General features: G+C 73.6%; 23 protein-coding genes and 1 pseudogene (1 of these 24 running past the window's edge). 13 read left to right on the top strand and 11 right to left on the bottom strand.

The features are described 5' to 3' along the window. On the bottom strand, positions 1 to 636 hold the 5' portion of the coding sequence (locus QP089_RS37905; protein ID WP_285918606.1) for a PucR family transcriptional regulator. The gene continues 525 nt to the left of window position 1, outside the view; only the first 636 of its 1,161 coding nucleotides appear in the window; its start codon is at positions 634 to 636; the stop codon falls past the left edge of the window. Positions 637 to 1,028: 392 nt separating this feature from the next. On the opposite strand from QP089_RS37905, the gene QP089_RS37900 reads away from it, so the two are divergent. After that, positions 1,029 to 2,291 carry a hypothetical protein gene (locus QP089_RS37900; RefSeq protein WP_285918604.1) on the top strand — a complete coding sequence of 421 codons (1,263 nt, stop codon included), beginning with the start codon at positions 1,029 to 1,031 and terminating at the stop codon, positions 2,289 to 2,291. Positions 2,292 to 2,490: 199 nt separating this feature from the next. Further along, positions 2,491 to 3,165, top strand: a complete 675-nt coding sequence (locus QP089_RS37895) for a TetR/AcrR family transcriptional regulator (RefSeq protein ID WP_285918602.1) — start codon at positions 2,491 to 2,493, stop codon at positions 3,163 to 3,165. A 226-nt stretch (positions 3,166 to 3,391) separates the two neighbouring features. Here the strand turns inward: QP089_RS37895 and QP089_RS37890 are convergent. Further along, positions 3,392 to 4,162, bottom strand: a pseudogene (locus QP089_RS37890) (MFS transporter); the annotation flags it as partial. 50 nt (positions 4,163 to 4,212) lie between these two features. Here QP089_RS37890 and QP089_RS37885 point away from each other — a divergent pair. The 4 genes from QP089_RS37885 (at position 4,213) to QP089_RS37870 (ending at position 6,901) form a co-directional block, all read left to right on the top strand. Further along, positions 4,213 to 4,587, top strand: coding sequence for a hypothetical protein (locus QP089_RS37885; protein ID WP_285918599.1), 375 nt, complete (start codon positions 4,213 to 4,215; stop codon positions 4,585 to 4,587). Positions 4,588 to 5,081: 494 nt separating this feature from the next. Further along, complete coding sequence (locus tag QP089_RS37880) at positions 5,082 to 6,143, top strand: hypothetical protein (protein ID WP_285918598.1); 1,062 nt, start codon at positions 5,082 to 5,084, stop codon at positions 6,141 to 6,143. Positions 6,144 to 6,341: 198 nt separating this feature from the next. Continuing rightward, complete coding sequence (locus tag QP089_RS37875) at positions 6,342 to 6,521, top strand: hypothetical protein (RefSeq protein WP_285918596.1); 180 nt, start codon at positions 6,342 to 6,344, stop codon at positions 6,519 to 6,521. A 209-nt stretch (positions 6,522 to 6,730) separates the two neighbouring features. Beyond that, a complete protein-coding gene (locus QP089_RS37870; RefSeq protein WP_285918595.1) occupies positions 6,731 to 6,901 on the top strand; it encodes a DUF1737 domain-containing protein in 171 nt (56 codons plus the stop codon). Between the two features lie 325 nt (positions 6,902 to 7,226). Here QP089_RS37870 and QP089_RS37865 read toward each other — a convergent pair whose 3' ends face one another. Further along, on the bottom strand, positions 7,227 to 7,820 hold the full coding sequence (locus QP089_RS37865) for a hypothetical protein (protein WP_285918593.1): 594 nt from the start codon (positions 7,818 to 7,820) through the stop codon (positions 7,227 to 7,229). A gap of 393 nt (positions 7,821 to 8,213) precedes the next feature. Between QP089_RS37865 and QP089_RS37860 the strand changes: the two genes are divergently transcribed. Next, positions 8,214 to 8,504, top strand: a complete 291-nt coding sequence (locus QP089_RS37860; protein ID WP_285918591.1) for a hypothetical protein — start codon at positions 8,214 to 8,216, stop codon at positions 8,502 to 8,504. Positions 8,505 to 8,771: 267 nt separating this feature from the next. Further along, complete coding sequence (locus QP089_RS37855) at positions 8,772 to 9,734, top strand: YihY/virulence factor BrkB family protein (RefSeq protein WP_285918590.1); 963 nt, start codon at positions 8,772 to 8,774, stop codon at positions 9,732 to 9,734. A gap of 528 nt (positions 9,735 to 10,262) precedes the next feature. Here QP089_RS37855 and QP089_RS37850 read toward each other — a convergent pair. The 3 genes from QP089_RS37850 to QP089_RS37840 form a co-directional block, all read right to left on the bottom strand. After that, positions 10,263 to 10,472, bottom strand: a complete 210-nt coding sequence (locus tag QP089_RS37850) for a transposase (RefSeq protein WP_285918817.1) — start codon at positions 10,470 to 10,472, stop codon at positions 10,263 to 10,265. 253 nt (positions 10,473 to 10,725) lie between these two features. Continuing rightward, complete coding sequence (locus QP089_RS37845) at positions 10,726 to 10,914, bottom strand: YegP family protein (RefSeq protein ID WP_285918588.1); 189 nt, start codon at positions 10,912 to 10,914, stop codon at positions 10,726 to 10,728. A 679-nt stretch (positions 10,915 to 11,593) separates the two neighbouring features. After that, the gene (locus QP089_RS37840; protein WP_285918586.1) at positions 11,594 to 12,805 is read right to left on the bottom strand and encodes a glycosyltransferase 87 family protein; all 1,212 of its coding nucleotides are present in this window, start codon (positions 12,803 to 12,805) and stop codon (positions 11,594 to 11,596) included. 97 nt (positions 12,806 to 12,902) lie between these two features. On the opposite strand from QP089_RS37840, the gene QP089_RS37835 reads away from it, so the two are divergent. Further along, the gene (locus QP089_RS37835; protein ID WP_285918584.1) at positions 12,903 to 14,033 is read left to right on the top strand and encodes a sensor histidine kinase; all 1,131 of its coding nucleotides are present in this window, start codon (positions 12,903 to 12,905) and stop codon (positions 14,031 to 14,033) included. Further along, positions 14,030 to 14,686, top strand: a complete 657-nt coding sequence (locus QP089_RS37830; protein WP_285918582.1) for a response regulator — start codon at positions 14,030 to 14,032, stop codon at positions 14,684 to 14,686. Before QP089_RS37835 ends, QP089_RS37830 begins: the two co-directional genes overlap by 4 nt. A gap of 136 nt (positions 14,687 to 14,822) precedes the next feature. On the opposite strand, the gene QP089_RS37825 is transcribed toward QP089_RS37830, so the two are convergent. From QP089_RS37825 to QP089_RS37810, 4 genes are all read right to left on the bottom strand, one after another. Beyond that, positions 14,823 to 16,013 (bottom strand): cytochrome P450, encoded by a 1,191-nt coding sequence (locus QP089_RS37825; protein WP_285918580.1) that lies wholly within the window; start codon positions 16,011 to 16,013, stop codon positions 14,823 to 14,825. A 211-nt stretch (positions 16,014 to 16,224) separates the two neighbouring features. Continuing rightward, entirely contained in the window at positions 16,225 to 17,199 is a 975-nt protein-coding gene (locus QP089_RS37820; RefSeq protein WP_285918578.1) for a TauD/TfdA family dioxygenase, read from the bottom strand. Then, positions 17,196 to 19,013 (bottom strand): non-ribosomal peptide synthetase, encoded by a 1,818-nt coding sequence (locus QP089_RS37815; RefSeq protein WP_285918576.1) that lies wholly within the window; start codon positions 19,011 to 19,013, stop codon positions 17,196 to 17,198. The genes QP089_RS37820 and QP089_RS37815 overlap by 4 nt, the downstream gene beginning before the upstream one ends. Then, complete coding sequence (locus QP089_RS37810; RefSeq protein ID WP_285918574.1) at positions 19,010 to 19,795, bottom strand: hypothetical protein; 786 nt, start codon at positions 19,793 to 19,795, stop codon at positions 19,010 to 19,012. Before QP089_RS37810 ends, QP089_RS37815 begins: the two co-directional genes overlap by 4 nt. Positions 19,796 to 20,117: 322 nt before the next feature. Between QP089_RS37810 and QP089_RS37805 the strand changes: the two genes are divergently transcribed. After that, positions 20,118 to 35,759, top strand: a complete 15,642-nt coding sequence (locus QP089_RS37805) for a non-ribosomal peptide synthetase (RefSeq protein WP_285918572.1) — start codon at positions 20,118 to 20,120, stop codon at positions 35,757 to 35,759. Beyond that, positions 35,756 to 50,284, top strand: coding sequence for a non-ribosomal peptide synthase/polyketide synthase (locus QP089_RS37800; RefSeq protein ID WP_285918571.1), 14,529 nt, complete (start codon positions 35,756 to 35,758; stop codon positions 50,282 to 50,284). The genes QP089_RS37805 and QP089_RS37800 overlap by 4 nt, the downstream gene beginning before the upstream one ends. 62 nt (positions 50,285 to 50,346) lie before the next feature. On the opposite strand, the gene QP089_RS37795 is transcribed toward QP089_RS37800, so the two are convergent. Beyond that, the gene (locus QP089_RS37795; RefSeq protein WP_285918570.1) at positions 50,347 to 52,281 is read right to left on the bottom strand and encodes an ABC transporter ATP-binding protein; all 1,935 of its coding nucleotides are present in this window, start codon (positions 52,279 to 52,281) and stop codon (positions 50,347 to 50,349) included. 303 nt (positions 52,282 to 52,584) lie between these two features. Here QP089_RS37795 and QP089_RS37790 point away from each other — a divergent pair. After that, positions 52,585 to 57,671, top strand: a 5,087-nt coding sequence (locus QP089_RS37790) for a non-ribosomal peptide synthetase (RefSeq protein WP_285918569.1), incomplete at its 3' end; no start/stop codon positions are given.

Genomic DNA, 57,671 nt, shown 5'->3' with positions numbered 1-57,671 from the left:
GCGTTCCAGCGCGGTTTGCAGGCGGCGTGCGGCGCGGTGGGTGTCGACGGCCGTGGTGTGGGCGCGCGGTGGAGCGACGACGACCATGATCTGTCCGGTCAGGCCGAGGGAGTCGACCTGGCCGGGTGCGGCAGGGGTGCCGGTGAGCAGGTCGGCGATCAGCGAGCGCTGCCGTTCGCGCAGCTCATGGGTCCGTGAGGTCTTCTCCGCGGTGTAGGTCTCGGTGACGTCCCCGACGAGGGCGGCCTGGGTGGCGAACAGCAGGTCGGCCAGTTCGAGGAGGGCGGATTCCTCACCCGGCCGGGCGACTTCGCGCAGGGCCCGCCACAGCATGTCGCGGTTGGTGAGGTAGCTGCGCAGCAGGACGTGCAGCGGCATGCCCTCTTCGGCGCGTTGGGCGGCCCGCTCCCGGTAGAAGCGATAGGGGTCGGGCACCCGTTCGCCGTTGACGGTCTGCAGGAAGAACCGCAGCCCGTGCCGGACGGTCGCGGCGATCTCCACCTCGCGCATATCGCGCGGCAGGCTCTGGTAGGCCGGGATGTCCCGGAACCCCACCTCGGTGATCTTACGGGCGAGGTCGTTGATGAGCGGCTCGCAGCGATTGGCGAGCGTGCGGGCCTCCGCGGAGAAATCCATGACCCCCCTTACTGTGACGCGTCACAGTACAGCTTGTGCTCCTACCCCCTTTCAGCTGCTCTGGTGCAGATCACAGAATGCGGTGACGAGCCGGGACGCGTTCCGGATTGTCGACCGATCCGCTGGAGTCTCTGTGATCGACCACCTTCCACCGGAGTACCGCTCCCGCCTGGACCGTGCCTGGGAAGGAGGGGTCTCCGTCGCCGAGCATCTGAACGGCGGCCGGGCGTGGGACGGCCCGATCCCTTCGATGGCCGGGAGATCGCGGCGATTCGCGCCGAGGTCTACGCCGAGCGCGCCCGCCAGGAGGGCTCCACCATGGCCAAGAGCGTCTTGATCCGCGGCGGCCGTGGGTTCCGCCGCGCCCGTCCCGTCCACCGAAGGAGCCCGTCATGTCACGTTCCACGATCTCCACCGCCGTGCTGGCCGCCGTGACCGCCACGGTCGCCGCGAGTACCGCCGCGTCCGCGTCCGCGTCCGCGTCCGCGTCCGCGGCCGCGGCCGCGGACACGCCCGCCGGTCCGCAGGCTCCCGTCTGTTCCTGGACGGAAGGCGGATCCCGTTTCGCGAACACCGCTTATCCCGACACCTCGGCGCGCTACTGGGTGGCGCCGTTCACCGTCCAGCCCGGGCTGCACATCACCCTGCACGGCACCTTCCCCGACTCCCGCTACATCTCGGTGTCGGTGTACGACGCGGCCAAGAACTCCTTCACCACCAACGGCGTTCAGGCGACGTTGCCCGACTACCGCATCGCACCCGACAAGGGACAGACCAACCCCTGGCAGCGGCGCGCACGGCCCGGCGGCACCTTCACCGTCACCCTGCGGGCCGATGCCGCCCCCGGCCAGGCCAACACCCTGCCGCTGGCACCCGCGGGCACCCCCGACGGCGCCACCGGGCAGATCCTGTTCCGCTCCTACCTCGACTCCGGGAACGTCCCGCTGCCGCAGGTCACCTTCGAACGCGACGGCATCAGCCGCACGCTCGCACCCTGCGCGCCGCCGCCGGTCACACCGGGGAAGCCGACCGGTGAACCCTCACAGGGCGACCCGAGCGCCCCCGTGGTGTTCAACCGGGGCAGCGGCGCAGGCCTGTACCCGAACCTCGACTCGGCGTACCTGTCGGCGCGCGTCCAGCCGCCCGGCGACGGCCGCGTCATCGTGGTGCGTGCCAAGGCACCGCGCACCGTCAAGGGCGACCGGCCCCAGCCCTGGCCCGCGCGCGGCGCCGACCTGCGGTACTGGTCGATGTGCTCCAACATCGTCGTGCCGCCCTACCCCGTCGTCATGAACCACCTGGCCGACGGCTCCCTGGACGCCGGCTGCCGCACCGATCACCAGACCAGGGTCGACCGGCACGGCTACTACACCTACGTCCTGGGAAGCGAGGCTCAGCGGCCCGCCATCAGCAGGCTGCGCGACGTGACGTTCCTGCCGTTCTCCAGCGACATGCCCGACGCCCTGCACCTGCTCCTCATCCGTAACATGGTCACCGCTCCCGGCTTCCACCACTCCGTGCTCGACGTCCCCCTCGGGGCCACCGCTCAGACCGCCGGGACGGTCATGGGCGCCTACTACCCGCACGGCGCCGTCTGCGACCTTGCCGCCCTCAAGCGCCACGCCGGCCTCGACCGCTGCCTCCAGAACTCCTGACCTGAGGCTGCGCCCATCCCTGAGGAGCCCGGGACCCTGTCCGCCCCCGCCGAAGCCCGCCCCTGGCCGTCTGGTACGGGCCAAGGGCATCAGCCGGTCATCGCCCGCCGCGGCACCCCACGGGTTCCGGCTTCGGGAGCCTGCGGCCACATGCGAACGATCGTATGTAATAGCTGGCAGGTGTGGCAGATTGGGTCTCATGAGCGAGTCCTCCCAGCACCCGAAGCCGGATGAGACGGCCGGACCGGCGGAGCCGTCCGGTCGGGGGGAGGCGCGGCCGGACCAGCGGCTGGTGCGGGGGGCGCGGTCCCGGCGGACGATCGCGCGCCACGCCGTGGACGTCGCGTCGCTGGAGGGGCTGAGCGGGCTCAGCTTCGGCCGCCTGGCCGCCGACCTCAACATCAGCAAGAGCAACATCCAAACGCTGTTCCGTTCGAAGGAGAATCTCCAGCTGGCCGCCGTGGAATCGGCGCGCGAGGCGTTCGTCGACGCGGTCGTGCGTCCCGCCAAGGACGCTCCCCGGGGTGCCGCCCGGCTGCGCGCGCTGGTCGAGCACTGGATCGTCTACGCCGCGACGCCGCTGTTCCCCGGCGGGTGCTTCCGGGTCGCCAACCTCGTCGACTTCGACAGCCGTCCGGGCCCGGTCCGCGACGAACTCCTGCGCGACCAGCAAGAATGGGTCGGCCTCATCGCCCACCATCTCCGGGTCGCCGCCGACGCAGGCCAGATCGCCGATCTGGACGCCGATCTGGCCGCCTTCCAGATCGACGCAGTCCTGTGCGCGGCCAACACCGCGATGCGCCTCGGCGACGCCGACGCCGCCGACAAGGTCCACCGCGTGATCGACGGGTTCCTCCGTCCACCGCGGAGTTGAGCTCGATGGGGCCACCGCCGGGTTCGCGTGCCGTGGACGGGGCCTGACGCCGGACGATCTCCGCGGTGGTGGTCGCGCGCCACGGGTGACGACAAGGCGACGATGACGGGCGGGAAGGCCAACCACATGATCGAGGTCCAGGAGCAAATCGTGCCCTTTTCTGTCGCTCCAAGCGCGCGTAGTCGACGGCGTATGTCGGGCCCGGCGTTCAGGGCTGGGCGGCCGGCTACTTCGGCAGGAGGAAGACGACGATGCCCGCTATGACGGCGATGACGAAGGCCCCGATGGACGCGGCCGCGAAGGCATCGCCGGCGGCGGCAACCCGGTCGGCCTCCGCGGGCCCGTAATGGAAGAAATGGAAGAAGACCGCTCCGATAACGGCGACGCCCAGCGCTCCTCCACACTGCTGGGCGGTGGACAAGGCCCCTGAGGCGACACCGGCCGACTCCGGCTTGACGCGGCTCAGCACCGTGTTGAGCGCTTGCGTGATGACCAGTCCGCCACCGACGCTCTGCAGGATGAGGGTGGGGATCACCAGCAGCGCGGTGATCCGCGGGCCGGACACCAGCAACAGGCCGGTCGCCAGGTAACCGCTCGCCATTATGATCGTCCCGATCTCGAGGACGCGTCGCCCATATTTCGGGATGATCCGGCTCGCCACCATGCTGAAGACGAAGAACGTCGTGGCTGCCGGCGTGTAGACCAGGCCCGCGCCTAGTGCTGACATCTCCAGGCCCTGCTGCATCGTTACCGACAACGCCAGGTAGTAGGAGTAGATCAGCGCGTACAGGGTCAGGACGAGAATGATCCCGAGCGAGAACGTGCGTTGCCTGAACAGTGTCAGCGGTACCAGCGGATCCTGGCCGCGCCGTTCCAGGTTCCGCTCGATCGCGATGAAAAGGCCGAACGCGATCGCGCTGCCCGCAAAGCAGGCCCAGACCCACCCCGGCCAGCCTGCCTGCCGGCCCTGGATGAGCGGGAGCACCAGAAGGAAGAGGGCCGCGCTGAGCGTACGGCCGCAGGCGGATCTTCCTTCTCGGAGTGGCCTTGTTCACTCTGTCATCGATCGCCTGCGCGCTGTCGCCGAACGCAGGCGCCCTCATCGCCGCGCGAGTTCTCCAGGGCGCGGTCGCGCCGGCACCAACCCGAGTCCGAGTCCGGTGGTGCCGGCGCGCGGCCGCATGCTGCCGCGCGGCAAGCAGAACGACGCCGGTGAAGCCGGCCATCGCCGACTCCGGTCCGGTCTGGCCGACCGTGCGGGTGATGGCGATGGCCGGGGAGATCTTCAGCTCGCCGGTGAAGGTGATCGCCTCGCCTGCGGTACTCACTCCGGGGCAGCCGAATGAGCCGTCATTGTCGGCGGTCGTGAACGGGGTGGCGGTCGCGCCGGCGTACTTCAGGATCCGGGCGGTGTTGGTGTAGGTCGCGGCGATGCCGGAGAAGGAGAACCGGCAGTCGTCCGCGAAGATCGTGAGGCCGTACCGGGAACTCTTGGGCCCCGTGAGGCTGGTCGTTGCGGTGGTGGCGTCGTAGTCGGTGGCGGTGTAGGAGACGGGACCGACGCCGGTCGCCGCCGTCCCGAGCATGGTGGCCGTGGACCCGTCGGGTCGGGTGCAAGCCTGGCCGACGGTGTCGTCGCCCGATCCCAGGTTCGCGGTGGTGCCGCCGGCGGTCTTGCTCGCCAGCCGCCCCCACTGCCGAGTATCGCGCATACATACGGTCGATCGTATATATTGTCCGTCCGGAGTGCTCGCCGTGGGTTTGCGCGGCCTTTGGAGAGAGGTGGCCGGCTGTCGTCGGCTCGGCCGGTGCGACCGGCCGGTCGCGCCCCGGGGCCGCGCGGCCCGGCCTCGAGGCGGCCAACACCATGCCAGTATTTACTGGCAATATCGGTCGGGACGCGTCATAGTGCTGGCATGAAACGATCACTTGCCTGTGCCGCGGCGGTGGCCGCCGCCCTGCTGTCCGCGCCGGTGACGGCGCACGCGGACGAGGGCACCTTCACCTCGGTGTCGCTCCCGTTCTTCTGGCCCACGGCCGAACTGGACGACGTGGCCGCCGACACATCTGGCGGGGTCTGGATCGGCGGGGCCCAGGGGGAGTACTGCGTGGTCTGGGCCGACAACTGCGCGCTCTACAGCAACGGAGCTCCCGTGCTGCGGCGGTGGAAGGGGTCGTCCTGGACGGAGTATCCGCTCAACGGCTGGACGGGCCAGGGGCAGATCGGCGCGATCGCCTCCTCGGGCGCCGAGACATGGGTCGCCGGTGGCCCGACCGGCTCCTCCGGCTTCCACGACTACCTGGCCCGCTTCGACGGCACCGCCTTCCAGAAAGTGGACAAGCCGTCCCAAGCCAGACTCAGCATGATCAGCACCGGCCCCGCCGGAACCTGGGTCTCGCAGGTCACCGGCGCGGGCGACCCGACGCCGCGGCTGCAGAAGCGCACCGGCTCCACCTGGACCGGCTACGCGCTCCCCATCGGCGACGTCTCGGACCTGCAAGCCCGCAGCGCGACGGACGCGTGGGCCGTCGGGGGCAGCAGCACCGCCTCCGGCACCGCCCCCGCGATCGCTCACTACGACGGGACCTCCTGGACCGGCGTCACGCCGCCCACGATCCCGGCGGGCGCCAACGACGCTTTCGTCAAGGTCGTCCCCGTCGGCGCGACCGACGTATGGGCCCTGACCTGGAAGTACCTCACCCACTGGAACGGCACCGGCTGGACCGTGATCCCGCTACCGGACGGGATTGCCCGCGGCGGGGACCTCGCCGTGGCCGCCAACGGCACCGTCTGGGTGGCGCCCGCCGACTACGGTACGAGCACGCCCTACCTGTACAGCGGTGGGTCCTGGCATGCCGCCACGCTCCCGGCCGGGCTGAAGATGTACGACATCACCGCGGTGCCCGGCACCTCCACCATCTGGGGCGTCGCCCACAAGGGGACCTACTCCGACCCGGCGGCTCTCAAGAACTCCTGACCGCCCAGTGCGACCCGGAACCGGCTCGGCGGCGCTGCGGCGTGGATTCGCTGGAATGGCCTGCCGCATTCCTGACGGCCCCGCTCGCGAGGTAGAGACGGCCCTCGCGCCTCCCGCAGAGTCGGCCCCTGGCGGCCTGGAGGACACCAAGGGCCCACATTGAAAACTCAGTCTGGCCGCCATCGGGAGGGGCTCGGCATGGACGAGAAACCAGACGACGACACCGAACTGCCCTTTCCGGCGTCCACCGTCCGCACAATCCTGCTGTTCCTGCGCATCCCCCGCTTCATCGCCGACCACGCCACGGCCCTCCTGGCAGCCAACCTCAGACGCAGGCCCCGGTCCCGGCCGGAGCGGCGGTTGCCGCCGCGCGAATGAACGAGATTTTCCCAGTTGCCGTACGGCTCCGCTTTGTCCCCTGGCGCGCGCCTCCCGCTACGAATACGCGGCAGCCAAACCCAAGGGGCACCGTCAAGCATCTCCCGGACGGAACAAAGTGAGTGCCGCTTTGCCTGCCGAATTGAGCTGTGCCGAATCAGGGACGGCGCCGCTCGCCAACCGGAAAAAGCCGACCATAGGATCAACGCATGACTGAAGAACGAGAACCACCCCGGTACGTCCTCACCGGTCCTGATGACGAGGCGTTCTGCTGGCGGGTCAGCGAAGCGCTGGACCTGGGCTACGAGCTCCATGGACCCCCGTCCGTCACGTTCAACGGCGACCGGGTCATCGTCGCCCAAGCCCTCACTCGAGGCTGAAGCCGGGGCCTACCGGCCATGATCTTGGTGCCACCTGACCGGTAGGCGTTCGATCAGCAAGAAGACCTCCGGGCTCAGTGGAGTTGCAGTTTGCCCAGACCGAGTCCGCCGATCCCGATGCTGCGGCTGAACATCCGGCAGCGGCGGTGGAAGAGGCTTCCTGGTCGAGCAGGAACCGCGCGAGATTCCGACAGACCGGACCGGGGTGTCGACGCGCGCGTCCAGGTGATCGAACACCTGGGCGCCAGCAGACCGCGATCATCAATGCCAGCGAGGCCAGGTTCCGCCGACCGGTTCGGCGTTGATCACTTCTTCTGCCCGCGGGTCAGCGCCACCCGTGCGCATCCGGCCGGTAGGGGCGGTAGGGCTTCGGCCCGGCGAACGGAGCCGGCGGCACCAGGCCTTCCCCTGGCCAGAACGGCGCCCGCGCCGCGGCGGCACGGACGCGCTCTTCCAGGTCGCGCAGGCGCACCAGGCGCTCGGCGCCGTCGTACTCGGTGCTCGTCCCGTCCGGGTAGTGCATCGTCAGCGTGGTGTGCGGGCTGTTGGCCAGCAACGCCGCCGACAGTTGCGGCAACCCCAGCGGCATCGCATCGCACCGGCCGGCGCGCGCGAGTGCCACCACGGCGTCGGTCACCCGCTCCCAATCACCAACGGCGCCCCACAGTCGGCCGCCGTTCAGCTCGAACGTCAGCGTCGAGACCGGCACCACGCATCCGGGACTGCGGTCGGGGAACTCGGTCAGGCACCGGTACATGCGGCCGCCGTCGGGCTGCGGCACCGACGGATGCAGGAGGGTGGCCGCGTGCACGATCGTGGCGTTGATCGGCACCGGATGCCGCGCCTCCTCATAGGGCTCGTGCAACGTCAGCAGATACACCTCGACGCACTCGCGATCAGCATCATTCAGGTCGGTCATGCGCGGCACAGTAGCGGTTCAGCGCGCCTTCCGTCGGCCGGTCCCGGGGACCGTCGAGATCCCAATGCCAGACCAGTACGCGCTGGACTGGTTCAACGGGTTGGGCGGACCTGAAAGTGTTCCTACCGCTGGACGTCGTCGCGGATCCGAGGTAGGTCGTCCGCAGTTCCCGGGCCGGGCGGGCCATATGAGAGCGGTATATCATTACCCGCCAGGAAAGAGGCACCCCGCTCTCCCTCGAGAGGGCTTATAGCACCCCGCTAGGGGTTCGCCGAATCGGCTTCAATGCTTACCCAGTGGGTCTCAGGATTCGTCCCGAGGACCTACTGCTGTGTTTGACGGTCGGGCATCGGCAGCGTCACCGCATGGGACGGTGATCCGGCTGGATCGACCGTGATCGTCGTTCAGGGCCTGGACGGGCGGCTCGGACTGCAGATGGCGAGCCCCGGCATCCCTGCGCTACGCCAGCCGCAGATGGCACCGTTCCGGGGGACGCTGGTCACCGCCAGCGGTACCCGGGAGTTGGCCCCGGCCGCGAGTGAACTGCCGATCGCGGTCCGGAACCCGGCCGCCCTCTACCGGCAGGTGGCCAAGGACCTGGCGAACGGCACCGGCATCACACCGACGTTCGAGGAGGCCGTCGCCCTGCACAGGCGGCTGGACCGGTTCCGCTCGGGCGGCTGACCGCCACGGCGTCGCTCGTGCTCCTGGGGGCCTCGGCGATGGCGCGCAGCTTGTGGTGGTTTCACACGGTCGTGGTCGTCCACGAGATGGCCGGCCGGGCGACGCTCCAGGAAGGCCCGGCATCCTGCTCATCATCGGCACCGTCGTCCTAGGGTTCACCGTCACCGGCGATGAGTGGTCGAGGCGATGGCGGGACTGCCCGGCCCGCTCCATGATGGGGGTTCAGGCCGGGCGAGAGGGGGACATGCCGTGGGTGTGGTGGCCCGGGTGGACGAATACCAGCGGCGGCATCGCTGGGCGGGGCTGCCACTGGCCGTGGTGTACAAGTTCGTCGACGATCAGGGCGCTTATCTCACCGCGTTGATCACGTATTACGGGTTCGTGTCGCTGTTCCCGCTGCTCCTGCTGCTGGTCACCGGCCTGGGTTTCGCCCTGCAGGGCAACCCCGGCCTGCAGCAACGCGTGCTGGATTCCGCGCTGGCGCAGTTCCCGGTCATCGGCGACCAGATCGGCACCAACATCCACTCCTTCCACGGCAGCATCCTTGCCCTGGCCACGGGCATTGTGGGCAGCCTGTACGGCGGCCTAGGCGTCGTACAGGCCACCCAGAACGCCCTGAACAAGATATGGGGAGTACCGCGTAACTCCCGGCCGAACCCGATCGCCGCCAGGGCGCGCAGCCTGCTCCTGCTGACGGCCGGCGGCGTGGTGGTCCTGGCCACCACGCTGCCGTCGGCGGTGACCGCCACCGGCGGCCTCGTCGGCGCCGGTGTGCGGGCCGCGGCCATCGCGGTGGCCGTGGCCATCAACGTCGTGCTGTTCACGGTGGCGTTCCGGATACTGACCGCCCTGCCCCTCACTCTCGCGCAGGTCCGGACGGGTGCGATCGCCGCCGCGCTGGTCTGGCAGGGTCTGCAGTGGGCCGGCACCTTCCTGCTCGGCCACATGCTCAAGGGAGCCACCGCCACCTACGGCATGTTCGGCATCGTGCTCGGCCTGTTGACATGGATCTATCTGGGCGCCCTGACCTTCGTGATCGCCGCCGAGATCAATGTCGTCCGCGACCAGCGGCTGTGGCCCCGCAGCCTCCTGACGCCCTTCACCGACAAGGTCGATCTGACGGCCGGAGACCGGCGTGCCTACACCTCTTACGCGGAGACCGAACGCCACAAAGGCTTCGAGAACGTCGACGTCGATTTCGACCCGCCGCCACGCGACCCGCGCGACTGAACCATGCAGACCAATGGTTGACGGGCTCGAGCACAACCAGCGCGGTCGGGTCCGCCACACACCATCCCCACGAGCCGTGAGGTGGGACGGCCCTGCCGTAAAGGCGCATAGATGCGGCGCGGAGAATGGCTATCCATCGGTTCGCCAACGGATGATCTTGCTCGGGTCGGTCGTGGCTGGGGCGGTGCGGCGTCGCGGTGGGCTCCGAACGCTGACCTTGAGCGCGTGCTCAAACGACCGTCCCTGACGCCGTCTCATTTACGGCGAATCGAACTGACCGTAGCGGCGCGCTGGACGGCGCGCGCATCGTGGCCACCACCGTGCGCGAGAACCTCGGCACCGCGAAGCGTGATCTTCGGGCTCGGGGACCGTGCCACCGGTGGTTCACGCTGCAGATCGCCGCGCCGGCGGGCTCCGGTGGCGCGCTGGTTCGCCGGCATGATCGTGGAATCGAGGTTCAGCTGCCAGCCGATCAGTCCGGCCGCCTCGGCCCGGGTCTGCAGGGCGGCCAGGATGCGCGCCCAGGTTTTATTGCGCTGCCAGCGGCGGGCCCGCCTGCCAGGTGCCGTGGCAGGCGGACACGTCCCGCCATGGCGAGCCGGTCCGAGGACGCCAGCGGATGCCGTCGATGAGCCGCCGTTCGGTCCACCTCGACGGTCGCCCCGATCGCCGGGCAATTGGCAGCAGCGACTTCAGGATGGCCCATTGCTCGTCGGTCAGGTCGAACCGCCTCGTCACCGCTACGCCGGCCACGAGGTCTCCGGTTCAGAGTCTTCATGGTCGATGAACCACCTACCGGAGACCTCGCTGCGTCCGGCTCACAACACGCAGATCTTCACCCACTCCGAAACACGCCTCAGCAGCGCCGACAGGTGACCGGTCACCTGACAGATCAGACCGTGATCGACATGCCGCTCCCACGTGAGCCACGTCGTGCCGCTGCTGTGGGCGACGCCGCATATTGGGCTGGGGGTGCGCCGGGTGTCGCGGATCAGCTACCGGTCTGGTCGTCCAGCTTCGCCTCGGGAGCGTTCTTGCGCACCGACTCGATGCCCTTCAACGCCGAGGCCTTGGTCTCATAACTCTCGCTGGTGGCGATCACCTGACCGTTGGTGGCGACCAGATTGAAATGGAACTTACCGGTGCTGCCCTTCTTCAGCTGAAACTTGCCGGCCATCATCGCTCCTTTCCGCGCCAAGCCGAGCGCGCGCATCCCATGAGCGCGCCTATGATCGCGGCGGATGCTTCCCCAGAAAACATCCCTTATGCATCGTTTCCGCCAACAGACCGGCACTGGCATCGGAGTGGGCCACGGCACGGGCGCGGCCAGCCGAGAGGCCGCAGGTCACGCTGGTGGCGCCATCATGCCGTGGCAGTAGGCCGTCCTTGGGATCCGCACCTGCAAGCCCTGGGAGAGTCGCGGCGGGCCCGGGAAATCCACCAACGGCGGCTCCCCGCGACCTGGAAGGTGATCGACGGCGAACAAGATCGTATTCGGCGGCGGAGGCCGCTGTGGCGTCAGTCGCCCTTGGGCCGTGTCGATGGAGTGGACTGCCGGACGGTACCGACTTTTTTTTGGGGGGCGTGACAGCGTTCGCTGATCAGGACCATCGGAGCGGTGAAGCGCGGCTGCCGCCTGTCGGACTGACGGCGGGGCTTGCGTCGAGCCCGGCCGGTGCGTTGGTCGGCCGCCGCTCCGCTGTGGACGGAGGGCAGGAGGCGTGCAACCGTGACGGGCTCGTCGGCGTCCGGGCCGTCCGAAGGCCGCCACGTCGACGTGGCGGGGCCTCCAGAGTGGTGGGCGTGGATTCGCCGACTGATCTCGCGGCCTGATTTTCGGCGAGTGCATGGCCGAGCCGTCAGGTCGGCACGTTCTGCTCCGGCCTTTCGCCGGCCGGGAGGAGACGGATCGCCGGGCGCGGCGCCGGGTCGTTCGCGGTCGTGAGATCGTCCCTGCGGCGCAGTCGGATCGTCATGTGGACCAGGAAGAAGAGGCCGGCGATGAGGTAGCAGTTGGCGACCGGCGTCAGGAGATGGAAGCCGTATTCGCGCGGGTCCCCGTTGTGGGGCGTCAGCCACAGTGGAGACAGGGTGAAGATCAGGCAGCCGGCATAGGCCGTTTTCCGGTGGCCATCGCGGAGGAGTACGGCCAGGACCGGGACGATCCATACCCAGTGGTGCGCCCAGGAAATGGGGGAGACGAGCAGGCCGGTCACGCCCGTGACCGCGGTGGCGCTCAGCCAGTCGCCGCGCCTTGCCCAAAGGGCGGCGACCGCGGCCCCGAAGACTCCGATGGTGGCCGGGACGATTAGGTACCACGAGCCTATCTCGGCCGTGCCGTGGAGTATCCGGGTCAAGGTGCCGTAGGGGGACTGGTTGCTGATGTAGGAGACGCCGACGCGTGACGTTTTGAAGAAGGTGTGCAGCCAATAGACGCGGGACGCGTCAGGTGCTATGGCGTAGGCGAGCAGGGTGCAGACCGCGAAGGCGGCGAGGGCCGTGACGGCGTCGCGGGTCCTTCTCGTCAGTAGCAGAAGGACGATGAAGACGGCGGGGGTCAGCTTGACCGCGGTTGCGATGCCGATGCCGATTCCGGCCGGACGCCCGGCGGCGACGCGGTGCATGTCGGCGAGGACGAGGGCCAGGAGGAACAGATTGACCTGGCCTAGGAAGAACGAATGCCAGACGGGTTCCAGAAGGAGACCTGCCGCCACGACGATGGTGAGCGGGATGCGGCGACCGAGCATCTTCAGTGTTAGTGCACAGCACCACGCGAAAGCCGCGACCGCGGCAAGCTGCCAGATCACTCGGGCGACCGCGAGCGGTATCGCCGTCAGCGGGGTGAACAGCGCGGCCATGAAGGGCGTGTTGGTGAACCAGTGGTCGACGAGTTGCTCCTGGTAGAGGCGGGCCCCGTCCGTGACGACATGTCCGCCCAGCCAGTAGATATGAAAATCGAGCGAGTTGTAGAAGGCCGAGAACAGGGCGATCCCGAGAATCTCCGAGGCCAGCACGAACCACGCCAAACGTTTCATGAGGATAATGGTGCCGATATCGCGGTCGCCGGGCATCGGGCCGTCGGACACATTTGCCGCAGGTGTTCGTAGCCCGGAGGATTACGCCTGCGGGCCAATGTGGGTGCGGGCGGGCGGAGGATACGATCGGCGCATGTCAGTCCTGCCGCGGAGTCGAGCGTGTCGAGCCGCCGGTACGGTCCTGGCCTGGTCCGGGGCCGTCCTCTACCCCGGCGTCCTGGTCCACGCGGTCTCCGCCGCGAGATCCGGCGTGGGGGGCCTGGAGACTCTGCTCTCCGCCGCTCTCACCGTGCTGGTCGCCGCCCTGTTGAGGCGCCATCCGCTGCCGGCGCACGCAATCCTGCTCTTCGCCTGGATCGCCGCGCTCGTGGTGATGCCGAACGATGTGATCGCCGGGCTGCAGATACTGCTCACCGATCTCGCGGTCTGTTACATCGCGGCCACGCACGGTCGGAGGGTCGCGGTCCCCGTAGCCGCCATGACCTGCGTCCTGCAGGTTCTTTCCGTCATCGCGTGGCTGCGCGTCGACGGGACGCTTCTCATCACCGTCGTCCTGGCGACGGCCGTGATGTGGATGGCGGGGGACTCCATCCGCCAGCGGCGCGCGCACACCGAGACGCTGCGTGAGCAGGCCGCGGCGCAGGCCGTCGCGGCCGAGCGGCTGCGGATCGCCCGGGAGCTGCACGACATGGTCGCGCACAGCATCGGCATCATCGCCATCCAGGCCGGCGTGGGCGGACGGGTGATCGACACCCAGCCGGGGGAAGCGCGCAACGCGCTCGACGCGATCGAGGCCACCAGCCGCGACACCCTGTCCGGGTTGCGCAGGATGCTCACCGCGCTTCGCAAGGACGATCCGGGTGCGGCGCCGCTCGGCCCGGCGCCCGGCCTGGACGACCTCGACCGCCTGGCCGCGGCGACGATGGACGCCGGCGTCGAGGTCGACATCAAGCGGACGGGGGAGCCGAGGCCGCTCCCGCCGGACGTCGACCTCTCCGCCTACCGGATCGTGCAGGAGGCGGTGACGAACGTCGTCCGCCATGCGGGCACCGACCGCTGCCGCGTGACGATCGACCACCGCGACGAGGAACTGGCCATCGAGATCGACGACGACGGGCGCGGCGGCATGGTCGGGGCCGGGTACGGCATCCTCGGGATGAGGGAGCGGGTCGCCCTGCTGCGCGGCGAGTTCACCGCCGGCCCGCGCCCCGGGGGCGGGTTCCGCGTGGCGGCGCGCCTCCCCCTCCCGGCGGCGGTGGCATGACGATCCGCATCGTGCTGGCGGACGATCAGCCACTGGTCCGCGCCGGGCTACGCGTCCTCATGGCCGACACCCCGGACCTGGAGATCGTGGGGGAGGCCGGGACGGGCGCCGAGGCGGTCGCACTGGTGGAGGAACGCGGTCCCGACGTGGTCGTGATGGACATCCGGATGCCCGACATGGACGGCATCGAGGCCACCCGCCGGATCACGACCGCGCACGTGCTGATGCTGACCACGTTCGACGACGACGAGTACGTCTACGGCTCGCTCAGGGCGGGCGCCAGCGGGTTCCTCGTCAAGGACATGGCGCTGGAAGAGATCCTGGCGGCGATCCGCGTCGTCGCGAACGGGGAGGCGCTGATCGCGCCGGGCGTCACCAAGCGGCTGATCGAGGAGTTCGCGGCCCGTCCGGAACCGGCGCCCGGGCCGCCGCCCTCCGTCGAGGGTGTCACCGAGCGCGAGCGGGAGGTCCTCACCCTGGTCGGGCGCGGGCTGTCCAACCAGGAGATCGCGGGGGAGCTGTTCATCAGCGTGGCCACGGCCAAGGCGCACGTGGCACGGCTGCTCGCCAAACTCGGCGCCCGTGACCGCGTCCAGCTCGTCATCACCGCCTACGAGCTGGGGCTGGTCGGGCCGTCGGCAGGCGGCGGTTGATCTCCGCCGGCCGGATGCGCCACGACGCGGGGACGGGAAGGACCGGTGCGGGTCCATACGCCTCGGCATGCCGGGCGCGGCCGGCCTCCGTGCCGGCGGCGGGGACGCCGAGCCACCGCCGGACCGGTCCGACGACTCAGTTGCGAAGGGCGACCGGCAGGCGGGCGGGCCCGTTCACGACGATCGAGTCGAGCAGTTCCGGCTCGCCGGCGAGTTCGATCCGCACGCCCCTGCGCAGCAGCTCGCCGTACAGCAGCTTCAACTCGACACGGGCGAGAGTGCTGCCGAGGCAGAAGTGTTCACCGAATCCCAGGGCCAGGTGGCGGTTGGGGCGTCGCTTGACGGTGAAGCGGTCGGGCTCGTCGAACACCTCCTCATCGCGGTCGGCCGAGGGGAGCCACAGCACCACGCGTTCCCCCGCGTCGATCTTGTGTCCCCGGATCTCGACCGGGCGGGTCGCCGTGCGCATGATGTGCGTGGCCGTGGACGTCCAGCGCAGTACCTCCTCGACGGCGGAGCCCAGCAGGGCCGGGTCGTCGGCGAGGGCCCGCCACTGGTCCGGATGCTCCAGCAGGGTCAGCATGCCTCCGGCCGCGGCGATCCGGGTGTTCTCGGTGCCGCCCACGAGGAGGTTGTCGCAGTTGAGGATGACGTCCTCGGCGCTGAGGCGGGCGCCGTCGACTTCGGCCGTCGCCAGCACGCTCACCAGGTCGTCGGCCGGGGAACGCGCCCTTGCCGCCTGCAGTGTCTCGAAGTAGCCGAGGATGTCCAGGTGCGCGAACCGGCGGCCGAGGGGGTCGCCTGCGCCGAACGCCTGGCTGGTCAGCTCGTACAGGTGCTCCCAGTCGGCTTCCGGCACACCCAGCATCCGGCAGATCACGTACAGCGGGACGCGGGCGGCGATGTCGGCCACGAAGTCGCACTCGCCGCGATCGAGGGCCCGGTCGACGACCTGCCGGGTGATGTCCGCCATCCCGGCCTCGACGGCGCGCACCGACCGCACGGTGAACCATTCGTCGACCAGGCCGCGCAGCCGCCGGTGCCGCGGCGGATCGGTGAGCGCCAGCGTGCGGCCGCCGCCGGGGTCGTCTCCATGGCCGGCGGGGCGCAGCAGGATCCCCTGCGCGGAACTGAAGGTCTCGGCGTCGCGGTACGCCGAGCGCACGTCCTCGTATCTGGTGAGCGCCCAGAAATCGGGAAAGTCGGTCGCCGGGTGCCGGAAGACCGGCGCGTTCGCCCGGAGCCACCGCCATTGCGCGTAGGGATCACCATGGGAGTACAGGGCGGGGTCCACGAGGTTGATTTGCGTCGGAGGGTCGTTCGGCATATGACGGGACGTTGGCACGGAGCCGGGCCGATCGTCAAGATCGCAGATCATGGCCGAAGGCCGCTGAACGGGAGTAGGCGTTCAACCGGCTTTCCGGTCCATTTGAACATCGATGGGTGAAGAACGCTCGTGCGTAGTGCTCGCCCGCGATGTGCGCGGTTCATCGACGCAATTCCGGGTCTTCATTGGCTTTCGAAATATTACCGGCAGGTCAGGTCAGAGCGACGAGGACCGAGCGGGAGCCGGTGTACGGCTCGCGCCCATGGGCCACCAGCATGTTCTTGACGATCAGGACGTCACCGGGCCGCCAGGGCAGGGTCAGCGCCGCACGTGCGTAGGCCGCGTCGATGGCGGCGATGTCCTCTCGGGAGATCGGCCTGCCGTCGCCGTGGTAGGCGTTGCGCGGCAGGTCCTCCGCGGCGTACAGCTCCAGCAGCGCCTCCTGGACCTCCGGGTCCAGCGCGCTCACGTGGAACAGGTTGGCCTGGTTGAACCAGACCTCGGCGCCGGTGCCCGGCTCGGTGCGCCAGGCGGGCCGCAGGTGGCTGGTGCGCAGGCCGCCGTCGGGCGTCCAGGCGAAACGCTGGCCATGCCGGCGGCAGTAGCGTTCCACCTCGGTCCGCGAATCGGTCTGGAAGCTCTCCTGCCAGCTGAGGCCGAACCCTTCCCGGAAGGTCCGGGTGTAGACGACCCCGTCGGCGAAGCCGTCCCGCACGCGCCCTTCGAGAAGCCGGAGCACGGCCCTGCTGTCGGCGATCGGGGTGCCGCCGCCCGACTCCGCCGGAGTCCGGCACAGGAAGAAGAGCAGCTCCGGCCAATGGTCGGAGTAGGAGCTCTCGTTGTGCATCGGGATCGCCTGGTCGGGCGGGTACTCGGTCGAGGTGTAGACATTGCCGCCGACCTTGGTACGCGGCGTGGAGCGCTCGGTGTACTCCAGCGGTTCGCCGCCGATCGAGCGCACCAGTGCCGTGAACAGGTCGAGGTCGGCGGGCAGGTCCGTGAGCAGCACGGCGCCGTGCTCGTCCAGGCAGGCGCGGATCCGGTCGCGGTGTGCGCCTGCCCAGCCGAGGTGGTCGGCGGTCCCGGCGCCGACCGGGTACACGGCGGCGGTCGTATACCCGTTCCGCACCAGCCGTCCGGTCACCGGGCCGAGCTCGGCGAGCCCCTCGGGCAGGGCGGCGGTCATGGCTCCTCCTGTCGGCGGGCGGCCTCGCCCTCGTCCCGGCGGGCGAGCATCCGCCGGATGGTGCGGCCCTTCAGCACGTCGTCCACGGTCAGCCCGATGCCCTCGCGGCGTGCCCGGGTGACCAGCTTCGCGGCGCCGATGCTGGTACCGCCGAGCCGGAAGAAGTCGTCGTCGACACCGGGGCCGGGGACGCCGGTGAGCTCGGTGAACAGCCGGCACAGAACGCGCTCGCGTGCGCCGGCCGCAGGTGCCGCGCGGGCCGTGGTGCCGGCATCGGGGCGGGTCCTCACCGGCTCCGGCAGCGCCGCGCGATCGACCTTCCCGTTGGCGGTCAGCGGCAGGACGTCGAGCGGCACGATGTCGGCCGGGACCAGGTGTTCGGGCAGGCGGGACGCCGCGTACGCCCGCAGTTCGCCGGCGTCCGGCGGAGGACCGCCGCGGGCCGCGACCACGTGGGCGGTCAGGGCGGCGGGTCCCGCGCCGTGGCGGCGCGGCGTGACGACCGCCCGTGCGACCCGCTCGTGCTCGGCGAGCACGACCTCGACCTCCCCCGGCTCGATCCGGTATCCGTTGATCTTGAGCTGGTCGTCGGTGCGGCCGAGATACTCCAGGTCCCCGTCCCCGGGCCGCAGCCTGACCAGGTCGCCGGAGCGGTACATCCGCTCACCGGCCGGGCCGAACGGGTCGGCGAGGAAGGCCGCCGCGGTCGTCCCGGGCCTCCCGAGGTACCCGCGGGCGAGCTGGTCGCCCGCGATGTACAGCTCGCCCGCCGTGCCGGGCGGCACCGGTACGAGCAGCTCGTCGAGCACGTACAGCCGCGTGCCCGCCGTGGGCCTGCCGATCGGGACGCGCGCGTCGACGGTCCCGCGAGCCTGCGGCGGCGCGGGCCGCCGCACTTCGTGGACGCAACATCCGACGGTCGCTTCGGTGGGCCCGTACTCGTTCACGACGGTGACCGCGGCGTGTTCGGGCCACCACGCGCCGAGCTGCGCGGTCGTGAGCGCCTCGCCGCCGACGATGAGCTGGCCGGTGGGGGAGCACCGGCCGGGCAGCGCCGCCAGCAGCGGCAGGTGCGAGGGGGTGCCCTTCAGGAGCGTCCATGCGGGCGGGTCGTGCCGCGCGCCGGCGTCGTGCAGATCGGTGATCTCGACCGTGCCGCCGGCGACCAGCGGCCCGAACAGCGACGTGACGGCCATGTCGAACGACACGGCCGAGTGCAGCGGGACCCGGCCCGCCAGGCCGGGGTAGCGGGCGGTCGCGTGATCGAGGTAGCGGGCCAGCGCGCCGTGCCCGACGACCACGCCCTTGGGCCGGCCGGTGGACCCCGACGTGTAGATCACGTAGGCGGCGTCCGCCGGAGTGAGCGAGTCCGCGTGGGGAAGGACGGACTCGATCCCGGCCTCGTCGGCCCCGCCGTCCAGCAGGAGACGGGGAACGGCGTGGGGGACCGCGGCGACGTGCGCGGTGGACGTGACCACCAGCGCGGGCCGCGCGTCCTTGAGCAGGAACGCCAGCCGGTCGGGCGGGTCCTGCGGGCTGAGCGGCAGGTACGCCGCCCCGGAGCGCAGCACGCCGAGCAGCGCCGCGATCAGCTCTGCCGAGCGGTCCAGCAGCACCGCGACGAGGTCCCCGCGGCCGACACCGCGCCCGCACAGCGTCGAACCGAGCCGAGCGGATCGCTCCTCCAGCTCGGCGTAGCCCCATTCCCGGTCGCCGTCGCACAGCGCCGTCGCGTCGGGGGTCGCCGCCGCCTGCGCCGCGAACGCCTCATGGACGGGGACGAGCGCGCGGGGTGCTCCGCGGGTGCCGTTCATGACGCCGTACTCAGGAGCCGGTGCACGGCGGCGGCCACGTCGGGGTCGGCCAGCAGCCGGTCGCGGCCGCTGCCCGCCCAGATCGGGGTGCGGCCGAACTCCGGGCCCGGCGCGTGGTCCCTGGAGACCAGCGTCGTCTCCGCCGCCCATTCCGGCCGGTACTCGATCCGGCGCGCGGCGCGGAGGTACGACACGTACGAGCGGAAGACCGCGACCAGCTCCGCGCCGACATCGTCGTCGACGCCCGCGCGCCGGAAGGCCAGGCGGCTCGCCTCGCCGTACAGGCCGAGGATCGCGTCGGCCACCTCGTCGAACGCGTCCGGGGTGCCCGCGGCCAGGTCGGCGGCCCGGGCATGGAACGCTGCCCGCTCCCGGGGCTCCAGGGCGGGCATCGTGCCGACGATCCCGTCGAAGTCCCGCCGGATCGTCCGCACGTCGGGCCGGCCCGGGTTGAAGAGCACGACGGCCGGACGCGACCCCCGGCGTTCGGCGAGCACGTCCGCGAGGGCGCAGGCGAACAGGGAGCCCGCGCAGTACCCCAGGACGGCGCCGACGCGTTCCGGGGCGCCGTCCGCCCACCAGTCGAGGTAGGCGGCCGGGGGAAGGTCCTCGCGGTGGCCTGCGGGCGGCTGCCCGCACAGGCGTACGGGGAGGGCGGCGGTGAACGACTCCACCAGTTCGCGGAACGTGGCCTCCGCGCGGCCGGTGGCGTCGAAGTCGACGGCGAGCACGGCGGGCCGCTCCGGTCCGCCGTCGCTGATGGTGGTCCACGTCTGGCTCAATGGAGATGCCTCACCACACGGTTGGAATTCCCTTCCCGGGGCCGTTTTTCCGGCGCTGGCGGACGGCCCGGGTCGGAGGCACGCTGGCATGGTCCAAGGGGGGCCGTCAAGATTCTGATTTCTCCCGCGAGGGACCGTTCAACTGGTTTTCCCGCCGCGGTTGAACGCCGGATTTCCCGGCCGGTGGAGCAGGCGCGTTCCGGACCATTGATCCACGGCGCGGCTCTGCGGCATAGTGCGCTGCTGTCGACTGGGTGGACGGTGCCGCGGCGCCCGCGATCGGCGTGACCTGTGCTCGTTGGCTCGAATTGGGGTGTGTGAATTGGCGACGTCCGAGCGCGAACTCCGCGAACTGATGCCCGGTCAGCAGGCCATGTGGTACGCCCAGCAGCTCGCGCCGGACAACTGGAGTTTCAGCGTCTCCGAGTACCTCGAAATTCACGGAGACGTCAATATCGATTTTCTCGCCGAAGCGGTGCGCCGGGTCTGGGGAGAGGCCGAGAGTCTCCGCTCGCGTTTTTGCGATACGGCTGCGGGGCCGCGGCAGTACGTGCACGACGGGCCCGGCGATCCGGTGCACGTCGTCGATGTCAGCGGCGAGCCCGACCCCCGCGCCGCCGCCGAGGAATGGATGGCGGGCGACCTGCGCCGCCCGGTCCGGATGCTCGACGGCCCGCTCGGCGCGCTGCTGGTGTTCAAGGTCGCGGACGGCCGGGCGCTCTGGTACCAGCGCGGCCATCACGCGGTGCACGACGGGCAGAGCGGCCTCGTGGTCGCCTCGCGGGTCGCCGCGGTCTACACCGCGCTGCTGGAGGGCCGCCCGGCGGAGGAGGGCGCTCTGGAGCCCCTCTCGGTGCTCCTGGACGCCGACCGCGCCTACCGTACGTCGGCCGCGCTCGACGAGGACCGGACGTACTGGCACGAGGTGCTGTCCGGTCTTCCGGAAGCGATCGGGCACCGGGCGGGCACGGCGCACCGGGCGCAGCGCCCTCCGACCCGGTGGACGGACGGCCTGGGCGAGGACGACGCCTCGGCGCTGCGGGCCGCCGCCCGCCGGCTCGGAACCAGCCTGGCCGGTCTGCTCATCAGCGCCGCCGCGGTGTACCGGCACCGGGTCACGGGCGAGCGCGACATCGTCATCGGCATCCCGGTCCGCGGCCGGTCGGGCCGGCGGGAACTCGGCGTGCCCGGCATGACCGCGAACCTCCTGCCGATCCGGTTGGCCGTCGACCCGGCGACCACGTTCGGGGACGTCGTGCGGCAGACGGCCCGCGGCGTCCGGGGCGGTATGCGGCACCAGCGGTACCGCTACGAGGACATGCTCCGCGACCTGAACCTCGTCGGCGGCGACGTGTGCGGGCTGCGCGTCAACGTCATGGCCTTCGACTACGACCTGCGGTTCGGCGACTGCCCGGTGACGGCCCGCAACCTGTCGACCGGGACCGTCGACGACGTCCAGATCGACGTCTACAGCAGGTCCGGGCTGCAGTTCAACGTCGGCGCCAATCCCGACCTGCACGACCGGGAGGAGGCCGCGGAGATCCTGCGGCGCTTCCTGCGCGTCGTGGACTGGTGCACCCGGGCCCGGCCGGACGAGCCGGTCCACCGCGCCGAGGTGATGGGGAGCGAGGAGCGGCGGCGCGTCCTGGTCGATTGGAACGGCCCGGCCGCCGAGGTGCCCGCGGGCACGCTGCCCGAGCTGTTCGCCGCACAGGCGGCGCGGACCCCCGACGCTCCGGCCGTCGCGTTCGGCGGGACGGGCTGCTCGTTCGGGGAGCTCGAAGGGCGGGCCGACCGGCTCGCCCGCCGGCTGCCGACCCGGCGGGTCGGCCCGGAACCGGTGGTCGCGGTCTGCCTGGAGCCGGGCATCGACGCGGTGGTCGCGCGGCTGGCCGTGCTCAAGGCGGGCGGCACGCTCCTCTCGCTGAACCCCGATGACCCGAGCGCGGTCCCCGAAGGTTGCAGGGTCGCGCTCGTCCTCACCACGAACGGCCTGCGCGATCGGCTGCCGGACGGCACCGAGACGGTCGTGCTCGACGACCCGGCGGTGATCGACCGACTCGCCCGGCTCGACCCCGGGGCCGGCGAACGTGCCGCTCCGCTGCCGGAGCACGCCGGTCTCGTCTCGGCGCGCGGCGCGGTGGTCACCCACGCGGGCCTGGTCCACCGGGCGATGGCGGCGGGCGGCGGTGAGGCGCCGCCCCGCATGGTCCTCGCGCCGGGCGGGCTGACGGCGAGCAGCGTCCTCGCGCCGCTCCTGTCGGACGGCGGGCAGACCGGGGAGGGCGGGCCGGTGGAGGCGGCCGGCCGTCCTCCGGTGAACACCCGCTGGTACGTGCTGGACGAGTGCCTGCGGCCCGCGCCGGTGGGCGTGCCGGGTGAGCTGTACGTCGCCGGACCCGGGCTGGCCCGCGGTTACGCGGGGGCGGCGGCGCGCACGGCCGAGCGGTTCGTGGCGTGCCCGTTCGGACCGGGCGAGCGGATGCACCGGACCGGCGCGACCGTCCGCTGGACCGCGGACGGCCGGATCGAGCCCGTCGCGGACGCCGCCGGGACCGGGAGCGGCGGCCGGGCGGCGCAGACCGCGGCGGCCGGACGGCGCCGGCCCGCCACCGGCCGGGAGGAGATCCTCTGCGCGGCGTTCGCCGAGGTCCTGGGCGTCCCGGAGGTCGGCGTCGACGACAACTTCTTCCGGCTGGGCGGGCAGTCGTTCACGGCGGTGCGGCTGGCGGAGAACCTGCGGGCCAGGGGCGTGCCGGTCACCGTGCGGGCGCTGTTCCAGGCCCCGACGCCGGCCGCGCTGGCCGCCTCTTCGGAGGCGACCCGGTTCACCGTCCCGGACGGGCGCGTCCCGGACGGTGCCGGCGCGATCACCCCGGACATGGTGCCGCTGGCCGACCTGGACGCCGCCGAGATCGAACGGGCCGTCGCGACGGTGGACGGCGGTGCGGCCAACGTCGCGGACATCTATCCGCTCGCCCCGATCCAGGAAGGCCTGCTGTTCCACCACCTGTACGCCGACGGCGGCGACGACGCCTACGTGCTTCCGATCGTCCTCGCGTTCGACGCGCGGGAGAGGCTCGACCGGTTCGCGGGCGCCGTCCAGAAGGTGGTGGACCGGCACGACATCTTCCGCACCTCGATCGCGTGGGAGGGGCTGCGGGCACCGGTCCAGGTGGTGTGGCGCCGGGCCGTGCTGCCGGTGACCGAGGTGGCGCTGTCCCCGGACGCGGCCGATCCGGCCGCCGCCCTGGTGGACGCCGCCGGGCTGTCGCTGGATCCGCGGCGGGCGCCGATGCTGGATCTGGTCGCCGCGGAACTGCCGGACGGGCGGTGGCTCGGGCTGCTGAGGGTGCACCACATGGTGCAGGACCACACGGCGATGGACGTGGTGATCGACGAGGTCCGGGCGTTCCTGGACGGCACCGGCGACGCACTGCCCGAGCCGCTGCCGTTCCGTGCCTTCGTCGCCCGCGCGCGCGGTGGCGACGCCGAGGAGGCGCACGAGCGCCATTTCGCCCGGCTGCTGGACGGGGTGACCGAGCCGACCGCGCCCTTCGGCGTGACCGACGTCCGCGGTGATGGAGCCGAGGCCGCGCACGCCGTGCTGCCGGTGCCGCCGGAACTGGAGTCCCGGCTGCGCGCCACGGCGCGGCGGCTCGAGTCGAGCGTCGCGACCCTCGTGCACGTGGCGTTCGCGCGTGCTGTGGCGGTCATGTCGGGCCGCGATGACGTGGTCTTCGGGACGGTCCTGCTCGGCCGGATGGACGCGGGCGTGGGGGCGGACCGGGTGCCGGGGCCGTTCCTCAACATGCTCCCGGTGCGCGTCCGGACCGGCAGGGACGGCGTGCTGGGCGCGGTCTCGGCGATGCGCGGGCAGCTCGCCAGGTTGCTGGAGCATGAGCACGCGTCGCTGGCGGTCGCCCAGCGCGCCGCCGGTATGCCCGGTGAGACGCCGCTGTTCACCGCGTTCCTCAATTACCGGCACAACGCGGGCGGGAACGCGTGGGAGCGCTGGGACGGCGCCATGGAGGGCACCCGGCTGGTGTCCGCGCGTGAGCGCACGAACTATCCGCTGCAGGTCGCGGTCGACGACAACACGGACGGCATCGAACTCGTCGTGGACGCCGTCGCCCCGATCGAGCCGGCCGCGGTGGCCGTGCTGGTGCGGACCGCCATAAGCAATCTCGTCGCCGGCCTGGAACAGGCCCTGGAGGGAGGGCGCGAGGCGCCGCTGGCCGCTGTCCGGGTCGTCGACGGGGCCGAACGGCATCGCGTCCTCACCCGCTGGAACGACACGGCGGCGGACGCCCCGGAGGCGACGCTCCCCGAGCTGTTCGAGGCCGCGGTGGCGCGGACGCCGGGCGCCCCGGCCGTGGTGTTCGAGGACGCGAAGCTGTCGTATGCCGAGCTCGACTCGCGCGCCGACCGGCTCGCGCGGCTCCTCGCCGGACGCGGCATCGGGCCGGAGTCGGTGGTCGGCGTCTGCCTGGAGCGGAGCATCGAGCTGGTGGTCACGCTGCTGGGCGTGCTGAAGGCCGGAGCCGCGTACCTGCCGATCGACCCCGAGCATCCGGCGGAGCGGATCGCGGGGATGCTGGCGGCCGCGGACGCGGCCTGCACGGTGACGGCGTCCGCGCACCGCGACGCGCTGCCCGACGGGACGTCGTCCCTCGTCCTGGACGACCCGGGCACGGCCGCCGCCCTGGCCACCCTGGCCGGCCGGTCCGCCGAGGCGCCGGCCGGTACCGGGCTCCGGCCGGGCCACCCCGCGTACGTGATCTTCACGTCCGGTTCGACCGGCGTCCCGAAGGGCGTGGTCGTGCCGCATGCCGGGATCGTGAACCGGCTGACCTGGATGCAGGCGCGCTACGGACTCACGCCCGCCGACCGGGTGCTGCAGAAGACGCCGTCCGGGTTCGACGTGTCGGTGTGGGAGTTCTTCTGGCCGCTGCTGGAGGGCGCGACCCTGGTCGTCGCGGGGCCGGGCGACCACCGCGAGCCCGCCGTCCTCGCCTCGCTCATCGCCGAGCACGAGGTGACGACCCTGCACTTCGTCCCGTCGATGCTGGAGGCGTTCCTCGCCGAACCCGCGGCCGCCGCGCCGACGAGCCTGCGCCGGGTGATCTGTTCGGGGGAGGCGTTGCCGCTGGCCGTGCAGCGCCGGTTCTTCGACCTGCTGCCGGGCGTCGAGCTGCACAACCTCTACGGCCCCACGGAAGCATCGGTCGACGTCACGGCCTGGCAGTGCCCCGCCGGCCAGACCGCGGGGCCGGTGCCGATCGGCGGCCCGGTCGCCAACACCCGTGCCTACGTGCTGGACGGGACGCTCGAACCCGTGCCGGCGGGTGCGGCCGGGGAGCTGTACCTCGCGGGCGTGCAGCTCGCCCGCGGATACGCGGGACGGCCGGGGCTGACGGCCGAGCGGTTCGTCGCCGACCCGTTCGACGCGAGCGGGCGCCTGTACCGGACCGGGGACGTGGCGCGGTGGGCCGCCGACGGGCGGCTGGAGTTCCTCGGCCGGACCGACGACCAGGTGAAGATCCGCGGATTCCGGATCGAGCCCGGCGAGGTCCAGGCCGTGGTCGCCGCCCATCCCGGGGTCGCGCGGGCCGCGGTGGTCGCGGCGAAGGGCGGCTCCGGGGACGTCCGCCTGGTCGCCTACATCGTGGCCGCCGCCGACGCGGACTCCGGCGCCCTCACCGGAGACGGGAGCGGTGACGGCATCTCGGCGCCGGTGCGCGCTTTCGCCGCCGCCCGGCTGCCCGCCTCCATGGTGCCGTCGGCCGTGATCGCGCTCGACGACCTGCCGCTGACGGCGAACGGCAAGCTCGACCGCTCCGCGCTCCCGGCACCGGACTTCGCCCGCCTCGCCGGAACGGGCCGCGAACCCGCGGGCGACCGCGAGAAGACCATCTGCGCGGCGTTCGCCGAGATCCTGGACCTCCCGGCCGTCGGGGTGGACGACGACTTCTTCCGCCTGGGCGGGCACTCGCTGCTGGCGATCCGGCTGCAGGAGGTTCTGCGCGCCCGCGGGGTGCCGGTGTCGGTCCGCACCCTGTTCGAGCGGCCGACCCCGGCGAGCCTCGCGCTGTCCACCGGCGCGGAGCCGGCCGCGGTGCCCGGTGGCGCCGTCCCGGACGGCGCCACCGGCATCACGCCCGGGATGCTGCCGCTGGTCGAGCTGGACGCCGCCGAGATCGAACGCGTCGTCGCGACCGTGGACGGCGGCGCCGCCAACGTCGCCGACATCTACCCTCTGGCCCCCATGCAGGAGGGCCTGCTGTTCCATCACCTGCTCGCCGAGGGCGGCGAGGACGCCTACGTGATGCGGGCGGTGCTGGAGTTCGACTCCCGCGACCGCCTGGACGGATTCGTCGACGCCCTGCGGCACATCGTCGACCGGCACGACATCTACCGCACCTCGATCGTCTGGGAAGGGGTGCGGGAGCCGGTGCAGGTGGTGTGGCGCCGCGCGGTCCTGCCGGTGACGGAGGTGACGCTGGACCCCGGCGGCGCCGACCCGGTGGCCGAGCTGGTCGCCGCCGGCGGCGCCGCGCTGGATCTGCGCCGTGCGCCGCTGATGAGCGTGCACCTGGCCGCCGACCCCGGCCGCGACGGCCGCCGGCTGGCGCTGGTGCGCATGCACCACACCGTCCGCGACCACACCACGCTGGAGATCGTCCTGCGGGAGGCGCGGGCGTTCCTCACCGGCCGCGGCGCGCACCTGCCGCGACCCCCGGCCTTCCGCGACTTCGTCGCCCGGGCCCGGGACGAGATGCGCAGGCCGGACCACGAACGGTACTTCGCCGGGCTCCTCGGCGACGTCACCGAACCCACCGCGCCGTACGGCCTGATGGAGGTGCGCGGCGACGGCGCGGACACCGCGCACGGCGTGGTCCCGCTCCCGCCCCGCCTGCACGAGCGGCTGCGGCGGACCGCCCGCCGCGCCGGCGTGAGCGTGGCGACGGTGATGCACGTCGCGTGGGCGCGCGGGCTCGCCGCGGTGGCGGGCCGGGACGACGTCGTCTTCGGGACGGTGCTGTTCGGGCGGATGAGCGCCGGACCCGGCGCCGAGCACGTCGCGGGCCCGTTCATGAACACCCTGCCCGTGCGCCTGCGGACGGACGGGACCGGTGTGTTCGAGGCGGTGCGGACCATGCGCGGCCAGTTGGCCGAACTCCTCGAACACGAGCACGCCCCGCTGGCGGTGGCGCAGCGCGCCAGCGGCGTCGCGGCCGACACGCCCCTGTTCACCTCGTTCCTCAACTACCGGCACAACAGCGGGCAGGACGTCGGGGCCGGCCCCGACGGAGTGGCGGACGGGGTCGGCCTCGTCCACCTCCGGGAGCGCACCAACTACCCGCTGGTCGTCCTGATCGACGACAACGGCGACGGCATCGACGTGGTCGTCGACGCGGTGGCCTCCATCGACCCCTGCGCGGTGGGCGCGCTCGTCCGCACCGCGACCGAGGGGGTCGTCGACGCGCTGGAACGGGCCCTCGACGGTGGCCCGGACCTGCCGCTGAGCGCGGTGGAGGCGCTGCCGCAGGACGAGCGCGAGCGGCTGCTGGCGGAGTGGAACGCGACCGGGGAGCGGGTGCCCGCCGGGTCGCTGGTGGAACTGTTCGAGCGGCGGGCGGCGGACTCGCCGGAGTCGGTGGTGGTCGCCGGCGCGGAGCGGGTGCCGTTCGCCGAGCTGGACGAGCGCGCGAACAAGCTGGCGCACTTCCTGGCCGAGCAAGGCGTGGGCGCCGAGTCGGTGGTGGGCGTGTGCCTGCCGCGCGGGACGGAGCCGGTCACGGCGATGCTGGCGGTGTGGAAGGCGGGCGCCGCGTACCTGCCGCTCGATCCGGCGCAGCCGGGCGAGCGGATCGCGTTCATGCTGGCCGACGCACGCGCGGCGCTGGTCCTCACCACCGACGAGATCGCCGAGGACCTGCCGGCGGGCCGGATCCGGGCGGTGGCCCTCGATGATCCGCTCACCCGCATGCGGGTGGAGACCGCGCCCGGGTCCGCCCCGCAGACGGCGGTGCATGCCGACGGGGTCGCGTACGTGGTCTACACGTCGGGTTCGACGGGGCGGCCCAAGGGCGTGGCGGTCACGCACGGCGCGGTGGCCAACTACGTCTCCTCGGTTCCCGGGCGTGTGGGGTTCGGGCCGGGCCGGTACCTGCTGCTGCAGGCGCAGGCGACCGACCTGGGCAACACTGTGCTGTTCGCGGCGCTGGCGCACGGCGGTGAACTGCACATCCTCGACCAGGACGCCGTGACCGACCCCGACGCGGTCTCCGCCTACATCCGGGCGCACGGCATCGAGTTCATGAAGGTGGTGCCTTCGCACCTGGCGGCGCTCGGCGCCTCCGCCGTTCTTCCGGGCCGGTCCCTGGTACTGGGCGGTGAAGCCGCCCCGCCCGACCTGGTGCGGGAACTGGTGGACGCCGACCGCTGCCGGGTGTTCAACCACTACGGCCCGACCGAGGCCACGATCGGCGTGGCCACCACGTCCCTGGCCGGTGACGGCCTGGTCCCGGTGGGCTCGCCGGTGGCCAACACCGCCTTCTACGTTCTGGACGCCTCGATGCGTCCGGTCCCCGCCGGGGTGTCCGGGGAACTGTACGTCGCCGGCGCGCAGGTGGCGCGTGGCTATGTGGGGCGGCCCGGGCTGACCGCCGAGCGGTTCGTCGCCTGCCCGTTCGTCCCCGCTGCGCGGATGTACCGCACGGGCGACCGGGTGAGGTGGACGTCCGACGGGCGGATCGAGTTCCTCGGCCGCGTCGACGACCAGTTCAAGGTGCGCGGCTTCCGCGTCGAGCCCGGCGAGGTCGAGGCGGCGCTCCTGGCGCATCCCCGGGTCTCCCAGGCGGCGGTGGCCGGACGCCGGAACGCGCTGGTCGCCTATGTCGTCACCGACGGCGGCCCGCTGGAGGGGCTGCGGGAGTTCGTCGGGGGGCGGCTGCCCGAGCACATGGTCCCGGCGGTGGTGGTGGAGCTGGACGCGCTGCCGCTCGCGTCCAACGGGAAGGTGGACCGCCGGGCGCTGCCCGAGCCCGACCTCGCCCGGCGGGCGGGGACGGGACGGGGCCCGGCCGACGTCCGCGAGGAGGTCCTGTGCGCGGCGTTCGCCCAGGTGCTCGGCTTGGACGGGGTCGGCGTCGACGACGACTTCTTCGAACTGGGCGGGCAGTCGCTGCTGGCGGTGCGCCTGGTGGAGATCCTGCGGTCGCGGGGCGTGCCGGTGTCCGTGCGGGCGCTGTTCGACGCGCCGACCCCGGCGCGGCTCGCCGCCTCGGCCGCCGCCGCGCCGGTCGCGGTGCCGGACGTTCTGGTCCCGCCGGGCGCGACGGAGATCACGCCGGAGATGCTGCCGCTGGCGGACGTGACTCCGGAGGAGGCCCGGCGGATCGTCGCGACGGTCGAGGGCGGCGCCCCGAACGTCCAGGACGTGTACCCGCTCGCCCCGCTCCAGTCCGGGCTGCTGTTCCACCACCTGCTGGCGGACGGCGGTGACGACCTGTACGTCATGCCGGCCGTGCTGGAGTTCGACTCCCGCGAACGACTGGACGCGTTCGCCGGGGCGCTGCAGAACGTGATCGACCGCCATGACATCTACCGCACCTCGATCGTCTGGGAGGGCGTGCGGGAGCCGGTGCAGGTGGTGTGGCGCCGCGCCGCCCTCCCGGTCGCGGAGGTCGCACTGGACGCGGCCGCCGCGGATCCCGTCGCCGACCTGGTCGAGCTGTGCGGAACCTCGATGGACCTGCGGCGGGCGCCGCTGATCGACCTGCACGTGGCGCAGGGCCCCGGCGGCCGGTGGCTCGGCCTGATGCGGATCCACCACCTGGTGCGCGACCACCGGTCGTGGGACCTGGTGCTGGGAGAGGTGGCCGCGTTCCTGTCCGGCGCAGGCGCGGAACTCCCCGAGCCGGTGCCGTTCCGCAACTTCGTCGCCCAGGCCCGCGGCGGCGTGGACCAGGACGAGCACCGCCGGTACTTCGCCGGGCTGCTGGGAGACGTGACCGAGCCGACCGCGCCCTACGGGCTGGTCGACGTCCGCGGCGACGGCACCGGCGTGGTGCGCGAGCGGACACCGGTCGACGCCGCGCTGGACCGGCGGCTGCGGGCGGTGTCGAGGCGGCTCGGCGCGAGCCCGGCCACCGTCCTGCACCTGGCGTGGGCGCGGGTGCTGGCCGTCGTGGCGGGCCGCGACGACGTGGTGTTCGGCACCGTGCTGTTCGGCCGGATGAATGCGGGCGAGGGCGCCGAGCGCGTGCCGGGACCGTTCATCAACACGCTGCCGGTGCGGGTCCGGACGGGCGAGGCGACCGTGCTCGCCGCCGTGGCGGCCATGCGCGGCCAGCTCGGGAACCTGCTGGAGCACGAGCACGCCCCGCTCGCGCTGGCCCGGGAGGCGAGCGGCATGGTGGGCGACACGCCGGTGTTCACGGCGCTGTTCAACTACCGGCACCTCGTCGGCGAGGGCCTGGACAGCGGCGCCGAGGGCGGCCGGGACGAGGTGATGGCGGGAATCCGCCTGCTGTCGTCGCGCGACCGCACCAACTTCCCCCTCGCCGTCGCGATCGACGACAGCGGCGACGCGCTGGAAGTGGTCGTGGACGCCGTCGCGCCGATCGAGGGCCGCGGGGTCGGCGCGCTGATGCGCACCGCCGCGGGCAACCTGGTGACGGCACTGGAGGCCGCCCTGGACGGCGGTCCCGACATCCCGCTGAACGCCGTCGAGGTGCTGGGCGGGGAAGAGCGGGACAAGGCGCTGACGCGGTGGAACGACACGGCGGAGGATCTGCCCGCCGTGACCGTGCCGCAGCTGTTCGAGTCCGTCGTGGCGTCCGCGCCCGATGCGACCGCTCTGGTGGCCGACGGTGCAGAGCTGACGTACGCGGAGCTGGACGCGCGGGCGAACCGGCTCGCGCGGCTGCTGATCGGCCACGGCGTCGGCCCGGAGTCGGTGGTCGCCGTGGTCGTGGACCGCGGCGCCCGGCTGGTCGTGGCGCTGCTCGGCGTCCTGAAGGCCGGCGCGGCGTACCTGCCGATCGACCCCGGCAACCCGCAGGAGCGCATCGCCTTCATGATCGGCGAGTCGCGCGCGGTGCACGTGCTCGCCTCGGCGGCGACCGAGGCGGCCGTCCCGGAGTCGACCGGGGTGCCGCTGCTCGTGCTCGACCGGCCTTCGACGGTGGAACGGCTGGCGGGTCTGCCGGACGGGACGGTCGCCGACGCCGAGCGGCTCGCGCCGGCGGCGCCGGACCGACCGGCCTACATGATCTTCACGTCGGGGTCGACGGGCACCCCGAAGGGGGTCGTGGTGCCGCACCGCGGGGTGGCGAGCCTGGTGGCGTCCACGCGCCGGAGCCTCGCCCTCGGCGAGGGCGGAAGGGTCCTGCAGTTCGCCTCCCCGGGGTTCGACGCCGCCACCTGGGAGGTGTGGATGGCGCTCGGGTCGGGTGCCGCCCTCGCCGTCGCGGCCGCGGACGACCTGCGCCCCGGCGACGGCCTGGCGGAGACCATCGCCCGGCTCGGGGTGACGCACCTGTTCGCGACCCCCGCGATGCTGTCGGTGCTGGACCCGGCGGACCTGGCGTCGGTGCGGACGCTGGCGTCGGGAGGCGAGGCGGTCGGCGCGGAGACCGTCGACCGGTGGTCGCGCGGCAGGCGGTTCGTCAACGCCTACGGCCCCACGGAGACCACGGTCGTGGCGACGATGTCGGCGCCGCTGGAGCCGGGCGACCGGCCCGTGATCGGCGGACCCGTCGCCAACACCCGCGTCTACCTGCTCGACGACCTGCTGCGGCCCGTGCCGGCCGGGGTGGCGGGCGAGCTGTACGTCACCGGTGCGGGACTGGCCCGCGGCTATGCGGGCCGGCCGGGGCTGACGGCCGAGCGGTTCGTGGCCTGCCCGTTCGAGCCGGCGACGCGCATGTACCGCACCGGGGACGTCGCGCGCCGGCACTTCGACGGGCGGCTGGAGTTCGCCGGCCGCGCCGACGACCAGGTGAAGGTCCGCGGCTTCCGGATCGAGCCGGGCGAGGTGCAGGCGGTGCTGGCCGCGCATCCCCGGGTCGCGCGGGTGGCGGTGGTCGCCCGGGGCGACGCTCCGGGAGACCGGCGCCTGGTGGCCTACGCCGTCCCGGCCGACACCGACCGGCTGGACGACCTGGCGGCGAGCGTCCGGGAGTTCGCCGGCCGGCGGCTGCCCGAGCACATGGTGCCCGCCGCGGTGGTCTCACTGGACGCGCTGCCGCTCACCGCGAACGGCAAGCTGGACCACGACGCGCTCCCGGTCCCCGACTTCGCCGCGATGGCCGGGTCGGGCCGGGCGCCGTCCAGCACCCGCGAGCGGATCCTGTGCGAGGCGTTCGCCGAGGTCCTGGGGCTTTCCGAGGTGGGGCCGGACGACGACTTCTTCGAGCTCGGCGGCCAGTCGCTGCTGGCCGTGCGGCTGGTGGAGGTGCTGCGGGAGCGCGGCGTGACGGTGCCGGTGCGGATGCTGTTCGACAAGCCGACCGCCGCCGCGCTCGCCGCGTCGTCCGGGCCTGACGGTGCCCCGCGGGCCGAGGCGGTTCCCGCGTCCCTGATCCCGGCGGGGGCCGCGGCCATCACCCCGGACATGCTCCCGCTGGTCGAGCTGGACGCCGCCGAGATCGAACGGATCGCCGCGACCGTGGCGGGCGGGGCCGCGAACATCGCCGACATCTACCCGCTCGCGCCGCTGCAGGAGGGCCTGCTGTTCCACCACCTGCTGGCCGACGGCGGCGACGACGTCTACGTGCTGCCGACGCTGCTGGAGTTCGAGGCGCGCACCGGGCTGGACCGGTTCCTGGACGCGCTCCAGCAGGTGGTGGACCGGCACGACATCTACCGCACCTCGATCGTGTGGGAGGGCGTCCGCGAACCCGTCCAGGTGGTGTGGCGCCGCGCCGCCCTGCCGGTCGAGGAGGTCGCGCTCGCCCCGGGCGCCGCCGACCCCGCGGCGGAGCTGCTCTCCTCGGTCGGCATGGCCGTCGACCTCGGCCGGGCGCCGCTGATCCGGGTCCACGTGGCGGGTCTGCCGGGCGGCCGGTGGCTCGGCCTGGTCCGGGTGCACCACATGGTCCAGGACCACACGGCGATGGAGGTCGTGCTCGGGGAGGTCGAGGCGTTCCTCGCCGGCCGCGGCGCCGACCTGCCCGCGCCGCTTCCGTTCCGCGACTTCGTCGCGCAGGCGCGCAGGGGCGCGAGCGAGGCCGAGCACGAACGGTACTTCGCGCGGCTGCTGGCCGACGTGACCGAGCCCACCGCCCCCTTCGGGCTGGTGGACGTGCACGGGGACGGGACGGACGCCGTCCGCGTCCGGGTGCCGTTCGCGGACGGCACCCGGCGGCGGCTCCGCGAGGTGGTGCGCCGCCTCGGCGTGAGCGCGGCGACGGTGATGCACGTCGCGTGGGCGCGGGCCCTCGCGGCGATGTCGGCCCGCGACGACGTGGTGTTCGGCACCGTGCTGTTCGGCCGGATGACCGCGGGGACCGGTTCGGACCGGGTGCCGGGGCCGTTCATCAACACGCTGCCGGTCCGCGTCCGGACCGGCGGGACGGGCGTGCTGGAAGCGGTCGCCGCGATGCGCGCCCAGCTCGCCGAGCTGCTGGAGCACGAGCACGCCTCGCTCGCGCTGGCGCAGCGCGCCAGCGGCGTGGCGGGCGACGCGCCCCTGTTCACCGCCCCGTTCAACTACCGGCACGGTACCGGCGACGAGGGCTCCGGACGGCGCGTGGACGAGCGCCCCGGAATGGAGGGCGCCCGGCTGCTGTTCACGCGCGAGCGCACCAACTACCCCCTCGCGGTGGCGATCGACGACAACGACGACGCGATCGCGGTGGTCGTGGACGCCGCGCCGCCGATCGACGCGGGGGCGGTGGGCGCGCTGGTGCGCACCGCGGCCGAGAACCTGGTCGCGGCGCTGGAGACGGCCCTCGGCGGTGGCCCGGACCTCATGCTGAGCGCCGTCGAGGTGCTGGACGACGCCGAACGCGACCGCCTTCTCGCCGCCTGGAACGCCACCGGCGAGGACGTCCCGCCCGCCACCGTCCCCGAGCTGTTCGAGGCGCGGGCCGCGGCCGCGCCCGGCGCGCTCGCGCTGGTCGACGACGCCGCGGGTTTGACCTACGGGGAGCTCAACGCGCGTGCGAACCGGCTGGCGCGGTCGCTGATCGCCGAGGGGGTCGGCCCGGAGACGGTCGTCGCGGTCGTGATGGACCGCGGCGCCGACCTGGTCGTCGTGCTGATGGCCGTCCTGAAGGCGGGCGGCGCCTACCTCCCGGTGGACCCGGGGTATCCGGCGGAACGGATCGCGCTGATGCTCGGGGAGTCCGGCGCGGCGCTGGTGCTGGCGTCCGCCGGGTGCGTCCGCGTGGTCCCGCCAGATGCCGCGGTGCCGGTGCTGGTCGTCGAAGGCGACCGGGTCCGGGGCCGCGCGGCGGACACCGGCGACGCGTCCGCCGCCGACGCGTCCGCCGCCGACGTGACCGACACCGACGTGACCGACACCGACGTGACCGACGCCGGGCGGCTCGCCGCGCTGCGCCCGGACCACCCCGCGTACATGATCTTCACGTCCGGCTCGACCGGCACGCCCAAGGGCGTCACGGTGACCCACGCCGGCGTGCCGAGCCTGGTCGCCGCCCAGGTGCGGCGGTTCGAGGTCGGCCCCGGAAGCCGGGTGCTGCAGTTCGCCTCGCCCGGATTCGACGCGGCCACCTGGGAACTGGTGATGGCGCTGTGCACCGGCGCCGCGCTGGTGGTGGCCCCCGCGGAGGCGCTGCTGCCGGGTCCCGAGCTCGCCGGGACCGTCGCCCGGCACGGGGTGACGCACCTGACCGTCCCGCCCTCGGTCCTGGCGGTGCTGGATCCGGCGGACCTGCCGTCGGTCACGACCCTGGTGTCGGCGGGCGAGGCGCTCGGCCCGCGGGAGGCGGCGCGCTGGTCGCCCGGCCGCCGGTTCGTCAACGCCTACGGCCCGACCGAGACGACCGTCTGCGCGACCGCGTCCGAGCCGCTGCCGCCGGACGGCCCCCCGGACATCGGCGGCCCTGTCCTCAACACCCGGATCTACGTGCTCGACGGCGCCCTGCGACCGGTCCCGCCCGGGGTGGTCGGCGAGCTGTACGTCGCCGGCCCGGGCCTCGCCCGCGGCTACGCGCGCCGTCCCGGTCTCACCGCCGAGCGGTTCGTCGCCGATCCCTTCGGGGCCCGGTCCGGCGAGCCGGGAGGGCGGCTGTACCGGACGGGCGACCGCGTCCGGTGGCGCCCGGACGGGCGGCTGGAGTACGCGGCCCGCGCGGACGACCAGGTGAAGATCAGGGGGTTCCGGGTGGAGCCCGGCGAGGTCCGCGCGGTCGCGGCGGACCATCCGCACGTCGCCGCGGCCGCGGTGGTCGCGCGCGAGGACGTGCCCGGCGATCGGCGGCTCGTCGCCTATGTCGTCCCCGCGCCCCCAGGAGACGGAGGTCCGGCGGAGGACGGCGGATCGGGATTGGAAGCCGCGGTCCGCGAGCACATCGCGCGGCGGCTCCCCGCTCACATGGTGCCCGCCGCCGTCATGGTGCTGGACGCGCTGCCGCTGACCGCCAACGGCAAGCTCGACCACGGCGCCCTGCCCGCGCCCGACACCGCCGCGCGGGCGGGTGCGGGCCGCGCGCCCTCCAGCCCGCGCGAGGAGGCCCTCTGCGCGCTGTTCGCGCAGGTGCTGGGCTTGGAGACGGTCTCGGTGGACGACGACTTCTTCGCGCTCGGCGGCCACTCGCTGCTCGCCACCCGGTTGATGGGGCGGGTGCGCGCCGCGCTGGGCGTGGACGCGCCGCTGCGCGTCCTGTTCGAGGCGCGCACGGTGGCCGCGCTCGCCGGCCGCCTCGGAGATCGCAGATCGGAGCGACCGGCCCTCCGGCCGATGCGCGAGCGGGAGGGAGCCCGATGATTCCGTTGTCGTTCGCCCAGCGCCGGCTGTGGTTCGTCGCCCAGCTCGAAGGGCCGGGCTCGACCTACAACCTGCCGGTGGCGGTGCGGCTGACCGGACGTCTCGACGTGAGCGCGCTGGACGCGGCGTTCCGCGACGTCCTGGAGCGGCACGAGGTGCTGCGGACGGTGTTCGCCACCGAGGACGGCGAGCCGGGCCAGCGCATCCTGAGCGTGGAGGAGCTGGGGTGGGAGCTCGCCCGCGCCGACGTCGCCGCGGCGGGACTCGACGCCGCGCTCACCGCCGAGGCGCGGCGGCCCTTCGACCTGGGCCGCGACGCGCCTCTCCGGGCGTCGCTGTTCCGGGTGGGGCCGCAGGAGTGGGCGCTGCTGATCGTCGTGCACCACATCGCCGGGGACGGCTGGTCCATGGGGCCGCTGGCCCGCGACCTGGCGACCGCGTACGAGGCGCGGTGCTCCGGCCGCGGCCCCGCGTGGGAGCCCCTGCCGGTGCAGTATGCGGACTACGCGTTGTGGCAGCGGGAACTGCTGGGTGACGCGGACGATCCGGACAGCCTGATGTCACGTCAGCTCACGTTCTGGCGCGAGGCGCTGGCGGGCGCCCCCGAGGAGCTGGACCTGCCGTTCGACCGTCCTCGCCCCGCCGCCGCGTCGTACCGGGGGCATCGCGTGCCGCTGGACGTCCCCGCCGAGGTGCACGCGCGGGTGGTCGAGCTGGCGCAGGCCGAGGGCGTCACCGTGTTCATGGTGCTCCAGGCGGCGCTCGCGGTGCTGCTGTCGCGGCTGGGGGCGGGCGAGGACGTCCCGATCGGGACGGACGTGGCGGGGCGCACGGAACCGGCGTTGGAGGACCTGGTCGGGTTCTTCGTCAACACGCTGGTCCTGCGCACCGACCTGTCCGGCGACCCCACCTTCCGGGAGGTGCTCGCCCGCGTCGGGGAGACGGGCCTGTCGGCGTTCGACCATCAGGACGTGCCGTTCGAGCGGCTCGTGGAGGAGCTGGCGCCGAGCCGCTCGCTGTCGCGGAACCCGCTGTTCCAGGTGATGCTGACCCTGCAGAACACCGACGAGGCCGCCGCCCGGCTGCCCGGGCTGCGGGCCGAGCCGGTGCCGGTCGCGATGGCGACGGCCCGGTTCGACCTGGACGTCCTCGCCACCGAGGCGTTCGGCGCCGACGGCGCCCCGGCCGGGCTGACCGGGCTGGTGATCGGGTCCGCCGACCTGTTCGACCCGGCGTCGGTGCGGCGGGTGGCGGAGCGGCTGCCGCGGGCGCTGGACCTGCTCACGGCCGCTCCGGACGCACCCGTCCGCGAGCCCTCGATCCTCGACGGCCGCGACCTGCAGGAGATCGGGGCGTCCAGGTCGCGCCTCGCCGAAGCGGCGCGGCCGCGCGGCGAGCGGGCCGGTCGCCGCCTGGTCGCGTACGTGGTGCCCGCCCCGGGTGCGGTGGTGGACGCGGACGAACTGCGGGCGTTCGTCCGGGAGGCGCTGCCGGAGTCGATGGTTCCCGGTGCGTGGGTGGAGCTGCCGGAACTGCCGCTGACCGCCAACGGAAAGGTCGACGTGGCGGCGCTGCCGGCTCCCGGGCCGGCGCGGGCCCGGGGCGGCCGCCGCGCGTCGTCGGAGCTCGAGGAACTGGTGTGCGGAATGTTCGCCCAGGTCCTCGGGGTGGACCGGGTGGGGGTGGACGACGACTTCTTCGCCCTGGGCGGTCATTCGCTGCTGGCGACGCGGCTGGTGAGCCGGATGCGGGCGGCGCTGGGCGTGGAGATCCCGCTGCGCGCGGTGTTCGAGGCGCCGACCGCGGCCGGGTTCGCCGAGCGGCTGTCCGGCGCGGACCGGGCCCGGACCGCCCTCACCGCGGTCGAGCGGCCCGAACGGCCGCCCCTGTCGTTCACCCAGCGCCGCCTCTGGTTCCTCGGCCAACTGGAGGGGCCGAGCCCCACCTACAACGTCCCGGTCGCGCTGCGCCTGTCGGGGCGCGTGGACCCGGCCGCGCTCGGCGCCGCGTTCCGCGACGTGATCGCCCGGCACGAGGTGCTCCGTACCGTGATCGCGACCGTGGACGGAGAGCCGTACCAGCGGATCCTCGACCCGGACGAGCTGTCCTGGGAGCTGACGACCGAGGAGGTCCCCCGGCAGGAGCAGGCGGCGGCCGCGGCGGCCGCGGCGGCGTACGCGTTCGACCTGTCGGCGGAGATCCCGATCCGCGCCCGGCTGTTCGACGGCGGCCCGGACGACCTGCTGCTGGTCGTGACCGTCCACCACATCGCGGGCGACGGCTGGTCCATGGACCCGCTGGCCCGGGACCTGTCGGCGGCGTACACGGCACGCCGCGCGGGCCGCGCTCCGGCGTGGGAGCCGCTGCCGGTGCAGTACGCGGACTACGCGTTGTGGCAGCGGGAACTGCTGGGCGAGGAGTCCGATCCGGGCAGCCTGATCTCGCGCCAGGTGGACTTCTGGCGGAACGCGCTGGCGGGCGTCCCGGAGGAACTGGGCCTCCCCTTCGACCGGCCGCGCCCCGCCGCCGCGTCCCACGAGGGGCACAGTGCGTGGTTCGAGCTGCCGGCGGACGTGCACGCGCGGTTGCTGGAGGTGGCGCGGGCCGAGGGCGCGACCTTGTTCATGGTGTTCCAGGGCGCGCTGGCGATGCTGCTGTCCAGGCTGGGCGCGGGCACGGACGTCCCGATCGGTTCGGCGAACGCCGGCCGCAACGACGAGGCCCTCGACGACCTCGTCGGCTCCTTCGTGAACACGCTGGTGGTCCGGACGGACCTGTCGGGCGACCCGTCCTTCCGCGAGGTCCTGCGGCGGGTCCGGGAGCGGAGCCTTGCGGGACTGGCGCATCAGGACGTGCCGTTCGAGCGGCTGGTGGAGGAGCTGGCGCCGTCGCGGTCGATGGCCCGGCACCCGCTGTTCCAGGTCGTCCTCACGATGCAGAACACCGTGGACGCGGCCCTGGAGCTGCCCGGCGTGACCGTCCGGGCCGCGCCGGAACTGTCCGCGGGCTCCTGGACGGCGGCCAAGTTCGACCTGGACGTCCTGGTCGGTGAGACGTTCGGCGAGCAGGGCGAGCCGGGCGGCGTCCGCGGCACGGTCAAGGTCTCGGCGGCGCTGTTCGACGAGGTGTGGGCGTCCTGGATCGCCGCGGCGTGGGCGCGCCTGCTGGAGGCGGTGTCGGCCGACCCCGCAGTGGCGCTGAGCGCGGTGGAGGTGCTGCCGGAGGCCGATCGGCACCGCGTGCTGGTGGAGTGGAACGCGACGCGGGGGCAGGCGCCCGCGCGTCCCCTGACGGAGCTGTTCCGGACCCATCTGGACGACGGGTCCGTCCTCGTCGCGGGCGGGGAGCAGGTGCCCTTCGCGGAGCTGGAGGTGCGCGCGAACCGGCTGGCGCACTTCCTGATCGCCCAGGGGGCCGGGCCGGAGACGGTGGTGGCCCTCTGCCTTCCCCGCGGCGCCGACCTCGTCACGGCGATCCTCGCGGTGTGGAAGGCGGGCGCGGCGTACCTGCCGATGGACCCCGCGCAACCCGGGGAGCGGATCGCGTTCATGCTCGCGGACGCGCGCGCCGCGCTGGTGCTGACGACCGACGAGGTGGCCGACGGGCTGCCCGCGGGCCGGGCCCGGACGCTGGCGTTGGACGATCCGCTCACGCGAACGCAGATCGAGCGGGCACCGGCCTGCGCACCGGAGGCGGAGGCCCACGCGGACGGGACCGCGTACGTCATCTACACCTCGGGCTCGACGGGCCGCCCCAAGGGCGTGGCGGCCACGCACGGCGCGGTGGCGAACTACGTGTCGTCGGTCCCGGAGCGGGTCGGGTTCGGTCCGGGCCGGTACCTGCTGTTGCAGGCGCAGGCGACGGACCTGGGGAACACGGTCCTGTTCGCGGCGCTGGCGAAGGGCGGTGAGCTGCATGTCCTGGACGAGGACGCCGCCACCGACCCGGACGCCGTCGCCGCCTACGTCCGGGCGCATGCCATCGAGTTCATGAAGGTGGTGCCGTCGCATCTGGCGGCGCTGGGCGCCTCCGCCGTGCTCCCGGCCCGCTCCCTCGTCCTCGGGGGCGAGGCCGCCTCCCCGGAACTGGTGCGGGAACTGGTGGGCGGCGGCTGCCGCGTGTTCAACCACTACGGGCCGACCGAGGCGACCATCGGCGTCGCCACGACCCGCCTGACCGGCGGCGACAGGGTGCCCGTGGGGTCACCCGTGGCCAACACCGCGTGCTACGTCCTGGACGCGTCCCTGCGTCCGGTGCCGGTCGGGGTCCCCGGGGAGCTGTACGTCACCGGGGCACAGGTCGCGCGCGGGTACGTCGGACGGCCGGGGCTGACCGCGGAGCGGTTCGTGGCCTGCCCGTTCGCGCCCGGCGCGCGGATGTACCGCACGGGCGACCGGGTGAAATGGACCCGCGACGGCGAGATCGTCTTCCTCGGGCGGGTCGACGACCAGGTCAAGGTGCGGGGGTTCCGCGTCGAGCCGGGCGAGGTGGAGGCGGCGCTGCTGGCCCATCCCGGCGTGGCCCGGGCCGCCGTCGCGGCGCGCCGCGACGCCCTCGTCGCCTACGTCGTCACCGAGGACGGCGCGCAGGTCGAAGGGCTCCGGGAGTTCGTGGCCGGCCGCCTGCCCGAGCCCATGGTCCCGGCCGCGGTGGTGGTGCTGCCCGAGTTGCCGCTGGCCTCCAACGGCAAGCTGGACCGCCGGGCGCTGCCCGACCCCGACTTCGCCGGGCGCGCCGGTTCGGGACGGCGCGCGGCCGGCGTCCGGGAAGAGCTGCTCTGCCTGGCGTTCGCCGAGGTCCTCGGCCTGGACCGGGTGGGGGTCGAGGACGACTTCTTCGCGCTCGGCGGGCATTCGCTGCTGGCGGTGCGGCTGGTCAGCCGCGTGCGGACGATGCTCGGGGTGGAGGTCGAGGTCCGCACCCTCTTCGAGGCCCCCACCGTCGCGGAACTGGCCCTGCGGCTGGACGGTGCGGGCCCGCGGCGCGCGCCGCTGACCGCCCGGCCGCGGCCCGAGCGGATCCCCCTGTCCCACGGGCAGCGGCGGCTGTGGTTCATCTCCCAGCTCGAAGGGCCCAGTGCCGCCTACAACATCCCGGCCGTCCTGCGGCTGACGGGCGAGGTCGACCGAGAGGCGTTGGGCGCCGCGCTGCGCGACGTCGTCGAGCGGCACGAGGTGCTGCGGACGGTGTTCCCCGAGGACGGCGGCGAGCCCTGTCAGCACATCCTGGCCCCGGAGGCGCTCGACTGGGAGATGATCGTCGCGGGCCCCGCGACCGCGGAATCGGTCGCCGAGGCGGTCGGGTACACCTTCGACCTCGCTCGCGAGGTGCCGATCCGGGCCTGGCTGTTCTCCGACGGGTCGACCGAGCACCGGCTGGTCGTCGTCGTGCACCACATCGTCGGGGACGGCTGGTCGTGGACGCCGCTCGGGCGGGACCTGTCCGCCGCCTACGCGGCGCGGTGCGAGGGGACGGCGCCGGGGTGGGAGCCGTTGCCGGTGCAGTACGCCGACTACACCCTCTGGCAGCGCGAGATGCTGGGCGCCGAGGACGACCCCGGCAGCCTGGTCTCCCGGCAGGTCGCCCACTGGCGCGACGCCCTCGCCGGAGCGCCGGAGGAGCTGGAGCTTCCGGCCGACCACCCGCGTCCGGCCGTCGGCTCGTACCGGGGCCACAGCGTTCCGCTGCACGTCCCCGCCGAGGTGCACCGCCGTCTGGCCGAGCTGGCGCGGGCCGAGGGCGTCACCACGTTCATGGCGCTGCACGCCGCCCTCGCGGTGCTGCTGTCGCGGCTCGGCGCGGGCACGGACCTCCCGATCGGGTCGGTGGTGGCCGGCCGCTCGGACGAGGCGCTGGACGATCTCGTCGGGTTCTTCGTCAACACCTGCGTGATCCGCACCGACGTGTCCGGCGACCCGGCCTTCCGCGACGTGCTCGCCCGCGTCCGGGAGACCTGCCTCACCGCGCTGGCCCACCAGGACGTCCCGTTCGAGCGCCTCGTCGAGGAGCTGTCCCCGGCCCGCTCCCGGGCGCGCCACCCGCTGTTCCAGGTCATGCTGATGCTGCAGAACAACGCCGAGGCGGTCCTCGACCTGCCGGGCGTGCGCGCCGAGGGAGCGGATCCGGCGGGTCAGGCGGCGAAGTTCGACCTGGACGTGCTCGTGGGGGAGACCTTCGACGAGCGGGGGGCGCCGACCGGGCTCGGCGGCCGGATCGTGGGCGCGGCCGACCTGTTCGAACCGGAGACCGTCGCGCGGATCGCGGGCCTGTTCGTCCGGCTGCTGGACACCGTCACCGCCGACCCGGCCGGCCGCCTCGGCGCGTTCGACGTCCTGGACGCCGACGAGCACCGCCGCGTGATCGAGGAGTGGAACGACCCGGGCGTGGCGGCCGCCGCGGCGACCCTTCCCGAGCTGTTCGAGGCGCAGGCGGCGCGGACCCCCGGCGCCGTCGCGGTGGTGTCGGGCACCGAACGGGTGACGTACGCGGACCTGGACGCCCGCGCGAACCGGCTGGCCCGGTCGCTCGCGGCGCGGGGGGCGGGCGCGGAGTCGGTCGTGGGCATCTGCCTGGAACGCGGTGTGGACGCCGTCGCGGCGATGCTGGCGGTGGTGAAGGCGGGTGCGGCCTACCTGCCGCTCGATCCGGCGTACCCGGCCGAACGGCTGGAGTTCACGGCGGCCGACGCCGGCGCGTCCCAGATCGTGACCTCCGGCGGCCTCGCGGACCGGCTGGCGGGCTGCACGGCCGAACCGCTCGTCCTCGACGATCCGGACACCGCCCGGGCTCTCGCCGGGATGGACGCGGCGCCGATGGGGCCCGCTCCGGTCCGTCCGGACAACGCGGCGTACGTGATCTACACCTCCGGGTCCACGGGCCGGCCCAAGGGCGCGGTGGTCTCGCACCGCAACGTCACGGGCCTGTTCGCCCAGGCGCGGCCCCTGTTCGCGTTCTCCGGCGAGGACGTGTGGAGCTGGTTCCACTCGTTCGCGTTCGACTTCTCGGTCTGGGAACTGTGGGGCGCGCTGCTGCACGGCGGGCGGGTCGTCGTGGTGCCGTTCGAGACGTCGCGGTCGCCGGAGGAGTTCGCCGGGCTGCTGGTGCGCGAGGGCGTCACGATGCTGAGCCAGACGCCGTCGGCGTTCTACCAGCTGCTGAGCGTCCTCCCGCCCGGAGCAGGGGCGCTCGGGGACGTGCGGACGGTCGTGTTCGGCGGCGAGGCGCTGGACCCGGCGCGGTTGTCCTCGTGGTGGGAGCGCGGCGACGAAGCGGTGCGGCTGGTGAACATGTACGGCATCACCGAGACCACCGTGCACGTGTCGTTCCATGAGCTGGGAACCGGGTCCGCCGGCGGCGTCGTGGGACGGGGCCTGCCTGGCGTGGGCGTGTTCGTCCTGGACGAGTGGCTGCGCCCGGCGCCGGTCGGCGTCGCGGGCGAGATCTATGTCACCGGAGACCAGGTCTCGCGCGGCTACCTCGGGCGGGCCGCGCTGACGGGCGAGCGGTTCGTGGCGTGCCCGTTCCGGCCCGGGGCGCGCATGTACCGGACGGGCGACCGGGCCCGCTGGGACGCGACGGGCCGGCTGGTCTTCGCGGGGCGGGTGGACGACCAGGTGCAGGTCCGCGGGTTCCGGATCGAGCCGGGGGAGGTCGCGGCCGCGGTCGCGGCGCATCCCGCGGTGGCGCAGGCCGAGGTGGTCGCCCGCGAGGACGCGCCCGGCGACGTGCGGCTCGTCGCCTATGTCGTCGCACCCGACGCGTCCGGCGGGACCGGCGGCGACCTCGGCCGGGACGTGCGGACCTTCGCGGCCGGACGGCTCCCCGTGCACATGGTCCCGGCCGCGGTGGTGGCGCTGGACGCGCTGCCGCTGACGGTCAACGGCAAGCTCGACCGCGCCGCGCTGCCCGCCCCCGAGTACGCGGCCGGGGCGGGACGGGGCCCGGCCGACGCCCGGGAGGAGCTGCTGTGCGGGGCGTTCGCCGAGATCCTCGGCGTGGACCGGGTGGGGGTGGACGACGACTTCTTCGCCCTCGGCGGCCACTCGCTGCTGGCGGTCCGGCTGATCAGCCGGATCCGGGCGGTGCTGGGCGTCGAGGTCGCGCTCGCCGCGCTGTTCGAGGCGCCGACGGTGGCGTCGCTGGCGGCGCGGCTCGGCGGCGCCGCGCGGGCCCGCGCGGCCCTGACACCGCGACACCGGCCGGAGCGCGTGCCGCTGTCGTTCGCGCAGCGCCGCCAGTGGTTCATCGGGCAGATGGAAGGGCCGAGCGCCACCTACAACGTGCCGATCGCGCTCCGCCTCACCGGCGACCTGGACGCGGCGGCGCTGGACGCCGCGTTCCGGGACGTCATCGGGCGGCACGAGGTCCTGCGGACGGTCTTCCCCTGCGACGACGGCGAGCCCCGCCAGCAGATCCTGGACGCCGCGGACCTGGACTGGGCCGTCGAGACCGTCGAGGTCGCCCCCGCCGCGCTGGACGCCGCGGTCGGCGACGCGGCGGGGCTCCCGTTCGACCTCGCGACGCAGCTCCCCATCCGGGCCCGGCTGTTCGAGACCGCGCCGGGCGAGCGGGTCCTGCTCGTGGTGTTCCACCTCATCGCGGGCGACGGCTGGTCCGTGCGCCCGCTGGCCCGCGACCTGTCCGTCGCCTACGCCGCCCGCCTGGAGGGGCGCCCCCCGGCGTGGGAGCCGCTGCCGGTGCAGTACGCCGACTACGCGCTGTGGCAGCGGGACCTGCTCGGTGACGAGAACGATCCGGAGAGCCTCATCTCGGCCCAGGCCGACCATTGGCGCGCGGCGCTGGCGGGCGCTCCGGAGGAGCTGCGGCTCCCGGCGGACCGCCCGCGTCCGATGGTGCCCTCGCACCGGGGCCACAGCGTCCCGGTGGAGATCCCCGCCGAGGTGCACGCGCGGCTGGTGGCGCTGGCGCGCGCCGAGGGCGTGACGGTCTTCATGGTGCTGCAGGCCGCGATGGCGGTGCTGCTGTCCCGCCTCGGCGCGGGGGAGGACGTCCCGATCGGCTCGCCCAACGCGGGCCGCACCGACGCCGCGCTGGACGACCTGGTCGGCTCGTTCGTCAACACGCTGGTCATCCGTACCGACCTCGGAGGCGACCCCGGGTTCCGCGAGGTGCTGGCCCGGGTGCGGGAGACGAGCCTCGCGGCGCTGGCGCACCAGGACGTGCCGTTCGAACGGCTCGTGGAGGAGCTCACGCCGACCCGCTCGACCGCCCGGCACGCCCTGTTCCAGGTCATGCTGACGCTGCAGAACAACGCCGAGGCCGTGCTCGACCTGCCGGGCCTGCGGGCGGCACCGCTGCCGGTCGGCGGCGCCGCCGCGAAGTTCGACCTGGACGTGCTCGTGGGAGAGGCGTTCGACGCGGGCGGCGCCCCGGCGGGCGTGCGCGGAACGGCGATCGGCGCCGCCGACCTGTTCGACCGCGAGTCCGTCGCCGGGATCGCCGGACGCCTGGCCCGGGTGCTCGACCAGGTCACCGCCGCCCCGGACATGCGCCTCGCCGAGGTCGACGTGCTCGGTGCGGACGAGCGGCACCGGATCCTGGAGGAGTGGAACGACACCGCCACCGGGGTGCGCGCGGCGCCGATCCCGGACCTGTTCGAGGCGCAGGCGGCCCGCCGTCCCGCCGCGACGGCGGTCGAGGCGGGCGGCGCCGAACTGTCCTACGCCGATCTCGACGCGCGCGCGAACCGGCTGGCGCGGCTCCTCATCCGCCGGGGCGTCGGGCCGGAGTCGGTCGTCGCCGTGTGCATGGAGCGCGGCGCGGACCTCATGGCGGCGCTGCTGGCGATCGGGAAGGCGGGCGGCGCCTACCTCCCCCTCGATCCCGGATACCCGTCCGAACGGATCGCGTTCATGCTCGCGGACGCCCGGCCGGCGGCGGTGCTGGTCACGGCGGAGACCGCGGCCGCCCTGCCGGCCGGAACCGGCGGCGTCCTCGCCGTGGACGGGGCCTCCTCGTCCGCCGAGAGCCCGGACCCGGTCACCGGCGCCGACCGGCTGCGCCCGCTCTCGACCGCGCACCCCGCCTACGTGATCTACACCTCGGGGTCGACCGGCCGCCCCAAGGGCGTCGTGGTGTCCCACGCCGGGGTGGCGAGCCTGGTCGCCGGGCAGGTCCGCCATCTGGGCGTGGGACCGGGCGCCCGCGTCGGCCAGTTCGCCTCGGCGGGGTTCGACACCTTCGGGTGGGAATGGCTGATGGCGCTGCTGGCGGGCGCGACGCTCGTGGTGATCCCCGAGCGGGACCGTCTCGGCTCGGCGCTGCCCCGGTTCCTCGCCGACCGGCGGATCACCCACGTCACCCTGCCGCCCGGCGTCCTGGCGACCCTGGACGAAGGGTCGATCGATCCCGGGACCGTCCTGGTCGTGGCGGGCGAGGCGTGCCCGCCGGACGTCCTGGCGCGCTGGGCGCCGGGCCGGCGCATGTTCGACTCCTACGGCCCGACCGAGACCACCGTGGACGCCACCCTCTGGCGCTGCGACCCGGACGCGGCGGAGGCCGCGATCGGCTCGCCCGTGCTCGACACCGCCGTCTACGTGCTGGACGAGCGGCTGGCTCCCGTCCCACCGGGCGTGACGGGCGAGCTCTACGTGGCCGGCCGGGGCCTGGCCCGCGGCTACCTCGGCCGCCCCGCCCTGACGGCCGAGCGCTTCGTCGCCGACCCGTTCGGCAAGGCGGGCGCGCGCCTCTACCGGACCGGCGACCGCGCCCGGTGGACGCCGGACGGGCTGCTGCGCTTCGCGGGACGCGCGGACGACCAGGTCAAGATCCGCGGGCACCGGATCGAACCGGCCGAGGTCGCGGCCGTCCTGGCCGCGCATCCGTCGGTCGCCCGCGCCGCGGTGGTCGCGCGCGACGACACCCCTGGCGGCCTCCGGCTCGTCGCGTACGCCGTCCCCGAGGACGGCACGGCCCTCGACACCCGGGCGGTGCTGGCGTACGCGGCGGAGCGGCTGCCGGAGTACATGGTGCCGTCCGCTCTCGTGGCGTTGGACGCGCTGCCGCTCACCGTGAACGGCAAGCTCGACCGCGACGCCCTGCCGGCACCCGACGCCGCCACCGGTCCGCAGGACGGCCGCGACCCGGCCGACCCCCGCGAAGAGCTGCTGTGCGGGGTGTTCGCCCAGGTGCTGGAGCTGGAGTCGGTCGGGGTGGACGACGACTTCTTCGCGCTCGGCGGACACTCGCTGCTGGCGGTGCGGCTGGCCAGCAAGATCCGCGCGGTGCTCGGCGCGGACCTCGACATCCGCGAGGTGTTCGACGCGCCCACACCCGCCGCGCTCGCGGCACGGCTCGGCGGCGCGTCCGGGGCGCGTCCGCCGCTGGCGTCCCGGGAGCGCCCGGACCGGGTGCCGCTGTCGTTCGCGCAACGCCGCCTCTGGTTCGTCGCGCAACTGGACGGGACCGGCGCGACCTACAACATCCCGGTCGTGCTGCGGCTGACCGGCGACCTGGACCGGCCCGCCTTGGCCGCCGCGCTCCGCGACGTCGTCGGACGGCACGAGGTGCTGCGCACCGTCTTCCCCATGGCCGGAACCGAGCCGTACCAGCGCGTCCTCGACCCGAACCGGCTGGAATGGGGCCTGGAAGTCCGCCGAGTGGCGCCCGGCGGCCTCGACGCCGCGATCGCGGACGCCGCCGCGTACGCCTTCGACCTCGCGACCGAGCCGCCGATCAGGGCCCGGCTGCTGGAGGCCGGGCCGGACGACCGGGTGCTCGTGGTCGTCGTCCACCACATCGCGGGCGACGGCTGGTCGTGGGCGCCCCTGGCGCGCGATCTGTCGGTGGCGTACGCGGCGCGGCGTGCGGGGGGCGCTCCCTCATGGGACCCGCTTCCGGTGCAGTACGCCGACTACGCGCTGTGGCAGCGGGAACTGCTGGGGGACGAGGACGACCCGGAGAGCCTGATGGCCGCCCAGGTCGCCTACTGGCGCGACACGCTCGCGGGGTCGCCCGAGGAACTGCGGCTGCCCGCCGACCGCCCGCGTCCCGCCGTGACCTCCGGGCGCGGGCACAGCGTGCCGCTGGACGTCCCGGCCGACGTGCACGCGAAGCTGGTCCGGCTCGCCCGGGCCGAGGGCGTCACCACCTACATGGTGGTGCAGGCGGCGATGGCGGTGCTGCTCTCACGCCTGGGAGCGGGCGAGGACATCCCGATCGGCACCGCCAATGCGGGGCGTACCGACGTCGCGTTGGACGACGTGGTCGGCTTCTTCGTCAACACGCTGGTGATCCGGACGGACGTGTCGGGCGATCCCTCGTTCACCGAGGTGCTGGCGCGGGTCCGCGAGGCCGGCCTGGCGGCGCTGGCGCACCAGGACGTGCCGTTCGAGCGGCTGGTGGAGGAGCTGGCTCCGGCCCGGTCGCGGGCGCGCCACCCGCTGTTCCAGGTGGTGCTGACCTTCCAGAACAACACCCGTGCCGTGCTCGACCTGCCGGGCGTGGACGCCGCGGCGGTGCCGTCCGGCACGACCGTGTCGAAGTTCGACCTGGAGGTCAGCGTCGGGGAGCTGTTCGACCGGGGCGGGGCACCCGCGGGACTGCGCGGCGCGCTCGTCGCCGCCGACGACCTGTTCGACCCCGCCTCGGCCGTCCGGCTCGCGGAGCGGCTGACGCGCGTCCTGGAGGCCCTGGTCAGCTCCCCGACGCTCCCCGTCACCACCGCCCGGGTCCTCGACGAGGACGAGCGCAGGCGCGTGGTGCGGGAGTGGAACGCCACGTCGTCGCCGATGCCGGAGGCGGACGTGGTGGCACGGTTCGAGGCGCGGGCCGCGCAGTCGCCGGACGCGGTCGCGGTGGCCTGCGGTGATGAACGGGTCTCCTACGCCGACCTCGACGCCCGGGCGAACCGGCTGGCGCGGTTCCTGCGGTCCGAGGGCGTGGGTGCGGAGTCGGTCGTGGGGGTGTGCCTGCCGCGGGGGACCGACCTGGTGGTCGCCGTGCTGGGCGTGTGGAAGGCGGGGGCGGCCTTCGTCCCGGTGGATCCGGAGTACCCGGCGGAACGGGTGTCGTTCATGCTGGCCGACTGCGGCGCCGCCCTCGTCGTGACCGTCGACGAGGTCGCCGAGGAGCTGCCCGCCGGGCGGACCCGCGTGGTGGCACTGGACGACCCGCTCACCAGAATGCGGCTGGAGGCGGCACCGGCCCAGCCCCCGCAGGGGCCGAGGTCCCTGGCCTACATCATCTACACGTCGGGCTCGACCGGCCGCCCGAAGGGAGTGGCGGTCGAGCACGCGGCGCTGGCGAACTACATCGCGTGGGCGGCGGAGCGGTACGGCGCCGCCGGCGGCGCGGCGCCGCTGCATTCTTCGCCGGCCTTCGACCTGACCATCACGAGCCTGGTCGCCCCGCTGACGTGCGGAGGCCAGGTCGTCGTGAGCCCGGAAGGTGGCGCCGAGGGCCTGGCGGACCTGCTGCGGTCCGGGAGCGGCTTCGCGCTGGCGAAGGTCGTCCCCGCGCATCTGCCCCTGCTGGGAGGGATGCTGTCGGACGCGCAGGTGTCCGCCGCGGCGCGGGTCTGGGTCGTCGGCGGCGAGGCCCTGCCCGGCCCGCTGGCCCGCTCCTGGCTGGACCGCGCGCCGGGATCGGTCGTGGTGAACGAGTACGGCCCGACCGAAGCGGTGGTCGGGTGCTGCGTGTTCGAGGTCGCCGCCGGAGACGGGACCGGCGCGTCGGTGCCCATCGGGCGGCCGACGCCCAACACCCGCCTGTACGTCCTCGACCGGCGGTTGGAGCCCGTCCCGGCCGGCGTGCCCGGGGAGCTGTACATCGCCGGAGCGCAGCTGGCCCGCGGGTACGTCGGGCGCGCCGGGCTCACCGCCGAGCGGTTCGTCGCGTGCCCGTTCGAGGACGGGACGCGGATGTACCGCACCGGAGACCGGGCCCGCTGGAGCGCCGCCGGGCGGCTGGAGTTCCTGGGGCGGGTGGACGAGCAGGTGAACGTCCGGGGATTCCGGATCGAGCCGGGCGAGGTGCGGGCGGTGCTGGCCGCGCACCCGCTGGTGGAGCAGGCCGCCGTCATCGCCCGCGAGGACCGTCCCGGTGACACGCGGCTGGTCGGTTACCTCGTCGGCGAGGCGGCCGACGCCGAGACCGTCCGGCGGTACGCCGCCGACCGGCTGCCGGCCCATCTGGTGCCGTCGGCGCTGGTCGTGCTGGACGGGCTGCCGCTCACGGCCAACGGGAAACTCGACCGCGCCGCACTGCCCGCACCCGGGCATCGGGCCGCCGAGGGGCGCCCCCCGGCCACCCGCGAGGAGGAGCTGCTCTGCGCGGCCTTCGCCGACGTCCTCAGGCTGGACGAGGTCGGGGTCGACGACGACTTCTTCCTGCTGGGCGGCCACTCCCTCCTCGCCGTGGAGCTCGTCGGCCGCATCCACGCCGAGCTGGGCGTGGACGTCGGGATCCGGACCGTGTTCGACGCCCCCACACCCGCCGGGCTGGCCGGGCGGCTGGACGGCGCCGCCCCGGCACGCCCCGCACTGCGCCCGATGCGCGGGCGGTAGCGGGCCGCGGGGGCGCTGATCTCCCCGGCCGCCGCGATGGCGGGTCCGGGGGCGGCGGTCGCCTATTCGGCGCCGATCCCCTCGCCCGCCGTGACGCGGGCGTCCGGGGCCTGCTGGGCGAACTGGGTCCGGTAGAGATCGGCGTAGAGCCCTTCGGCGGCCAGCAGCTGATCGTGGGTCCCGCGCTCGCGGATGCGGCCCGCCTCGACGACGAGGATCTGGTCCGCCTCCCGGACGGTGGAGAGCCGGTGCGCGATCACGAGGGAGGTGCGGCCCTTCAGCGCGGTCCTGAGCGCGCGCTGGATCGCGGCCTCCGACTCGGAGTCCAGGTGCGCGGTCGCCTCGTCGAGGACGACGATGGGCGGCGCCTTGACCAGCAGCCGCGCCAGCGCGATCCGCTGCTTCTCGCCGCCGGAGAGCCGGTAGCCGCGATCACCGACCGTGGTGTCCAGGCCGTCGGGAAGCGCGCGGACGGTGTCCCAGACGCGCGCGGCCACGCACGCCTCCACCAGTTCGTCCTCGGTGGCGTCCGGACGGGCGTACAGGAGGTTGGCGCGGAGCGTGTCATGGAACAGGTGCGCGTCCTGGGTCACCACGCCGACGGTGTCGCGGATCGACTGCAGCGTGAGGTCGCGCAGGTTCCGGCCGCCGATCCGCACCGCCCCCTCGCCGGGGTCGTAGAGCCGGGGGACGAGGTGGGTGATGGTCGTCTTCCCGGCTCCCGACGGGCCGACCAGCGCGGTGAGCCGGCCCGCCGGCGCATGGAAGTCCAGCTCGCGCAGCGTCCAGTCGCCCTGGCCGCGGCTCCGGTCGTGCATGGCGACCGCTTCCAGCGACGCCAGCGACACCTCTGCGGCCGAGGGGTAGCGGAAGGAGACGTGGTCGAACTCGATGTCGGGCGCGTCCGCGCCCTTGGCGAGCGGCGGCAGCGCCGTCGCGGCGCGCCGCTCCTTGATGAGCGGCTCCAGGTCCAGCACCTCGAACAGCCGGTCGAAGCTCACGAGCGTCGTCATCGTGTCGACCTGCAGCGTGGACAGCTGGTCGACCGGGCCGTAGAGGCGCATCAGCAGCGCCACCATCGCCACCAGCGTGCCGACCTCGAGCGAGCCGCGGATGGCGAGCGCCCCGCCGATCCCGTAGACCAGCGTCGTGATGACCGAGGTGAGCACGGCGACGAGGACGGTCGTCGTCCGCGCCACGACGACGCCGCCGGCCGCCAGGTCGCGCAGCCGGCCCGTGCGCGCGGCGAAGAGCCGGGACTCGTCCTCGGGGCGCCCGTAGAGCTTGGTGAGCATCGCCCCGGAGACGTTGAACCTCTCGTTCATCAGCGAGCCGATCTCGGCCTCCAGCTGCATCCGCTCCCGGGTGATGCGCTGCATCCTGCGGGCGACGAGCCTGATCGGCAGCAGGAAGATGGGGATCACGACGAGGCATGCCAGCGTGAGCAGCCACGAGAGGTAGAACATCGCGGCCAGGACGAACCCCAGGGTGAGCACGGTGGAGAACGCCCCCACCAGGAGCGCCGTCACGGCCTGCCGGGCCCCGACGATGTCGGAGTCGAGCCGGCTCACCAGCGCGCCGGTCCGGGCCCGGGTGAAGAACGCCAGCGGCTGCCGCTGGACGTGCTCGAACACCTCGCGCCGCAGCGTGTACACCAGACCCTCGCCCACCCGGCCGGCACACCATGCCTTGACGTACTCCGCCGCCGCGTCGACCAGCGCGAGGACGAGGAGCCCCGCGCACAGCCACAGCACGATCCCGAAGCGCTTCGGGACGATGCCGTCGTCGATGATCATTTTGAGCGCCACCGGGCTGAGCGCGGTGATCAGCGCTTCGACGGCCGTGCTCGCGAGCAGCGCGAGCAGCGGCCGGCGGAACCGCAGGACGTAGGGAAGGATGCGCCGGACCGTTCCCGGCCCGACCTTCTGGCGGGTGATCGATTCGTCGTCGAAACGGACGCCGGTGAAGCGCCCGACCAGGCTGCCCTTCTTGGCCACTGAAGCCTCGCCTTTCGGGTTGCGTGCCGGTCGCGAGCCCAGCGGCGCGAGCGACGAGAAAGGCCCCCGGTGTGCCCGCCAAGCACACTCCGCAAGGCTTTTTACCGCACCTTTCCGGGGCCGTCCCGTTTGCCGCGGACCGCCGGTTCCGTTCGACCGGCGCCGTACCGCGGTTGAACACCGTCAGGAGTGTTCAACCGCCGTCATGAATGCGGTTGAACACGGAACGAAAAAGGAATCCGGAACATTGATCAGGGCTTCGGCGCCGGGCGATAGTTGGTCGCCGACGCAGGAGGGGTCCCCATGGTTCCGTTGTCATTCGCGCAGCGCCGGCTGTGGTTCATCCAGCGGCTCGAAGGACCGAGCGCGACCTACAACATTCCGGTGGCGCTGCGGCTTTCCGGTTCCGTGGACCGCAAGGCCCTGGCCGCCGCTCTCCGGGACGTGCTGGAACGGCATGAGGCGCTGCGCACGATCATCGAGACGGTCGACGGGGAACCCGGCCAGCGCATCCTCGGCATCGACGAGCTGGAATGGGAACTCCAGGTGGTGGACCTCCCGGAGTCCTCGACCTCGGATGATCTGGCCGGTGCGGTCGCCGGCGTCGCCGGATATGTATTCCGCCTTTCTTCGGAGGTGCCCGTCCGGGCCTGGCTGTTCTCGGCCGGACCGGACGAGCACGCTCTGGCGCTGGTGGTCCATCACATCGCGGGCGACGGGTACTCCATGGGGCCGCTCGCCCGGGACCTTTCGATCGCCTACGAGGCGCGGTGCGCCGGACGGGCCCCCGGCTGGGCGCCTCTGCCCGTCCAGTACGCCGACTACACGCTCTGGCAGCGCGAACTGCTCGGCGACGAGAACGACCCCGGCAGCGTGCTCGCGCGGCAGGTCGCCTACTGGCGCGACGCCCTGGCGGGCGCGCCGGAGGAGCTGGACCTGCCGTTCGACCGGCCGCGTCCCGCCACGGCGTCCCACCGCGCCCACAGCGTCACCCTGGAGATTCCCGCCGACGTGCACGCCCGGCTGGTGGACCTGGCCCGTGCCGAGCGCGCGACCACGTTCATGGTGCTTCAGGCGGCCCTGGCGGTACTGTTGTCGCGGCTCGGCGCGGGCACCGACGTCCCGATCGGCACGGTCACGGCCGGACGCGGCGACGTGGCCATGCGGGACCTGGTCGGCTTCTTCGTCAACACCCTGGTCACGCGGAACGACCTGTCGGGCGATCCGGCGTTCCGGGAGCTGCTGCGCCGGACGCGGGAGACGAGCCTGTCCGCGCTCGCGCACCGGGACGTGCCGTTCGAGCGGCTCGTCGAAGAGCTGGCGCCCGCCCGGTCGCTGGCGCGGCACCCGCTGTTCCAGGTGATGCTGACCGTCCAGAACGTCGGCGAGGCGGCGGCGGAGCTGCCGGGCCTGCGCGTCACCGGGATGCCCGCCGGCGGGCCGGTCGCCAAGTTCGACGTGGAGGTCTCCCTCGGCGAGGTGTTCGACGCGCAGGGGGCGCCGGCGGGCCTGCGCGGGGTCCTGGTGGTGGCCGCCGACCTGTTCGACCCGGAGACCGCCGCCGCGCTGGCGGCCCGCCTCACCCGCTGCCTGGACCGGCTCACCCGCGACCCGGAGCTGCGGCCGAGCGCCCTGGACCTGCTGGACGAGGCCGAGCGGCGGCGCGTGCTGACCGAGTGGAACGACACCGCCACCGGGACCGAGGCGGCCGCGGTGCCGGCCTCCTTCGAGGCCCGCGCGGCGGAGAACCCGGACGTGCCCGCGGTGGTGTTCGAGGGGACGGCGCTGACCTACACCGAGCTGGACGCCCGCGCGAACCGGCTGGCGCGGCTGCTGGCCGCCCGCGGGACCCGCCCGGAGTCGGCGGTGGGCGTGTGCCTGCCGCGGGGCGTCGACATCGTCGTCGCGATCCTGGCCGTGTGGAAGGCGGGCGGCGCCTACGTGCCGCTGGACCCCGGGCATCCCGCGGAGCGCCTCGCCCACATGGTCGCCGACAGCGGCGCGGAGACGGTGCTGAGCTGCACGGACACCGCCGGTGCGCTGGACGGCGCGGCGGAGGTCGTCCGCATGGACGACCCGGCCGTCGCCGCCGAGCTGCTCCGCCTCCCCGCGACGCCGCCGGACACGCGGATCGAGCCGGGATGCCTGGCCTACGTCATCTTCACGTCCGGTTCGACGGGCCGGCCCAAGGGCGTCGCGGTCGCGCACGCGTCGGTGGCGAAGCTGGTGGCGGTCTTCCGGCCGCTGATGCGCGTGGCGCCCGGCGTGCCCGTGCTGCAGTTCGCCTCGTTCAACTTCGACGCGTCCGTGCTGGACGTGGCCGTGACGCTCGCGTCCGGCGGGACCCTCGTGGTGGCGAGCGCGGCCGAGCGGGCCGAGCCGCGGGCGCTGCGCGCGCTGGCGCGGACGGCCGGTGTGCGGTCGGCGAGCCTGGTGCCGTCGCTGCTGGCCATGCTGGATCCGGGCGACCTCGCGGACGTCGAGGCGATGGTGGTCGGCTCGGAGGCGATGGACCCCGGGCTGGCGCGCGCGTGGGCGCGGGGCCGCGCGCTCGTGCACGCCTACGGCCCCACCGAGGCGACCGTGATCACGGCGGTCGGACCGGTCGACCCGGAGGCGACCGGCGCGCTGCCGTTCGGCGGCCCGGTCGCCGACACGCGGATGTTCGTGCTGGACGAGGGGCTGCGGCCGGTGCCGCCCGGCGTCGCGGGCGAGCTGTACATCGCCGGGGCGCAGCTCGCCAGGGGGTACGCGGGACGCGCGGGGCTGACCGCCGAGCGGTTCGTGGCCTGCCCGTACGGGCCGGGCGAGCGGATGTACCGCACGGGCGACCTCGTCCGCTGGACCCGCGACGGCGAGCTCGTGTTCGCGGGCCGCGCGGACGAGCAGGTGAAGATCCGGGGCTTCCGCATCGAGCCGGGCGAGGTCCGGTCGGCCGTGGCCGCGCACCCCCGGGTCGCGCAGGCGGCGGTGGTGGCCCGCGAGGACGCGCCCGGCGACACGCGCCTGGTCGCCTACGTGGTTCCGGTCGACGGCCGGGACGAGGAGGCGCTGCCCGGCGAGGTGCGCTCCTTCGTCGCACAACGGCTGCCCGCGCACATGGTCCCGTCCGCCGTGGTGGCGCTGGAGGCCCTGCCGCTCACGGTCAACGGCAAGCTCGACCGCGCCGCGCTGCCCGCCCCCGGCTACGCCGCCGGGACCGGCCGGGAACCGTCCGGCCCGCGCGAGGAGCTCGTCTGCGCGGCGTTCGCCCAGGTCCTCGGGCTGGACAAGGTCGGCGTCGACGACGACTTCTTCGCCCTCGGCGGGCATTCGCTGCTGGCCATACGGCTGGTGGAGCGGCTGCGCGAGCGCGGGCTGTCGGTGTCGGTCCGGGCGCTGTTCCAGGCGCCGACTCCGGCGGGGCTCGCGGCGTCCTCCGGGACGGGGCACGAGGCCGTCCCCGAGACCCGCATCCCTCCCGGCGCCACCGCCCTCACCCCCGACATGCTGCCCCTGGTGGAGCTGTCGCAGCCCGAACTGGACCGCATCGTCGCCGCGGTCGAGGGCGGCGCCCCGAACGTCGCCGACGTCTACCCGCTCGCCCCGCTCCAGGAGGGACTGCTCTTCCACCACCTGCTGGCGGACGGCCGTGACGCCTACGACCTGCCGATGGTGCTGGAGTTCGACTCCCGCGGACGCCTCGACGCCTTCCTCGGCGCGTTGCGGCGCGTGATCGAGCGGCACGACATCCTCCGCACCTCCATCGCCTGGGAGGGGCTCCGCGAGCCGGTCCAGGTCGTGTGGCGCACCGCGGAACCCGCCGTCACCGAGCACGACGCCGGCACCGTCGAGCGGCTGCTCGCGGTCGGCAGCGAACCCATGGACCTCGGACGCGCACCGCTCATCAGGGTGCACACCGCCGCCGCCCCGTCCGGCGACCGGTGGCTGGCGCTGCTGCGGATGCACCACATGGTGCAGGACCACACGACCAAGGAGGTCCTGCTCGACGAGGTGCGCGCGTTCCTCACCGGGCGCGGGGCCGGCCTTCCGGAGTCGCTCCCCTTCCGGAACTTCGTGGCGAAGGCGCGCGCCGGAGCGCGGGAGGAGCACGAACGGTACTTCGCCCGGCTGCTGGGCGACGTGACCGAGCCGACCGCGCCGTACGGGCAGGCCGACGCGCGCACCGACGGCACGTCCACGGTCCGGGCGGTCGCCGGCCTCCCGGCCGAGCTGACCCACCGGATCCGCACCGTCGCGCGGCGCCTGCGGATCAGCCCCGCCCCGCTGATGCACGTCGCGTGGGCCCGGGTCCTCGCCGCGGTCAGCGGCCGAGGCGACGTCGTGTTCGGCACGGTGCTGTTCGGCCGGATGAACGCCGGGGCCGGCGCGGACCGCATCCCCGGCCCCTACATGAACACCCTGCCGGTGCGGGTCCGGGTGACCGGAACGAGCGTCCTCACGGCCGTCGAGGCGATGCGCGACCAGCTGGCGGAACTGCTGGAGCACGAGCACACCCCGCTCGCCGCCGCGCAGCGGGCCAGCGGCGTCCCCGGTGACACGCCGCTGTTCACCTCCTTCCTCAACTACCGCCACAACGTGCGCCGCGACGCGGGCGAGCAGCTCGACGGCATCCGCACCGTCCATGTGGGCGACGGCTCGAACTACCCGTTGTCGGCGGCGGTCAACGACGACGGCGACACGATCGGGCTCGCCGTCGACGCCGCCGCGCCCATCGAAGCCGACGCCGTGGCGGCCCTGTTGCGGCGAGCCGCGGAGAACCTCGTGGCCGCGCTGGAGAAGACCCCGGACCTCATGCTCAACGCCGTCGAGGTGTTGAGCGAAGGTGAGCGGCGCCAGATCCTCGGCGAGTGGAACGACACGGCCGTCGAGGGACGGCAGGTGTCCGCTCCCGAGTTGTTCGCCGAGCAGGTGGTGCGGTCGCCGGGTGCGGTGGCGGTGGAATGCGGCGACGTGGAGTTGACCTATGCGGCTCTGGACGCCCGGGTGGAGCGGTTGGCGTGTTTCCTGGTGGCCCAGGGTGTGGCCGCGGAGTCGGTCGTCGGGATCTGCATGCCGCGTGGGGTGGAGATGGTGGTGGCGGTGTTGGCGGTGTGGCGGGCGGGGGCTGCGTTCGTTCCGGTGGATCCGGAGTATCCGGCGGAGCGGGTCGCGTTCATGCTCGCCGACAGCGGTGCCGGGCTGCTCTTGACGGTGGACGAGATCGCCGAGGATCTGCCCGCGGGCCGACTCCGCACAGTCGTCATGAGCGACCCGGCGATCGAGGCTGCTCCGGAGGTGTCGCTTCCGGTGGTGGTGGGTGGGTTGGCGTATGTGATTTATACGTCGGGTTCGACGGGGCGGTCTAAGGGTGTGGGGGTTGAGCATGGGGCGTTGGCGAATTATGTGTC

Origin of the sequence: Actinomadura opuntiae (assembly GCF_030283205.1) — a bacterium.
Classification (GTDB): Bacteria; Actinomycetota; Actinomycetes; order Streptosporangiales; family Streptosporangiaceae; genus Spirillospora.
The sequence above is the reverse complement of the archived record's forward strand: the minus strand, read 5'-3'. Positions and strand labels throughout refer to the sequence as shown.

Excerpts from the sequence above, each read along its gene's own strand:
- QP089_RS37900 (WP_285918604.1), top strand. The coding sequence starts at position 1,029 with ATGTCACGTTCCACGATCTCCACCGCCGTGCTGGCCGCCGTGACCGCC.
- QP089_RS37895 (WP_285918602.1), top strand. The coding sequence starts at position 2,491 with ATGAGCGAGTCCTCCCAGCACCCGAAGCCGGATGAGACGGCCGGACCG.
- QP089_RS37880 (WP_285918598.1), top strand. The coding sequence starts at position 5,082 with ATGAAACGATCACTTGCCTGTGCCGCGGCGGTGGCCGCCGCCCTGCTG.
- QP089_RS37875 (WP_285918596.1), top strand. The coding sequence starts at position 6,342 with ATGGACGAGAAACCAGACGACGACACCGAACTGCCCTTTCCGGCGTCC.
- QP089_RS37870 (WP_285918595.1), top strand. The coding sequence starts at position 6,731 with ATGACTGAAGAACGAGAACCACCCCGGTACGTCCTCACCGGTCCTGAT.
- QP089_RS37865 (WP_285918593.1), bottom strand. The coding sequence starts at position 7,820 with ATGACCGACCTGAATGATGCTGATCGCGAGTGCGTCGAGGTGTATCTG.
- QP089_RS37845 (WP_285918588.1), bottom strand. The coding sequence starts at position 10,914 with ATGATGGCCGGCAAGTTTCAGCTGAAGAAGGGCAGCACCGGTAAGTTC.
- QP089_RS37840 (WP_285918586.1), bottom strand. The coding sequence starts at position 12,805 with ATGCCCGGCGACCGCGATATCGGCACCATTATCCTCATGAAACGTTTG.
- QP089_RS37835 (WP_285918584.1), top strand. The coding sequence starts at position 12,903 with ATGTCAGTCCTGCCGCGGAGTCGAGCGTGTCGAGCCGCCGGTACGGTC.
- QP089_RS37830 (WP_285918582.1), top strand. The coding sequence starts at position 14,030 with ATGACGATCCGCATCGTGCTGGCGGACGATCAGCCACTGGTCCGCGCC.
- QP089_RS37825 (WP_285918580.1), bottom strand. The coding sequence starts at position 16,013 with ATGCCGAACGACCCTCCGACGCAAATCAACCTCGTGGACCCCGCCCTG.
- QP089_RS37820 (WP_285918578.1), bottom strand. The coding sequence starts at position 17,199 with ATGACCGCCGCCCTGCCCGAGGGGCTCGCCGAGCTCGGCCCGGTGACC.
- QP089_RS37815 (WP_285918576.1), bottom strand. The coding sequence starts at position 19,013 with ATGAACGGCACCCGCGGAGCACCCCGCGCGCTCGTCCCCGTCCATGAG.
- QP089_RS37800 (WP_285918571.1), top strand. The coding sequence starts at position 35,756 with ATGATTCCGTTGTCGTTCGCCCAGCGCCGGCTGTGGTTCGTCGCCCAG.